This window comes from Catellatospora sp. NPDC049133 (genome assembly GCF_040648455.1).
GTDB classification, from domain to species: Bacteria; Actinomycetota; Actinomycetes; order Mycobacteriales; family Micromonosporaceae; genus Catellatospora; species Catellatospora aurea.
The window spans coordinates 111102-156774 of sequence record NZ_JBEZDT010000015.1 but is presented as its reverse complement, the minus strand read 5'-3'; the positions used below and the strand labels follow the sequence as shown (position 1 = coordinate 156774).

Sequence of the window (45673 nt, the reverse complement as noted above, 5' to 3'; positions counted from 1 at the left end):
GCATGTCTGCTTGGCCGTCAGAGGCGATCCAGGCGTCGGATGCGGTGTCCATGCATGAGAGCACCGCCGAGACGACGCGCGCTCCGGTGACCGGGTCCACGGTCACGACCTCGCCGTACGACGTGGGGGTGCCGAGCACGACGGCCGCGGTGTCCCCGGCGACGGTCATCCCGGACACGTTGAGCCCCGCCCCGGCGACGACCGGGCGGGGCGTGCCGCCGTCGGCGTCCACCGCGTACAGGTGGGTGCAGCCGCGGTCGCGCACGCAGAACAGCACGGTGCGCCCGCCGTCCACGAGCCGCGGCACCGCGCCGGGGTAGCCGGGGCCGCCCGCCATGACGTTGCGGTCCAGCCCCGCGGCCAGGTCCACGACCGGTCCGCCGTCCAGCGGCAGCCGCAGCAGCCGGGCGTGCCCGACCGGCCCGTCGACGCCGCCGACGACCAGCAGGTGCTGCCCGTCCGCGGTCCACCCGACGGGGCCGGCGACCCCGTCGGCGAGCCCGGCCTGACGCGGCCCGGCCGCCGGGTCGGCGAGGTCGAGGACGTGCACCGGCACGCTGACGCGCAGGTCGGCGTCGGGCGCGGTCGCCGCGGCGAAGGCGAGCCTGGTGCCGTCGGGCGACCAGGACGGGTCACCGGCGTGCCAGTCCCCCTCGGTCACCTGGCGCACCTGCCCGGTGGCGACGTCGAGCACGTGCAGGTGCTTGCGTTTCGTACGCAGCAGCCCCGCGCCGTCGGCCTGGTAGTCGAGCCGGTCCGCGACGACCGGGGCCTTGGCCCGCCTGGTGCGGACCGCCTCGTCCTCGCCGTCGGCGGCGTGCGTGTCGACCGCCGCGCCGAAGGCGATCCGCGTGCCGTCCGGGCTCCACACCGGCGCGCCCGCGCCCAGCGGCAGCGTGGTCAGCCGGGTCGGCTCGCCGCCCGCCGCGGGCAGCAGCCACAGCTGCGCCGGGCCGTCCTGGGCGCGCAGGAACGCGACCCGGGTCCCATCCGGCGACCAGGCCGGAGCGGAGTCGGCGTCGCCGCGGGTGAGCTGCTCGGCCTCGCCGGTGCGCGTACCGACGCGCCAGATCGCGTGCCGGTTGCGGTCCGCCCCGGCGTCCACGGTGCGCAGCACGTACAGGATCGAGCCGCCGTCGGGCGACAGCGCGGGCTGCTCGGGCACCGCGAACTTGGTCAGATCGTCGATTCGCTGGCGTGTGGTCACCGGGATCTCCTTGCTGGTCGGTCAGGTCGATGTCGTCGCGCCACCCGGTGGGGCGGCGGCTGTCCTCGTCGGTCAGGCAGCGGCCGGGTCGGCGGCGCTGTTCACGAAATGGCAGGCGGCGCGGTGGGGGCGGCCGTCGCCGGTGGGCGCGGTGTCGCGGCACACGGTGCGGTCCGGGTGGACCAGCGGCCCGGCCGGGCAGCGCGGATGGAATCGGCAGCCGGTCGGCGGGTGGTGCGGGTCGGCCGGTTCGGCGTCGGCGACCTGCGCGGGCACCGTGTCCGCCACCTGCGGCCCGCCCCCGCCCGGCCGCCGTGCGGCGGCCAGCAGTTCGCGGGTGTACGGGTGCCGCGGGTCGGCGAGCACCGACTCGGCCGGCCCGTACTCGACGATGCGGCCCAGGTACATCACCGCGATGTAGTCGCTGACGTAGCGCACCACGGCCAGGTCGTGCGTGATGAACAGCATCGACAGCCGCAGGTCTCGGTGCAGGTCGCGCACCAGGTTCAGCACGGTGCCCTGGATGGACACGTCCAGCGCCGAAGTGATCTCGTCGGCGATCACGACGTCGGGCCGCCCGGCGAGCGCCCGTGCCAGCGCGACCCGCTGCCGCTGCCCGCCGGACAGTTCCGCCGGGTGGCAGCCGGCCCGGTCGGCGGGCAGGTCCACGAGTTCCAGCAGCCTGGCCACCTCGTCGCGGCGGCCCGCAGCACCCGGCGCCGCCCCGCGCGGGATGGCCTCGGCGATCGAGGAGCCGATCGTCATCCGCGGGTCGAGCGAGGAGTACGGGTCCTGGAACACCATCTGCAGCGGACGCCGCCCGCCGCGCGGCAGCGGCCGGCCGTCGAGCAGGATCCGCCCAGCGGCCACCGGGGTCAGCCCGACCGCGGCCCTGGCCAGCGTCGACTTGCCGGAGCCGGACTCGCCGACGAGCCCGACGACCGCGCCGGACGGCACGGTCAGGTGCACCCCGTCGACCGCGGTCAGCGCCCGCCGCCCGCTGCCGTACCGGACGGTGACGTCCTCGAAGGTCAGCTCGCTCATCGCCCCTCCCCCTCTGTCGCCGCGTACAGCGCCGGCTCGGGGCGGTCGGCGTGCCAGCACGCGACCCGTCCGCCGGAGCCGTCCTCTATCAGCGCCGGGTCGACGCGTGCGCAGTGGTCGTCGGCCAGCGGGCAGCGCGGCGCGAAGGCGCAGCCCGGTGGCGGCGCGGCCGGATCGGCGGGGCGGCCGGGGATCACCACCAGCGGCTGGTCGCGGTCGGTGGACAGGTCGGGCACCGCACCGAGCAGCGCCCGGGTGTACGGGTGCCGGGCCCCGTCGCGCAGCCGCTCCACGGGCAGGTCCTCGACGATCCGGCCGGCGTACATGACCAGCACCCGGTCGCAGACCTGCTCGACGACGCCGAGGTCGTGGCTGATCAGCAGGACGGCGACGTCGTCGGCGGCCCGTACGTCGGCCAGCAGCGCGAGCACCTGGCGCTGCACCGTCACGTCGAGTGCGGTGGTCGGCTCGTCCGCGATGATCAGTTCGGGCTCGCCCATCAGGCCCATGCCGATCATGGCCCGCTGCCGCATGCCGCCCGAGAACTCGTGCGGGAACTGGCGCGCCCGCCGCGCCGCGCCCGGGATGCGCACCGCGCGCAGCCGGTCCACGGCGCGTGCCAGCGCCGGACCGCGCCGGTGGCCCAGGTGCTGCTCGGCCACCTCGGCGAGCTGGCGGCCGACGCGCTGCACCGGGTTGAACGAGGTCATCGGGTCCTGGAACACCATGGCCAGGGACGTACCGAGCAGCCGCCGCCTGGCCCGGGGCGGAGTCCGCAGCAGGTCGTCGCCGCCGAACTCCAGCCGCCGCGCCTCGACCCGGCCCGGCTGCTCGATCAGCTGCGCGACGGCGAGCGCGGTCAGGCTCTTGCCCGATCCCGACTCCCCCACGATGCCGACCGCCTCACCGCGCCGCAGCGTGAACCCGACCCCGCGGACCGGCGTCACCGTCCCGAACGAGACCTTCAGGTCCTCCACGACCAGCAGCGCATCCGCCTGCGCTGCTTGCTGCCCGGTCTGCTGCAGCCACACCGGCGCGGCCGCCGGTGGCGTCGGCGTCGGCGGAGCACTGTCAGTCGCTCGGTTCCGGACGGTCGCCGTCGCGGTGCGCGGCCCGACGGCCTTGGCCGCCGCCTCGCCGACCAGGTTGAACGCCAGCCCGGCCAGCACGACGGCCACGCCGGGCACCAGCGCGGCGGCCGGGTTGAGGTAGATGCCGTTGAGGCCCTCGCCGAGCAGCCGCCCCCAGTCGAAGTCCGGCGCCTGCACGCCCAGACCCAGGAACGACAGTCCCGCGAACGCCAGCAGCGAGCCGCCCGCCGCCATGGTCGCGTTCACCAGCAGCGGCTCGGCGATGTTGGGCAGCACGTGGCGCAGCAGCACGCGGACCCGCCCGACACCGGCGATGCGGGCGGCCGCCACGAAGTCCCGTCCGGCCACGGTCGCGGCCAGGGTCTGGGTCAGCCGGGCGAACGCCGGGGCGATGGCCAGCCCGATCGCGGGCACCGCACCGCTCGCGCCCGCCCCGAAGATCACCGCGAACGACAAGGCCAGCAGCAGCCCGGGGAACGCCACCGCGATGTTCACCGCGGCGGTGACCAGGCGGCCCAGCCGCGGCCCGAGCAGCAGCGGCAGGGTGCCGAGCAGCAGCCCGACGGCCACGCCCAGGGCGGTCGCCAGCAGCGCGAGCTGCACCGACGTACGCGTGGCGACCAGCACCCGGAAGAAGATGTCCCGGCCCAGGTTGTCGGTGCCCGCCCAGTGCTCCGCCGACGCGGGGGCCAGGATGTGCGCCGTGTCGACCTCGTCGGCCCGGCCGCCCCACAGCAGCGGCGCGAGCACCGCCAGCAGCATCACCCCACCCAGCAGCACGGCCGCGGCCGCGCCCACCGGGGTCCGCAGCACACCGGCCCACCTCGCCCGCGACGTCACCGCTCAGCTCTCCCTGATCGTGGAACGGGGGTCGAGCAGCGCCAGCGCCACGTCGACCACGAGGTTGACCAGCAGCACGCCCAGGCCGTACACCAGCACCACGCCCTGCACCACCGGGTAGTCCTTGGCCAGGATCGAGCCGACGATGGTGCTGCCCAGACCCGGCCAGGCGAACACGTTCTCGGCCAGCACCGTTCCGGCGACCATGCCGCCCAGCAGCAGCCCGCCGACGGTGATCGTGGCGGTCAGCGCGTTCGGCAGCGCGTGCCGAAGGTAGACCCGCCGGTCGGGCAGGCGTTTTGCCCGCGCGGTGCGGATGTACTCGGCCTGCAGCACCGCGAGCGTCTCCACCCGCACGATGCGGGCCAGGATCGACGCCGGGCCGACGGCCAGGGCCAGCACCGGCAGCACGTACGACGCCGCGCCCTGCCGCATCGCCACCGGTGCCCAGCCCAGCTCGACGCTGAACACGTAGACCAGCCCGACCGCGACCAGGAACTCGGGCACCACCGCGAGCAGCACGCTGCCGGAGGTGAACGCCAGCTCGACCGGCCTGCGCCGGCCGCCCCGGGTCAGCACCGCCATGGCCAGGCCCAGCGGGATCGACACGAGGACCGCGAGGGCGAAGGCGAGCACGGCCAGCTCGGCCGTGGCGGGCAACCGGTCGCCGATCACCTGGGAGACCGGCATGCCGGACAGCATCGAGGTGCCGAAGTCACCGCCAACCAGGTGGCGCAGGTAATCGGCGTACTGCTGCCAGAGCGGGTCGTTCAGCCCCAGCGCCTCGCGGCGGGCCTCGACCAGCTCCACCGGCGCGGTGTTGCCCAGCGCGGCCCGGACCGGGTCGCCCGGGATCAGGTGGATCATCAGGAAGGCGCCGGTGACGAGCACCCAGACCGAGACGAGCAGCCGGCCGAGGCGGCGGGCCGCGAACCTCGCCCAGGGGTTGCCGAGCACGGACGCGAACCCGGGCGCGGAGGTGGTAGTGCTGGTCACCGGCATGGCCTCCGTCACATCGTCGGGTTCGGTGATCAGATCCTGCCCGCCGGCCCGGCACCCGGTCTTGGTACGCCCGCACAAGGCGACCCGGTCGACCCTGTCCGCCCGCACCACTGCGGGCAGAAAAGGACGGTGCCATGACCCAGCGGGTCATGGCACCGTCGTGCGCGAGGGAGCTGTCAGGCGAGCATGCGGATCGAGCCGGGCGTGACGCTGCCCTGGCTCAGCTCGAACTCGGCGCCCTTGCCGAAGATCGGCACCGTGGAGTCCACGAACGGCACCACGTCGAGCCGCTTGAACAGCGCCTCTTCGGCGGCCTGCCACTTGTCGCAGCCGCCGCTGCCCGCGATCGCCGACGCCGCCTGCACGTTGGCCTTGTAGTCGGGGTTGTCGATCGAGGCCAGGTTGACGCCGTTGGGCGGCGTCGCGCCGGACAGGAACGGCACCAGCTGGGTCGGCAGGTTCACCCCGAGCGGCAGGATCGCCGCCTGCCAGGCGCCCTGCCCGCCGACGACGAGCTGCCCGACCTCGGCGTCGCTGAGGCCCTTCACGGTGACCTGCGCCCCGAGCGCCGTCCATTCCTTCTGCAGCAGCTCCGCCGCGGCCTGGGTGCCCTGGCCGACGCTCGTCGGGAAGTACAGCAGCAGGGCGAGCTTCTGCCCGTCCTTGGCGCGCACCCCGTCGCTGCCCGCGGTCCAGCCCGCGCCGTCCAGGGCGGCCTTCGCGGCGGTCGCGTCCTTGGCGGGCAGCAGCGACGCCGCCTTGCCCGCCGGGCAGGGACCGCCCGGTGCCACCAGCCCGGCCGAGCGCCGGCCGGTGCCACTGGTGACGACCTGGCCGAGCTGGTCCAGGTCGAGCGCCTGGGTGAGCGCACGCCGGACGGCCTCGTCCGCTCCGGGCATACCCTGCTTCTGGTTGAACCACAGTTCGCCGAGCGGCGAGGCGACCAGCCGCTCGTGCAGCTTCGCCGCCCGCAGGCGCTGCTGATCCGGGCCGACCATGACGGCCGCGTTCACCTCACCGGACAGCAGCAGGTTCGCCGCGGTGGTCCCGTTGGCGACGACGCGCAGCACGACCTTGTCGGGCAGGCCCGCCTGGTCGGACTTCCAGTCCCCGGGACCCCACGCGTACTCCTTGCGCCGGGTCAGGGTGTAGTGGTCACCGGCGACGGCCTCGGTGACGGTGAACATGCCGGTGCCGTCGGAGCCCTGCTTGAGCTGGTCGCGCGCGGCCATGCCCTTCTTGCAGACGATCGGCAGCCCGCCGACGTTGCGGTCGAGGAACGCGTCGGGCGCGGGCGAGGTCACCGTGACGGTGCCGGCCGCGTCGTCGCCCACGGCGGTCGCGCCGGCCGGCACGTAGACGCCGATGCGGGTCGAGGCGTTCTTCGGGTCGCCGACGAAGGTGATGTTCGCGGCGATGTCGGTGGCGGTGAGCGGGCTGCCGTCACCGCAGGTGATGCCCTTGCGCAGGGTGAACGTCGCCGTGGTGGTGGTCCCGTCCCACTTCTCCGCCAGGCCCGCGACCATGCTGCCGTGCTCGTCCACGTTGACCAGTGAGTCGTACAGGAAACGACCCGCCTGCAGCGAGGTGGACACCGAGGTGAAGTGCGGGTCGAGGGTGCCCGGGTCGGACGCCAGCACCAGGGTGAAGGTCTTGCCGTCGGCATAGGACCCGCTGCTCGCGGGCTGCCCGCCACCGCCGCAGGCGGCGAGCGCCAGGGTCAGCGCACCCGCCGCCGTGACCGTCGTCAGAGATCTCATCGTGCCTCCAGTTGAAGGATCAGGCCGTGCGCCGCGTGGCGCGTCCGCTGTGGACGTATCGGGCCCGGCCGTCGTCGTCGCCGACGAAGGCCTGCGGCAGGTGCACGCCGTGCGTCGGCTCGGCGGGCAGGAAGACGTCGCCGTGCAGGTGGATCAGCTCGCTGCGCTCGGCCTTGCCGCCGAGCTCGGCGAGGATGCCGCGGGGCGTCTGCTCCAGCCAGATCCGCCCGTCGCCGTCCTGGCTCACCACCAGCTCGGCCACCTCGGAGGCGTACGTGCCCAGGTAGCGGGTCGCGTCGACGGGCCGCGGCCCGGCGGGCGGCACCGGCAGCGCGGGCATCTCGATCCCGGCCAGCTCACGCAGCAGATGCGGGAAGATCGCGGTGTACAGCGCGAACGGGTTACCCCCGTTGACGTTCAGGACCACCGCCACCCCCTGCTCCGGCGCGACGCGCAGGAACGTGGACTGCCCGATAGTGCCGCCGTCGTGGCCGAAGACCTCACCGCCCGGCCAGTCGAACAGCTCCCAGCCCAGGCCCCAGGCATCGCCCATCAGCCCGGACACGGGCACCGTCACCTGGCGCTCGCGCATCGCGGCGGCCGAGGCCGGGCTCAGCACCGCGGTGCCGTCGGCGGCGCGGCCGCCGTCGAGGTGCATGCGGACGAAGGCCAGCAGGTCGCGCGGCCGCATGGCGAGCATCGCCCCGGCCGGCGCGTTCGAACGGACCAGGGCCCAGATCGGCGCGGGCACCGGGTCCGCGTCCGGGTCGGGCTGCAGGTGGCCGACGGCCGCGCGGTGCAGGATCGCCTCGTACGGGCCGGTCGCGGCGTGGCTCAGCCCCAGCGGCGCGAACAGGAACTCGCGCAGGCAGGCGTCGTACTGCTTGCCGCGCAGCACTTCCACGATCCGCCCGAGCACGCAGTATCCGGCGTTGTTGTAGGAGAACAGCTCGCCGGGCGGGAACAGCTGCGAGGTCCCGCCCAGCGTGGCGACGTACTTCTCGACGCAGTCGTCACCCGGGCCGGTGTCGGTGAAGATGTCGCCCTCGAACCCGGCGGTGTGGCACAGCAGCTGCCGCACCGTGACCACGGCCGCGGCGGCCTCGTCGGCCAGCGTGAACTCAGGCAGGAGGCGGCGCACCGGGGCGTCGAGGTCGAGCACGCCCTCGTCGGCCAGCTGCAGGATCAGCGTGGCCGTCCACACCTTGGTGACCGAACCGATCTGGAACAGGGAGTCGGGCGTGGCCGTCACGCCGGTCGCGTTGTTCAGCACCCCGGCGGCATGGTCGACGACCTCGCCCCCGGCGTACACCGCGATCGCCGCGCCGGGCACCCGGTGCTCGGCCAGCAGCTCCGGCAGGCGCACCTGGAGCCAGTCATGGATCTCGCTCAACTTCGACATGGGCCACACCATAGGGTCGCCCCACCCCCCGGCGTTCGTCCGCGCCAACGAACGCCCGCCCCCGCCACTGTTCCCCCCGACGACCGGAAGGAGGGGCACCTTCTTATCGCTTTGCGATGGAGAAGGTGCCCTTCCTTCGATGCGGCAGCAGCCGCGGCGCGACGTGCTGCTGTCGTGCTGGCGACGACCCGTCGCCCGCGCCACCCGGCCACCCCTATCGTGCAGTGGCCAACGCCTTATCCCGCTGCCGCAGAAGGACCACCCATGCCGCTCCACCCCCGCCGTGCCGCCCTGCTGATGATCCCGGTCCTCGCCCTCGCCGGGCTGGCGACCGCCTGCAAGTCCGGCGGCGAGTCGCCGTCGGCCGCGCCCAGCGCGGTCACCGTGCTGACCCCGTCACCGGACGCTCCCACCAGCGCCGCGCCGCCGGCCGTGCCCACCCCGACCTGCGCCGAGGTGAAGGAGGCGATGGTGCGCGGCCTGATCGACCCCTACTACGCGTTCGGCAAGGACGGCGCCCCGCTGACCGAGGGCATGTTCTCCGGCGAGGACGGCCTGGTGCTGGCCGTGCAGAAGCCGTGCGCGACCGGCGACCTCGGCGGCGAGATCGGCAACGTCACCGTCGGCACGATCATGAGCAGCGTGGTGGACACCACCGGCCGGTACTGGGGCGTCATGCTGTGCGCCAAGCCCGCCGACCGGGCGCAGTGCGTGGTGCACTTCGTGCTCGGCGACCGCGACCCGATCGAGTCCGTCGCCGTCGCCGACCGCAAGCTCACCCTGGTCTACCTGACCCGCCCCACCGACGCCGGGTCCGCGGTGGTCAGCGTCCGGCGCACCGCCGTGTACGTCGCCGACGGCAGCATCCTCAAGGAGGAGTCGCACACGGACGCGCCCTACACGCCGTGACCGCGGCCTGACAGGTCCCGTGCATCCACCGGGCGGGACCTGTCGGACCGACGTGAGAACGTGATGGCCCACCCGGCCTCCGCCGATCTCACCGGAGCTGCGATGAGCGCACCTCGTGTCACCCTGTACGACCACGGCGGCAACACCTACGCGCAGCCGTCGGGCGGACTGCTGTGGGTGCTGCTCAAGCAGTTCGACGACGTGCCGGGCCGCACCTCGTTGTGGCTCGGGCGCGACGAGTCCGAAAGCGACTTCATGCAGGTGTGGCGGATGGCGGACGGATACCGGCTGCTCGTGCAGCAGCGCGAGGGTTCGCCGCCCGCGCTGGCGCACCAGGTGGGGTTCGACGTCGCCTTCGCGGCGCTGCTGGCCTGGAACCTCGGCCACGACACCTGGCGCACGGCATGCGACTGGCGTCCCGTGTCGTGGCCGCCGGCACCGGACACGCCGCCCGCGCTGATCCGTATCGCCTACGAGCCGGACCACGGGCGCACCGACCGGATCGGCCGCTACGCCGACGGCCAGTTCTTCGCGATCGTCCACGGCACCCGCCGCAACGCGCTCGGCGACATCGGCGTGGCGCTGCTGCTGTTCGACCACACCGGGACGTACACCGGCTCCCGGATCCACAACGACGTGCCGGGCGACGAGGCGCACGGGCTGCGCGAGCAGCTCATCGCGGAACTGCCCGACGTCGCGTACGGCGACATCGCGGTCCGCCCGTTCTCCGTGCGCGAGGGCGACATCGCCTGGGAACTCGTCGACCAGACCGCGAAGCACGGCATGCCCCGGGTCAGCCTCTACCCGATGGACATCATGTTCGCGCCGCCGTGGGACGGCGCCTACGACACCTGACCCGTCACCGGTCCGCGGCGGCGACGATGCCGTTGATGGTGGGGGTGTCGAAGAAGACGTGCAGCGGCAGGTCCACGCCCAGGCGTCGGCGCAGCCTGGCCGCGATCTTCGTGACGGTGAGCGAGTGCCCGCCGAGGTCGAACAGGTCGTCGTCGGGCCCGATCTCGCCGTGCCCGAGCACCTCCCGCCAGATCTCGTACACCTGCAGCGCCAGCCCCGTGTAGGGCCGGGCCGAGGTCTGCGGCACCAGCGGCGCACCCGCGAGCCCGGCCAGCGCGGCCCGGTCGAGCTTGCCGTTGGCGTTGCGCGGCAGCTGCTCGACCAGCGTGAACACCGACGGCACCAGGTATCCGGGCAGCCCCGCCGCCAGCCGCTCGCGCAGCCGGGCCGGATCGGGCGCGCCGACCAGGTACGCCACCAGCGCGTCGCCGTCCGGCGACACCGTCACCGCCGCGTCCACGACCGACTCCGCCGCCCGCAGGTGCGCCTCGACCTCGCCCGGCTCGATCCGGTGCCCACGCACCTTCAGCTGGTCGTCGGCGCGGCCGTGGAACTCCAGCGACCCGTCGGGCAGCCGGCGCACCCGGTCGCCGGTGCGGTACAGCCGCCCCCAGGCCGTGTCGACGAACCGCGCCGCGGTCATCTCGGGACGGTTCAGGTAACCCCGGGCGACCCCGGCCCCGCCCAGGCACAGCTCCCCCACCACGCCGTACGGCAGCGGGCGTAGCCCGGCGTCGAGCACGTACGCCGTCGTGTTGGCCAGCGGGCGGCCGATGGTCACCGGGCCGTCCCCGGTCAGGTCCGCGGCCGTCGACCACACCGTCGTCTCGGTCGGGCCGTACAGGTTGACCAGGCGCTTCGTCCGCGCCCGCAGCTCGGCGGCGAGCGGCGCGGGCAGCGCCTCGGCACCGCACACCGCGACGACGCCGCGCTCGGCGAACCCGGCGTCGACCAGCCGCCGCCACGTCGACGGGGTCAGGTGGGCGTGGGTGACCCCGGTCAGCCGCAGCAGCTTGAGCAGCAGTTCACCGTCGCGGGCCTGCTCGGCCGTGGCCAGCACGACCGTGCCGCCGGTGACCAGCGGCAACCACAGCTCCGGCACCGACATGTCGAACGCCGCCGACGCGACGGCCAGCCAGACGTCCCCCGGCCCGGTCGGCACCACCTCGGGCAGCGCGTGCAGCAGGTTGACCACGCTCGGGTGCTCGACGGCCACACCCTTGGGCCGGCCGGTCGAACCGGAGGTGTAGATGACGTAGCAGAGCCCGGGTTCGTGCCGCCGTGCCACGGCCGGGTCACCGGTCGCGACCGGTGATGTCCCCGCACCGGACTCGGTCCCCCTGCCCTCGTCGGCGGTCGGCGGCATGGTCTCGCCCAGCAGGGTCGGCTCTTCGCCGATGACGGCCGCCGGTGTGGCCTCGCCGAGCACCGTCGCGCCGTCGCCGTCGGCGACCAGCAGCGCGGCCGGGCAGGCGTCGGCGAGCAGGGCGTCGCGGCGGGCCACCGGGTGCTCCGGGTCCAGCGGCAGATAGGCCGCGCCGGTGCGCAGCACGCCGAGCAGCGCGGGCAGCAGCCGCGACGTGCGGGGCAGGCACACCCCGACGAGGTCGCCGGAGCCGATGCCGCGTTCCCGCAGCTGTGCCGCCACCGCCCCGGCCTCGGCGTCGAGCTGCGCGTAGGTCATGGCGCTGTCGGCGGCGACCACCGCGACGGCGTCGGGCTGCGCCACGATCCGCGCGTCGACGAGTTCGTGCAGGGTCGGCGGGCCGGGAACGGGCCGAGCGGTGGCGTTCCAGCCGGCGAGCAGCTCGTGTTCGGACGGATCGAGGAGGTCGAGGTCGCGCAGGGGCGCGTCGGGTCGGCGGGCGAAGCCGTCGAGCAGCAGACGCAGGTGCGTCCCGATGCGGGCGGCGTCACCGGGGTCCAGGCGGGCCGGGTCGACGTGCAGCAGCACGGGCAGGTCCACGGCGGCGGGGTCGTCGAGCAGCTGGACGTGCAGGGCGTTGCGGGCGGCGTGGTGGAACGCCGTCCACTCGACCCGCACGCCGAGCCCGGCGAACTCCGGCGTGGGCCGGACGCGGCGGCGGTAGCTGATCGACACCGGGGTGAGCGCGGCTCGCGGGGCCAGCCCGGACACGGCCCGGGACAGGGGCACGGCGCGCACGGCATAGATGTCCCGCAGCAGCCGCCGCACGTGCGCGACGCGTTCCCGCACGGTGACCCGTGCCGCGGCGGGATCGGTCGCGGCCAGGCCGACGGGCAGCTCGTTGACGTGCAGCCCCACCCTGTCATGTCCATCGGTGGGGCGGGTGCCGAGGTCGACGCCGACGACGGGAGCCGGGTCGCCGTACCGGTCGAGCAGCGTGAGCAGGCCGGCGAGCACCACCTCGAACGTCGTCGCGCCCAGCTCCCCGGCGGCCGCGCGGATCGCCGCCGCGTCCAGGGTGAACGGCACCAGCACCCCGGCTGTCGCACCGGGCGCGGTGGTCCCCCGCAACCCCGGCAGGCTGGGCTCACCCGGTGCGCGGTACCCCGACCAGTGCTCGCCCGCCCGCGCCGGCACCTCCTTGGCCGACCTCGCCGCTCCGACCCCTGTCCGCCGGGAGTCGTGCCCCGCCGGATTCCTCGACTTTCGAGGAAACTGCGGCAATCCCGCACCGGATTCGTGCAGTTTCTCGGAAACTGCAGGGCCCGCTGCGGCGTGAGCCGCGCCGGGGGAGGTCGGTGGGGTGGGGGCGGAGTATCCGGTGGCGAGGTCGGTGAGGAGGATCTCCTTGGACTCGCCGTCGAAGACCAGGTGGTGGGCGACGATCAGGAGCAGGTGCCGGTCGGGTCCCGCGGGCACCAGGTCGAAGCGGATGAGCGGTCCGGCGGCCAGGTCGAACGGTGCGAGCGTGTGTTCGCGGACGAACACCGCCAGGTCGTCCGGAGCCGCTCCCACCTGCAGCGACGGTGTCCGGGCCGCCGGGACCACGCGCAGCTCGCCGTCGTCCTCGATGAACGCGCACGACAGCACCGGGTGGCGGGCGACCGCCGCCGCGACCGCGTCCGCCAGCCGGGCCGGGTCGAGCGGGCCGTCGAGCCATACCGGCAGCGGCATGTGGTACGCCGTGGCGGCCAGCCCGAGGCGCTCGGTCAGCCACATGCCGTGCTGGGCCGGGGTGGCGGTGCTCATCGCGGAACCTCCTGCGGTGGTGCGGGGGCGAGCTCGCGCGCCGCGTGCTCGAACAGCTCGGTGACCCGCCCGGCGAGCGTGTCCATCTCGGACCGGTCGAAGGCGTGGTGGTTCCAGAGCAGGTGCGCGACCAGCCGGCCGTCCGGGTGCTCGACCACGGCCAGTTCGGGCGCCTGCAGGTCGGGCAGGCCGCCGGGCGTGGGCCAGTCCGCGTCCAGGGCCCGGGGCAGCTCGAACGTCTCGGACTCCAGGCCCGGCAGGTGCGCCTGGCCGCCCCAGGTCTCCACGCGCAGCCAGGCCGCGCCGGTGTGCCGCAGGTAGAACTCGGCGAACGGGTAGTGCTGGTGGTCCAGCGCGTCCAGCACGGTGCGCCGGGTCCGGGCCAGCAGTTCGGTGGTGGACGGCGCGCCGGAGGTGTCCACGCGCAGCAGCAGGGACTGGCTCAGGCAGCCGATCAGCGTCTCGCTGCCGGGCCGGGTGCGGCCGGGCACCGGGGACATCAGCAGGATGTCGTGGGTGCCGGTGCGTTCGGACAGGGCCGCCGCCCAGCACGACGCGATCAGCATGAACGGGGTCGCGCCCTGGGCGGCTGCGGCCCGGCGCAGCCCGTCGCCGAGCGGGCCGGGCAGCGGGAACTCCAGCGCGGCGCTGCGCAGCCGGACCGCCTCCCGGCGGCCTCGGAACGGCTCCAGGTGGGCGGGCGCGCCGTCGAGCACCCGCCGCCAGTGCGGCACGGTCGTCTGCCAGCGCTGCCGGGTGTACGCCACGAAGTCACGCAGCGGCGTCGCGGCCGCCGGTCCGGCACCGCCGCGCGCGGGCGTCCCCGGCAGCGGATTGCCGCTGCGTTGTGCCGCATAGGCGGCGCCGATCTCGTGCAGCAGCGGCCCCATCGACGCGCCGTCGCAGACCAGGTGGTGCACGGCCAGCCCGAGCACGTGGTCGTCGGGGCCGACGGTGGCGACCATCGCCCGCACCAACGGCCCGCGTTTCGTGTCGAAACCGCCTTCGCGGTCGGCCCGGCACAGCTGCCCGGCGTGGTCGAGGTCGCGGGCCGCGACGGCGGTCACCACGGGCGGGCAGTGGTCGAGCACCCGCGCCCGGTGCCGCCCGGCCGGGTCCCGGTCGAACACGGTGCGCAGCGCCTCGTTCCGGTCAGCGACCGCGGTCAGCGCCCGTTCCAGCAGCACCGGATCGAGTTGGTCGTACACCCGGACGCCGACGCTGATCGGCCCGACGTCCCGCGGCTCCCCGGTCGCCCACATCCAGGCCAGCATGCTCTCCTGAGTGGATGCCAACGGCATCTCCCCGGCCGCCACCCCGCCGTCCTCGCCCCCGGCGGACGAGCGCCACTCGGCCGCCGGGCGGTGATCGCCGTTTCGGGACGAAACCTGTGGTCCGACCGCACTTTCCGTCCACAAACGGCGATCATCCTCTGCCGGAGCCGGAGCCGGAGCCGGAGCCGGAGCCGGAGCCGGTGACAACGCCTGCGCCGGCTGCTCGGCGGTGGCGGGCGCGGCGGTGAACCGGTCGGCCTGGTCGGCGAGCAGCGGGGTGTCGAAGATGAGGGAGACGGGCACCTCGCGGCCGAATTGGGTGGCGGCCAGGGCGGCCAGGTGGGTGGCGCGCATCGAGTCGCCGCCGAGGGCGAAGAAGTCGTCGCCGACGCCGACCTCGGGCACCCGCAGCACCTCGCGCCACAGTCCGGCGAGCGCGATCTCGGCCGCCGTGCGGGGGGCGACCCGCGCCGGGGCCGACGCGAACACCTCCCGCAACGCCGCCTTGCGCACCTTGCCGCCGTCGTTGCGCGGCAGTGCGGCCACGGCGACGATCCGGTTCGGCAGCTCGTACGGCGCGAGCCGCTCGGCCAGGAACGCCCGCAGCTCGGCCAGCGCCGACGGGTCGCGCAACTCGACGGCCGCGGCGACCGTCGCGCCCATCACCGGATGCGGCAGCCCGAGCACGGCCGCGCCGGACACCGCCGGGTGCTCGTGCAGCGCCGCCTCGACCCGCAGCGTGGAGACCCGGTACGCACCCGCGTTGACCAGGTCCGATTCGCGGTCGACGAGGAACAGGTAGCCGTCGGCGTCGCGGTAGCCGAGGTCGCCCATGCGCACCCAGCCGTCGCGGAACACCGCGGCGCTCGCGCCGGGATCACCGTGGTACGCCCGCACGGCGTCGCCCGCGCGCAGCCACACCTCACCGGTCTGCCCCGGCCCGGCGACGCCGCCGTCCGCGGTGAGGATGCGCAGCTCCGCCCCGCCCTCGGCGCGCCCGACCGAGGCGGGCCGCTCGGGATCGAACACCATGCTGGTATGTGCCGGAGCGGCCTCGGTGGACGTGTAGTTGTTGACGATCACGGCCTCCGGCAGCGCTTCGGCAAGCGCTCGCGCAACTGCGGGAGGAAGAGCCGCGGCGGTGCACGACACCAGCTGCACCGCGTCGAGGTCGCACTCGGCGAACACACCCGCCTCCAGCAGCGCGCTCGCCATCGCGGGCACCAGGAACAGGGTGCCGACGCCCAGGTGCTGCGCCGTCCGGGCGTACACCCACGGGTCGAAGGCCGGGACGGTGACCACGGTGGGCCGCGCGACCAGCGCGGTGACCAGCATCGTCTGCGCGGCGTTGGTGCCGATCGGGAACGCGTGCAGCGCGTGCCGCGAGTGCGCCAGCGGCGGTCGCGCAGGTTCGAGCCCGTGGGTGAGGCTGGCGTGGCTCGCGGCGACACCTTTGGGCGTGCCGGTGGTGCCGGAGGTGTAGACGATCTGCGCGGTCTGTCCCGGTTCGACGGTGACCGGCGGCGATGTCCGGTCACCCGAGTCCAGCTCGGACAGTGCCCAGCCGCCCGCGCCGACGACGACCCGGGCCCCTGCATGGTCGAGCAGCTCCCGCAGCCGGGCCTCCGGCGACGTCGCCGACAGGGGCACGGCGACCGCGCCGACGCCGGTGACGGCCGCGTACGCGACCGCGAAGTCGAGCCAGTCCGTGCCCTCGAACACCAGGCCCACCCGGTCGCCGGGCGCGACGCCCCTGCCGAGCAGCCCGTGCCCGACCGCGGTGGCGCGGGCGTGCCACGCCGCCGCGGTCAGTGCCGGCTGCCCCGCGCCCTCCCCTGCCGCCAGTCGCAGCGCGACGTGTCCGGGTCGCGCCGCCGCGAGGGCGGCCAGCAGTTCGGGGAGGGTGCGGGGCCTCATCGGATCACAGCAGCCAGAGCGGTACGGCCGCGGCGAGCGCCTGCGCGCCGGTGTCGTTGGGGTGGATGTGGTCGCCGCTGTCGTACGCGGGCAGGACCTTGCTGGGCGCCGCCGGGTCGCGCAGGATCTGGTCGAAGTCGAGCAGCCCGTCGAAGCCGTTGTCAGCCCGCAGCCACGTGTTCACGGCCTGGCGGACGGCCTCCTTCTCCGGCGTCCAGGTCGAGTAGCCCTCGAACGGCCCGAGCGTGGCGACGACCACCCGCAGGCCGCGGTCCTTGGCCTGCAGGGTGAGCTGGCGCAGCCCGTCGATGATCTGAGCGGCCGGGAAGCCGGACAGGTGCACGTCGTTGATGCCGAGTTCCACGATGACGGTGCGTACGCCGGGCTGGCTGAACACGTCGTCGTCGAGGCGGGCCAGGGCGCTGTCGCCCAGGGCCGGGGAGTTGATGGCCAGGCCGTCGCGGGTGACCTGGTTTCCGGCGAGGCTGACGTTGAGCACGCCGGGGTCGGCCAGCGCGGGCCAGGTGCCGGTGATGCGCCCGGCGAGGTAGTCGGGCCAGCGGGTGTTCGCGCCCAGGGTCGAGCCCGAGCCGTCGCTGATCGAGTCGCCGAGCACGACGACCGTGCCCAGGCCGGTCTTCGTCAGGACCTCGATCCCGGCCAGGTAGTAGAAGTGGTTGTAGGCCGCGGTCTGGCCGGTGCCGTCGGCGGTCTCGGCCTTGTCGCCCGCGTAGACGTACGAGGTCTGGCGGGCGGTCCAGTGCCAGGACGTCGCGCCGGTCGCGGTCGGCAGGTAGAGCGTGACCGCGAGTTCCCCGGTCGCGGACACCGGCAGGTCGATCGGGTCGGTCAGCAGCTCCGCGCCCTTGTAGACGGTCGCGGACTCGCTGCCGTTGAAGGTGACCTCGCGGATGCTGCCGGGCTGCAGGGTCGGCGAGCCCGGGGTGGCGGGCAGGCCGACGCTGGCGTGGCCGATGGTCAGCGGGCCGGTGCCGTACGCGTTGGTGATCCGCAGGCGCACCTTCTCGCCGCCCAGGGAGACCCGCACGAGCTGGCGGATCGACTGGTCGGTGAAGCCGTTGAGCGAGCTGCCGGTGTTGGCCAGGCTCGGCGCGGTGAGTGCGGTCCCCCAGGTCCCCACCCAGCGGCCGGGCAGGCTGCCGGAAGCCGGGCCGGCCCCCGCGACCAGGGTGGTCGCGAGCAGGCCGAGGCCGGCGAGGCCGGCGGCGACGCGCCGGCGGACCCGGCCCGTCCCGGCACGCGATACGCCGCGCGTCGATTCTGTGATCACTTGTGGAACCTCCGTCGATTCCCGAGGGGGATGTGGCGGGCTGTCCCGCCGACGCGACCACGATGCCAATAAACAGTTAAGTTTCTTAGGTACAAAGCTGTGATCAAGGCTGCCGGTTCGGATGATTTAAATGGCCCCATCTATCGATGGCATCTAGGCGACGGGCCGCCCGGGGGGCGCCGGGCGACCCGCCGCCTATCCCTGAGGGGCCAGGGTCCTGACGCCCGCGGCGCCGCGCTGGGCGGGCTCCCGCAGGCACGACTCGACGATGTCCGCGGCACGGGCCGCACCGCCCGCGGCCAGCACCTCGGCCCGCATAGCGGCGACGCCCGCCGCGACGCGGGGGTCCGCGGCCACCCGGCGTGCCGCCTCGCGCAGGCCGGCCGGGGTGAGCCCGGCCAGGTCCAGTGAGGCGCCGATGCCGGTGTCGACGATGCGGGCGGCGTTGAGGTCCTGCTCCAGGGTCCGGGCCACGGCGATGTGCGGGACGCCGGCCTGCACGCCCTCCATCACCCCGCCCAGCCCGCCGTGGGAGATGAACACCCGCGCGTGCGCCAGCACCGATAGCTGCGGCACCACCGGCATGACCTGCACGTTCGGCGGCGGCGTGCCCAGCGAGCGCGGGTCGAGGCGGCGGCCCACGGCGAGCACCACGTGCCAGGGCGTGCCCGCGAAAGCGTCGAACACCAGGCGGTAGAAGTCGGGCCAGTGGTTGTTGAGCGTGCCCAGCGACACCAGCGCCACCGGCGCGCCGTCGGCCGGCGGCGACCAGGGCACGTCACCGGCGCGCGAGGTCGTGCACGGCCCGACGAAACCGAACTCCTCGCCGAACGCCTCGCCCGCGTACTGGAACGCCCTCGGCAGGAAGGCCAGGTGGCGCACCACCCGCGGGGCGAGGAACTCGTCCGCGGGCAGCCCGGTCAGGCCGCGCTCGGCGAGGAAACGCTCCAGACGCAGGTGGTATTCGGCCAGCGTGGGATGGGTGAAGTCGACCGGGACCGCCTCGTTGAGCGACCACGGGCCCGCCGAGACGATCATCGGCCAGAGCTGGATCGCGGGGATGCCGTGGGAGTGGGCGAACACGTGCCCGGCGAACGCCATCCGGTCGAACAGCACCAGGTCCGGCGGGTCGGCCAGCAGGGCGGGCTCCAACTGCGGCAGGGTGTGCTCGGTCTCGGCGAGGAAGTTGAGCAGGCTGCGTCCGATGTGCTCGGCGCGGGCCGGAGTGCGCGCCTGCGGATCGGTGTCGCCGGGCCGGGTCGAGGTGTACGGGATCACCCGCGCCCCCGCCGCCGCCACGTACGCGGCCCGGTCGGCGGGGGCGGCGTAGCTGACCCGGTGCCCGCGCCGCACCAGCTCGGCGACCACGCCCAGGGTCGGGAACAGGTGCCCGAGCGCCGGGATGTTGAAGAACGCGATGTGGTTACCCATGCCGCGCCGCCACTGCGAAGACCGGGAGTCCGGCGTCGTCGGGCATGGCCCGCAGCAGCGCGACGACCTCGTCGGCCATCGCCGCGGCGGTGTCCGCGGTGAACAGCGCGGTGTCGTAGCGCAGCGTCAGCTCCAGCCCGTCGGGCTCGCGCCAGGCATCGATCCCCAGGTCGTGCAGGATCTGCGGGGCGGCCTGGGCGAACGGCCGCCAGTGCGGATCGACCGCCCCGCCGGCGGTATGCGTGTGCAGCGCCGCCGTCACCTGGAAGACCGGGGTGCGGGAGCGGTCGGCGTCCGGATCGACGGCGGCGACGACCTGCCCGAACGGCACCGACTGGCGGGCCAGCCCGTCGATGGTCGCGGCGCGGACCCGGCCCAGCAGCTCGCCGAGATCCGGCTCGCCGGACAGGTCGACGCGCAGCGCGATCGTGTTGGCGAACAGGCCCACCGTGCGCTCGGTCTCCTCCAGCAGGCGGCCGGACACCGGCATGCCCACGCACAGGTCGGTCTGCCCCGAACGCCGCGCGAGCACCACCAGCAGCGCGGTGACCAGCACCATGTACGGCGTGGCCCGGCGCTGCCGGGCGAAGCGGTCGAGGGCGTCCGCGACCGGCGCGGCGACGTGCACGTCGATCTGGCCGCCGCGCAGCGTCTTGGCCGGCGGCCGGGGCAGATCCGCGGGCAGCTCCAGCGGCGGCACCCCGCGCAGCCGGTCGGCCCACCAGGCCAGATCCTCGTCTCCGGTGGTGTCGGCGCACTGCCACGTGGCGAAGTCGGCGTAGCCGATGAACGGCTCGGGCAGCGTTTCGCCCCGGTAGAGCGCCACGGCCTCGCGCTGCAGGATCATGGTCGACTCGCCGTCGGCGAGGATGTGGTGCACCGCCAGGCACCAGACGTGGTCGGCCGGTCCGAGGCGGATCAGCCGGGAGCGCACCAGCGTGCCGCCGGCCAGGTCGAGCAGCGCCCTGGCCAGTTCCGCGACCAGCTCCCGCGCCCGCGCGGGCGGGTCGGCCTCACCGGACACGTCGAGCAGCTCCGTCACCAGGCCGCCGGGTGACGCGATCACCTGACGCGGCCCGTCGGGGCCGACGGCGAACGTGGTGCGCAGGGCGTCGTGCCGGTCGGCGAGCGCGCCGACGGCCGCGGTGAACGCGGGCACGTCCAGCGGCGCGGTGATGCGGTCCGCGATCAGCACGATCGGTGACGCATCGCCGTCGTACGCGGTGCACAGGTGCCACCACCGCTGCTGCAGCAGGGACAGCGGCGCGGTGCCGGACGGTGTGGCACGACGCGGGATGACCTGCACTCAGCCCACCTCCTCGTCGACCAGCGATGCCAGTGAATCCATCGACGCCTGCCTGTCTTACGGTGGAACCGGGCGACACGGCGCGCCGGGGTGGGCGCACGGTACGGGCCACGGCGGAGGTCATCCACGCATGGGCATATAACTGATAGCACAGTTGACCTTTACTGTAAATATTCCTTCCAGAACTGATCTCCAGCCTGGCCAGCGTGTACACATCCGTCCGATATGGCATGCCGCAGCAGCGGGGTGACCAGTGCGGGCAGGCCGGCGAGCCGGTGACCGGGCACGAACCGGCGCAGCGCGCCCGGCGCGATCGTGCGCAGCGCGGCCGCTCCGCGCACCGCCCACAGGGCACGTTCCACCGCCGCGACATCGCCCAGCACCGCATACGCCGCGACGCCGTAGCAGAACGCGGCCAGCCACAGCTGCAGCAGCAGCGAGTCCGCCACGACCCGGCGCATCCGGCCCGCCGGGTCGCACGCCCCGACCGCGGCGGCATACCGCTCGAGCAGGTCGGGCAGGGTCAGGCCGGACGGGGCGAGGAAGGCGTCGGCGAGCACCGCCCGCCAGCCGTCGCCGTCGGGCACCTGGCACACCACCACCCCGTCGAACAGCAGCAGGTGCGGCACCACCGGCGGCACCAGCACCCTGGCCCAGTCGCCGGGCGGGCCGCCGAACAGCGCGGCGTGGCGCGGGCCCTGCAGCACGTCGTTGCCGATCAGCGAGTCGCCCTGCTCGTGCTCGGCCAGATTCGGGGAGCTGACCAGCGGCGCCATCCCGTGCTCGCGGGCGAAGCGCAGCAGCAGCACGTCGTCGGGCTCGCCGGGTTCGGCCGGGAACTCGGCGAGCGCGTGCGCGACCGCGGTCGGCAGGACGACGGCGGTCGTCGGCACGTACGGGTCGAGCAGCGGCACCCAGCCCGCACCCGCCAGCGCGGCCAGCCGCACCGCCGGCGACGTGCGCGAACCCCACTCGGTGAACAGGCACAGGATGCGGTCGGGCTGCGCCGCCACCGCCGCCCGCACCAGCCGGGCGAAGCCGGGCGCGAGGCGCATGTCGTCCTGCACCAGCAGCCGGTGGGTGCAGCCGGGATCGGCGGTCCGCCAGGCCAGCCGGGCGGTGCGCAGCGCGCTGCGCGGCCCGTCGGGCTCCGGGTCCTCGACCACCTCGAAGTCCAGCCCGGGCTGGCTCGCAGCCAGGGCTTCGGCCTCCAGACGGCGGCGCGGATGCGCGGTCACCGCGGCCGAAATCAACGCGTGCATTTAAGTATCTTAACTGTTAAGTTTGTTGATGTTACCGGCTGTCGAGAGGACGTCACCATGAGGCCCCGACTGCGCCGTTGGCTCGACCTCGCACGCCTGCTCCGCCACGCGGGCCCGCTGCCCGTGACGGTCGCGCTGCTCGTCAGCACCGCGTTCGGGCTGGCCCCGATCGTGTTCATGGTGTGCATGGCGGTGCTGCTGTCCAAGGTGCCCGCGGTCGCTCGCGGCGAGCCCGCGCTCGGCGCCGCCGTCGGGCTCACCCTCGCCGCGCTCGTCGCGCAGCAGTTGCTCGGCCCGCTGCAGCTCGCACTGGCCGAACTGGTCGCGCGCCGGGTCGACGGGCACTGCGTGCAGCGGGCGCTGCGGGCGGCGTACACCGAGGCGCCGGTCGCGGCCCTGGAACGCCCCGGCACGCTGGACCTGCTCACCGACGTACGCACGGCGATCGACCGGGCCAGCCCGTCACCCGGCCAGGCCGCCGCGGCGCTGCCCGCGCTGCTGGCCCGCTACGCCGGGCTCGCCGGGGCGGTCGTGCTCATCGCCGTGGTGCTGTCCCCGCTCACCGGCCTCGTCGTCGCGGTGACCGCGCTGGTCATCCGGTTCGGGCAGCGCGGCTCGCTGGGCCGCTTCGCGGCGGCGTGGGACGCGCTGTCGCCGCAGCGCCGCCGCCTGGCGTACACCCGCACGCTGACCACCGGCACCGCCGCGGCCAAGGAGATCCGGGTGCTCGGGCTGCTCGGCTTCCTCACCGCGCGCCTGGACACCGAGCACCGCGGCTACCTCGATCCGATCTGGAGCAAACGGCGGCGGCTGCTGCTGCGCCCGTTCCTCGGCTTCGCCCTGGCCGGGCTCGTCGGCGCGACCCTGGCGCTGACCGCGGTCGCCCAGGCCACCGCGAGCGGGCAACTCGACCTGCTCGGCTACGCCGTCGCCGTGCAGGCGGTGCTGGTGCCGATCCGGTTCGGCGTCTACTTCCCCGAGGCCGACGTGCAGACCCAGTTCGGCGGCCGCGCGCTGGCCGCGCTGACGAACTTCGAGCATGCGGTACGCGGTGTGGCCCTGCCCGGGACCGCCCCCGCGCCCGCCCCGCAGCACGAGATCAGGTTCGCGCAGGTCGGCTTCGCCTACCCCGGCGGCCGCCGCGTGTTCACCGATCTCGACCTGGCCATCCCCGCCGGGCGGTGCACCGCGATCGTCGGCCTCAACGGGGCCGGCAAGACCACCCTGGTGAAACTGCTGACCCGCTGCTACGACCCCGACCGCGGCGCGGTCACCGTCGACGGCCACGACCTGCGCGACCTCGACCCCCGCTCGTGGCAGCGGCAGCTCGCCGTCATCTTCCAGGACTTCAACCGCTACGAACTGACCGCAGGCGAGAACATCGGCCTCGGCACGGGCACCCCGGCCGCCTGGCACGCCGCGGCGGCCCGCGCCGGCGCGCAGGACCTGCTCCACGACCTGCCCGCCGGCCTGGACACCCCGCTGCACGCCCGCTACACCGGCGGCCGCGACCTGTCCGGCGGCCAGTGGCAGCGCGTCGCGCTGGCCCGCGCCCTGCACGCCGTCGACCGCGGCGCGCGCCTGCTGGTGCTCGACGAACCCACCGCCGCCCTCGACGTACGCGCCGAGGTCGAGTTCTTCGACCGCTTCCTCACCCAGACCGAGGGCCTGACCAGCGTCATCATCTCGCATCGCTTCTCCACGGTGCGGCGCGCCGACCAGATCCTGGTGCTCTCCGACGGGCACGTGGTCGAACACGGCGACCACGACACGCTGATCGCCGCGGGCGGCCACTACGCCGAGATGTTCGCGCTGCAGGCCAGCCGGTTCCGCGACGACCTGGCGGCCGCCGCATGAGGACCCTGCGCACCGCGCTCGTCTTCGTGTTCGGCCTGGCCTGGGCCGCCGACCGGCGCAAACTCGCCATCGGCGTCGGCCTGATCACCGGCGGCTACCTGGCGACCCCGTTCATCGGCTTCCTGCTGCGCGACTTCACCGACGTGGCGCTCGCCGGGGCGACCGGTCCCGCGACCGCGCTGGCCGTCGGCGTCGCGACGCTGCTGGTCGTGGAGCTGATGCTGGGGCACTTCGCGCACCTGTACTACTTCGAGGTCGGTGAGCAGGCCGGCACCGTGCTCGACCGGCGGCTGCTGACCCTGGCCAACGGGCAGCCGACCGTGGCCCACCTCGACGACCCCGGCTTCGCCGACACGCTCGCGCTGGCCGCCCAGGACGCCGCCCAGACCCGGCAGTCCCTGGAAGGGCTGCTGCACCTGGGCGGGCTGGTGCTGCGGGCCGCCATCACCACGGTCATCCTCGCCGCCGTCGACCCGTGGCTCGCCCTGCTGCCGCTGGCCGCGGTGCCGCCGGTGCTCGTCGCCCGCCGCGCCGCGAAACTCGCCGAACGCGCCCGCGAGCACACCGCCGAAGCCGGGCGGCTGTCGAGCCACCTGCTCACGCTCGCCGCCGACGCCGACGCGGTCAAGGAGATCCGGCTGTGCGGCGCGGACGAGTTCCTGCTCGCCCGGCAGGCCGAGACGTGGACCCGCATGACCGAGACACTGTGGGCGGCGCACTGGCGGGCCGCGCTGCTGCGCGGGTGCGGGCAGCTGCTGTTCGCGTTCGCGTACGGCGGGGCGATCCTGCTGGTGCTCGGCCGCGCCGTGGACGGCACCGCGACCGTGGGCGAGGTCATCCTGGTGGTGACCCTGGCCGTGCAGATCAGCGTGCAGGTGGCCGGGGCGATCGGGCTGCATGCCACGGTCGCCGCCGCCGCTCGCACCGCCGACCGCTTCGCCGAACTGGCCGCCGCCGCACCCCGGCCGGAGTCCGCGACCGCGTCAGCCCCGCGGCGGCTGCGGCACGGCATCCGCCTGGACGGCGTCACCTTCGCCTACCCGGGCGCGGCCGAGCCGACGCTGCGCGACGTCGACCTGACCCTGCCCGCCGGGGCGACCGTCGCGCTCGTCGGCGAGAACGGCGCGGGCAAGAGCACCCTGGTCAAGCTGCTCTGCGGGCTGTACACCCCGACCGGCGGCGTGCTCACCGTCGACGGCACGGACCTGGCCCGGATCCCCGCCGAGTCGTGGCATCGGCGGATCGCCATGCTGTTCCAGGACTTCGCGCGGCTGCACTGGACCGTCCGTGACAACGTCGGCGTCGGCGAGCTGCCCCTGCGCGACGACGACGTGGCCCTGCGGGCCGCGATCCACCGAGGCCGCGCCGGGCGCGCCGTCGAGCAGGCCGGGGGCCTGGACGGACTGCTCGGCAGGGGGTACGCCGACGGCACCGAGTTGTCCGGCGGCCAGTGGCAGTCGCTCGGCCTCGCCCGGTCGCTGATGCGGCCCCGGCCGCTGCTGCTCGCGCTGGACGAGCCCGCCGCCGCGCTCGATGCCCACGCCGAGAACGCCCTGTTCACCCGCTTCGCCACGGCGGCCCGGCGGGCGGCGCGCGGCTCCGGCGCGATCACCCTGTTCGTCTCGCACCGCTTCTCGACCGTACGCGCCGCCGACCTGATCGTCGTGCTGCGCGACGGCACGGTCGCCGAGCAGGGCAGCCACGACGAGCTGATGGCCCGCGGCGGCCTCTACCACGACCTGTTCACCCTGCAGGCCAAGGCCTACGCCTGACACCGCGGCTCCTGGTCGGCACGGAGGAAGGGCACCTTCACAACGCTCCGCGTTGTAGCAGGCGCCCTTCTTGACAACGAAGGCCCGCGACCTCCCTCACCGGGGCGGTGGTCGGATTTGCGACGGGTCCTAGGCACGATCGCGCGATCAACTTACCGTGTGCGCCATGACCGCCTCTCCGCTGCGCCACGCCGCCCCCGGCGACGACGTCGCGCGTACCCATAACCCCGCTCGCCCGCACCGCACCGCCGTCGCTGTCGCCGGTGTGCTCGTCCTCGCCCTGCTGGGCACCGCCGCCTGCGGGAAGAAAGGCGAGCCGCAGGCCACCGCCAGCGCCAACACCGTGATCACGGACAGCCCCGGGACCAGTGCGAGCGTCCTGCCGTCCGGCTCCGCGGCGGCGACGCCTCAGCCGTCGGCGACCGGTGGCGGCGGCAACGGCAGCGGAGCGCCGACCTTCCCGAAGACGGCCAAGGACTACGGCCTGGCCGCGCTGGCCGCGTGGGCGTCGGGCAGCAAGTCGAAACTCGACCTGTACGCCGTGCAGGCAGCGGTGTCGCAGTTCATGGGTCACGGCAAGCCCAACAGCCAGTGGACCACGCTCAACTGCTCGGCCGCCGGCAGCGGGCGCACCGCCTGCGACTACCGCAACGCGCACGGCGACGACACCCGGCTGACCATGGAGGACACCCAGCTGGGGCACCCGACGGCGGTCGTCGACGTGTTCGTCAACCGCACCCAGTACCCGACAGACGCCGCCGGGTACGTCGGCTTCTTCATGGCCGCCTGGGGCGACGGCAACAAGCAGCGGATGACCCGCTTCTCCAGCTCGTCGATCGCGAACATGTTCTCCGGCAAGACCCCGCCGACCGGCAGCCAGACCGAGGCCACCCAGAACGGCAGCAACTGGACCGTGAAGGTGACCGGCCTGCCGCTGGGCTCCGGTAACTGGACGTTCACCGTCAGCGGCGGCAAGCTCGGCGGCGGCAACGCGATCACCGCGGCGAAGGTCGACTGATCGGACCGGCCCCGGCGGATCGGTTGGCCGGACGCTCCATGATGGAGCACATGGTGGTAACCGGACGTGATCCTGACGGGGCGCTGCAGCTGTGGCGGGTGGGCCGTCGCCGTCTGGCGTGGCGGCCCCGGTCGGCGAGCAGCGGCTCTCACGAGCCGGGGCCGTTCCCCGACCTGCCAGGGCGGCTGGTCGGGCAGGCGCTGGAATGGGTGCCCGCACTGGCCGCCACGGTCGTCGTCTGGCCGTGGCGGCGGTGCGCCGGCCGCTGGCCGGTCGTCGCGTACACCCTGGGCATGGCGGACCAGTCCGGCTACCACTACCACGAGGTCGTGCACAGCCGCGCCGCCGCCGACGCGCTCGCCGTGCGGTGGGCCGCCGAGATCCGAAAGCATGGCCGGCCGCAGGGCCGCGAGCCGGACGAGGTCGTGCCGGACCGACACCACCTGCTCGACGACTGGCTCGGCGGCGGGGGCGCATAGACTTCGCCGTGATCGGGTGACGGCGACGCGGGGGGCGAGACGAGTGTCCGAGGCTGACCAAGGGCTTGCCGGCGCGCCGCCGATCCTCAGCGATGTGCCCGGCTCGTTCACCTGGCGGGTGCTGCACGACCGGCATCCGGCGATCATCGAGCAGGTCGCGGCGGCGTTCCCGTATCCGCCGCGTATCCGTGCGGCCCTGGCGCGGCTGGCGCGGGACGCCGTGTCCGGCGTCGTGGAGCCGCTGCCCGCCGACGCCCACGACGCCGCTGACTGGGCCCGCTGGAGCGCGCCCTACCTGGGCATGGCCTGGTACGACGTGCCGTTCCTGTGGGCCGAGAACTACTTCTACCGGCGGCTGCTGGAAGCTGTGGAGTACTTCCGGCCCGGCCCGTGGCGCGGGCTGGACCCGTTCACCCCGCAGAAGTCGGCCGAACTGGCCGACCCGGCGCTCGACGCCGACCTCGCCGCGCTGGCCGACCTGGCCGGTCGTCCCGCCGAGGAGCAGCTGACCGCGGCCGTGGACGCGGCGCTCTGGGGCAACCGCGCCGACCTGGCCACCCGCGTGTCCAACCCCGAGGCCGAGCACCGCAAGCAGGCGTCCGACCTGGTCGCCGACGACAGCGCGGCGCTGCGGCGGCTGCTCGCGCCGGGCACCGGCGGCACGGTGTGCCTGGTCGCCGACAACGCCGGGCGCGAACTCATGCCCGACCTGGTGCTGATCGACGTGCTGCTGCGCAACGGGCTGGCCGACCGGGTCGAGCTGCACCTCAAGCCCCAACCGTACTTCGTCTCCGACGCCATGCTGCACGACCTGCTGTCCTGCCTGCGACGGCTGGCCGAGACGGCCCCGGGGCTGCGGGAACGGCTGTGGTCGGCGCTGGACGACGGGTCGCTGGAGGTGCTCACGGACGGGTTCTACTGCGAGCCGCTGAGCTATCACGACCTGCCCGGCGACCTGGCCGCGCGGTTCCGGGCGGCGAAGCTGACGATCGTCAAGGGCGACCTGAACTACCGCCGCCTCGTCGGAGACCGCCACTGGCCCGCGCACACCCCGTTCGACGCGGTGACGGAGTACTTCCCCGGGGCGGTCGCGGCGCTGCGTACGCTGAAGTCGGAGGTGCTGGTCGGCGCACCGGACGTGGCGGCGCTCGACGCCGCCGGGCCGGGCTGGCGGCTGGACGGCACGCACGGGCTGATCCAGGTGCGGGCAGCCGCGGTCGGCAGACCATGATCGCGTGGTCGCCGACCTGAGCCGCGACGGCCTCGCCCGGTCTGTGCTCGAAGCCCACCCGTAGCATCCGCCCGAGAACCTCGCCGACCGTCGCACCGTGCCTGACACGGCCGGACCGGCCCGGTGGCAACGCCGGTCAGCGGCGGCTGAACAGGTTGCGCAGGTTCGAGACGCCGATCGCGACGGCCGCGGCGACGGCGAGCACCCCGAAAGCGATCCGCAGGTTCGTCACCAGCAGCCAGGTCAGCCAGCCCAGCCCGACGACGATGGCCAGGCTCGCCAGGAACAGCAGCAGGCGGCGGCGCAGCACCGCCTCGACGGCCATCACCGCCAGCACCGCAAGCGTGCACGCCAGCAGCAGCGAACCCTGCTCCAGCAGCAGCGCGAACCCGAGCAGGAGCAGCAGTACGGACAGCGACGCCCCGGCCCAGAACCGCAGCAGCGCCCCGGCCGGGGCGGCGACGTCGGGCACGACGCGGTTGCGCAGGTGCGCGTGCGGCGGCGGCAGCGGCGGCACCCCACCCACCGCGCGGAGCTGGTCCCGTTCGTTGACCGCGGCGCGGCGGCGGGCCCGCAGCTGCGCCACGGACTGCTCCTGCGCGTTCAGGGCGGCGGCCGCGCCGTCACCGCCGCGGCGGCTCGCGGTGACCGTCGGTGGCAGCACCTCCAGCCCGGCCGACATCCGCCGCAGCTCGTCCTGGCCGTCGGCGATCCGGCCGTCGAGCTCGGCGATGGTCTCCGCCAGTTCGCGGGCCCGGTCGGCCCCGGCGCGCAGCGCGCGGGCGGGCGTCGGCGGCACCTTGTCCAGCCCGGCCCAGCCGACCGGGTCGCCCCACGAGGCCCGGATCGCGCCGCTGCGCTCGTAGCGGGGACCGGCGGGGGCGCGCTCGCCGCCGAACGGGTCGGCCGTGTCCAGACCCCACAGGCCGCGGTAGTCGCGCACCCAGGGTGTCGCCGAGTCGATCAGGATCGGGGTCCACGGCCGGGCTGTGCCGGGGCCGATCCGGGTCCCGTCGCCGCGGCGGTAGTCGACGTACGGGATGCCGAGGCCTTCGGCGACCTTGCCGCGGGTCCACGGGAACAGCACAGCCCTGACCCGGGTCAGCGTGTTGAGTGCGCCCTCCAGCGCGGGCGGCTGCACCCGCACCAGGTAGTCGCCGGGCAGGTACGCGCCCGAGTGCGAGCCCGCGCCCGCGTTGGCCACCAGGTGCGTGCCCTCGACCCAGGTCAGGTCGGGGTCGTCGGGGCGGCGGCGCAGCTCGTCGCCGACCTCGTCGTGGGAGGAAAGCGCCACCCAGGCGAGCTCGAACCCGTCCTCCGGCGACGGCACCAGGTACAGGGTGAGCTGCTCCCAGTCGGACTCGTGGTCGTTGACGCCGCTGAAACTGGACCGCCAGTCGTTCATCGCGTACAGGAACCAGTACTGGATGACGACGTAGCCGCCGTCCGAGCTGACGTGGGCGTGGTAGGCGTCGGTCTGCGGACCGGCGGCGGCGTACTGGCGCTGCACCGCGGCGGTGAGCCCGCCCGGGACCCGGCCGCGCAGCGTCAGCGACAGGCGCAGCAGCGAGTCGATGAACCGGCCGAGCAGCCCGACCGCAGCCAGCCGGGACACCCCGGTGAACTTCGGCCGGTCCGGCCTGCGCCGCCATTCCCGCAGCTCACGATGCCCCAGGCCGCGTGGGGCGTAACGCAGGAACAGCGCGGCCTCGGGATGCTCCCGGGCCGTTGCGGCCAGCCGGTCGGGGTCCAGCTCGCCGTGGTCGACCAGCAGCGTCGGCGCGCCCCGGGACGTGCGGTGCGAGGCCCACAGCGCCGCTCCGGCCAGGTAGGTGTCCACGGGCATCGGGAAGAACATCTCGCCCGTCGTGAAGCAGAGCACCGGCTCGTATCGGCGCACCAGCGCGCGCAGGTCGACCCCTTCGAGCAGTCCCGCACGGTCGTCTACGCCGGTCACCACCGTAGTGTCACAGCTCCGGCGGGACCGATCAGGCGAAACCTGCTCATACCGTCCCGCCCGCGCCGAGCCGGCGCGGGCGGGACACCGTGCTCAGAAGCCCCGGAACACCTGGCGGAGCAGCGCCAGGTCCGCCTCGCCCGAGGTCTGTACGGCGGCCGGGGTGTGCTGCGGCGAAAGCCGGCCCACGATCAGGCGCAGCCAGGCCTCGGCGGGCAGGCGGAGCACGCCGTCTGCGTCGGCGGGCGCGTCGGTCACCTCGACCTTGTCGGCCAGCCGCAGGCCGTGCACCGCGTCGGGGCCGGTGGTCTCGACGCGCAGGACCAGCGTCCGGCCGTCGAGCGCCTCGGACTTGGCCAGCCAGCCGAACATGCCGCCGAGCGTGCCCGTGAGCAGCGGCACCGCCTCGGCGGCGAGCACGGCCCGCGGGTCGCCGCCGACCCGTACGTCCCAGGAGTGGAAGGTGTACTCGCTCAGCCGCAGGCTCGCCGCGGTGGCCACATCGACCGGCGCGGGCAGGAAGCCCATGTCGATCCGCAGGTCCGCGCGCGTGCCCGCGTCGAGCGACTCGTACTTGGCCAGCAGGGCGTCGTTGGCGGCGAGGAAGCCCTCGGCCCGTGCGGCGGGGGCCATCGCGTCCCAGCGCGCCCATACGCCCTTGTTGAACTCGAAGCCGGGGTTGGGCTCGCCCGCCAGCGCCGCCTCCACCGTCGCGAGGTGGATCTCGGCGCCGCTGCCCAGGTGGCTGAGCACCTGGGACACGTCCCACTCGGACGCGCCCGACGGGCCGGTGAGGTCCGCTTCCGGCAGGTCGCGCACGTGTGCGGCGAGCGTGTCGTGGCCGGACCGCAGCGCGGCGATGGCGGCGTCGGCGGAGCTGGTCATGGGTACTCCTCGGTGATCGCGAAGGTCGTCGGCTGGATCAACCCCGGACCCGACCCGCTTGTTCCGCTCCGACCGAGGCGACCGGGCCGTACCGGGTCTGCACGGCGCGGGTCTGCAGGGCCCAGTAGCGGTCGCCGTAGGACCAGTGCCACCACTCGGTGGGGTAGTTGACCATGCCCACGCCCGACAGCGCGAGCGACAGCACGTCGCGGTGCTCGCGGGCCGTCGCCGATACGTGCGGTGAGGCGGTGAAGCAGGCGTCCGCGCTGGCCAGCGGGCTCGCGTTGACGGCGGTGCCCATGTCCAGCTCCATGCCGTCCTCGGTGCACACGGTCAGGTCGACGGTGCCGCCGGTGCTGTGCGGCGCGACGTCCGGCGGCGAGACGTACTTGCTCGCCTCGGTGTGCAGCCGCTCGGCGTCCCATCCCGGGTGGGCGGCCCGCAGCTCGTCCTTGTAGCCCTCGAAGTACTCGGTCTGCAGGCGCAGCGGCCGGTACGCCTCGATCACCAGCAGCCGCAGCCCGTCCGGCAGGGCCCGCTGCGCGTCCAGCAGGCGCTGGGCGACACCCTCACGCAGGTGGGCGTACGCTCCAGCGGGATCGGCGAGCCGCGAGTCGATCCGCAACTCCGGCACCTCCCGCAGGTCGATCATGGGTTCGCCGGTGTCGCCGAGGGCGATGGCGGAGATCCGGCGGTCGGACAGCAGGATCATGCCGCCGCCTCGCTAATCAGGTCGGTCACGGTGCACAGTCCACCCGACCGGCTGCGAGGTGGACGTTAGCCCGAACGCTCACACCGTGCTCACACCCCGGCTCGCAGCCCGGCGCAGGCGCGTCACCGGCCGATGACGCACCGGCGGGCTAGCATCCGGCAATGACGATTCTCGCGGACGTGACCGGTGACTGGACCGGGGCCAACGGCTTCCGGCTGATGCCTCAGGACCCGTTCGCCGAGTCGCCGGCCACGCTGACGCTGACCACGGCGGCAGGCGGCCACATGACGACGGTCGCTTACACCTGGGCGCACCCGACCGACGGTCCGCAGCAGGGCCTGCTCGCCCTCGGCGCGGGCGAGGAGCCGGGTGCGGTGGTCGGGCTGTGGAGCGACTCGTGGCACCAGCAGCCCGCGGCCAGGACGATGCCCGGCACCGTACGCGACGGCGGGGTCGTCGAGTTGGAGGCCGACTACGGCGGCGGCTGGCGCTGGCGGATCATCATCGACGCCACGGGCGCGACGCTGCAACTGCGCATGGACAACGTGATCCCCGCCGAGCACGCCACGGCCGAGATCGCCGCCGGGCCGTACCCGGCGATGCTCATGACGTTGCGCCGCCGCTGAGACCGCCGACGCCCAGTTCACCGACCGGCCACCCGGGAGGTCACCGCCCGTCGATGCGATGGGCCAGCCATTCCGGCATGCCCGCAGCCCGCACGAACCACTTCGTCCTCAACGGATCGGACGACCTGACCTACCGCCTGGCGCAACAGCTCTCGGAGCGCTACCGCGCCGAGGTCGTGGTGCTGATGACCGAGGCGGAACAGGCCGCGGCACGCGACTTCACCGACCGGACCGGGTCGCGCTGGGACCGCGAACGTCGACCGGCTCACCGTCGTCGCCACCCGGGACGGGCTGACCATGCGCAACCGGCGGCGGTGACCGCCCGATCGTGTCACGTCCATCACCGGCGGGCCCGCCGCCAGTTGGTACCGGTGGTGGGCGCACATCGGGAGACACGGGGAGCTTGGACATGTGGATTCGCAGGTCGCTGCTGGCCGCCGCGGGCACGGCGTACGCGCTGCTGCCGCTGACCGCCGCCGCGGGCGCGCCCGTGCCCGGGGTGCCGGAGCCGGTGGTGCCGGACGCGGTGTACCCGCTGGTCGCTTACGCCGAACCGAACCTGGGCGGGGCGTCGCAGGCGTTCGGCGCGGGCGTGTTCGACGCCGACTCCGGCGGCCTGGGCGCGGTCGGCGGTGACGCCGTGTCGTCGCTGCGCGTGGCCGAGGGCTTCCGCGTGCTGGCCTGCGACCGCACCGCGGCCCGGAGCGCGGACGCCGCCGACGGGCTCGGCTCCTGCCGCTACTTCGACGCCGGCTGGTACGACCGGGTCGGCGGCGGCCTCGACGACAGGATCTCGCTGCTGACCGTGGTCGCCGCGAAGGAGACCGGCCAGGGGGTCACCGTGTACGGCGAGCCCGCGCTGTCCGGCGGCAGACTGCACCTGGGCCCCGGCCGGTACGAGGCGGCCGCGGGCGACCTGGACCGCCTCGACGCCGTCCGGTCCCTGTCCGTGGCCGACGGCCACCAGGCCGTGCTCTGCGACAGCGACCGCTCCACGGCCACCGCCAGCGGCAACCCCGGCCTGTGCCAGGTCTTCGGACCCGGCGAGCACCCGGCGGTCGGCGACGGCCTGGACGGGGCGGTCTCCCTGGTCGCGGTCGGCGGCCCGGCGGTCACCGCGACGAGCGAACCCGGGTTCGCCGGAGCCGCACAGTCGTTCGGCCCCGGGGTCCATCGGGCCTCGGCCGCGCAGCTGGCCACGGTGGGCAACGACGCGATCAGCTCACTGCACGTGGCAGCCGGTCAGCGAGTGCTGGCCTGCGCCGACGACCAGGCCGCGCCGGCCGTGCTGGGAGAGTGCACGCTGCTCGGCTCCGGGGTGCACGAGCTGGCCGGGACGGGCCTCGACGACGGGATCTCCCTGCTGGCCGTGTCGGCGGGCCCCTCGACCGGCCAGGTCCTCACCGCGTACGCCGACGGCGGTTTGACCGGTTCGTCCGGGGCGTTCGGCGCGGGAATGTTCGCCGCCGCCGATCTCGGCACGGTCGGCAACGACGCGATCAGCTCGCTGACCCTCGCCGACGGCGGCCGCGCGGTGCTCTGCGAGCACGACGCCACCGCGCCGGGCGAGGTCGGCGCGTGCCGCCTGTTCACGGCCGGCGACCATGCGACGGTCGGCAAGACCCTCAACGACCAGACATCCTTGATCTTCGTCGCTTCCTGAGCGGTTCCACGCCGGCGCCGGCTTCGCGGCCGGCTCCTCGGCGGCAGCGCCTCGGTCCCCCGTGAAGCCGGAAGGTCGCCTGCCGCTCCATGCGTGCCGGCCGCGTCGAGGCGTGGCCGGCTGAGGGCGTGGAGCCCGCCGCGTCACGCCCCGCCAGCCGGCCTCCCCGTCGGCTCAGCCCGGCCGATGTCCCGAACACCCTCGTCGCCGCCAGACGGACGGCCCGGGTCGCCGCACACGTATTGTCATCGCGCACACACGCTGCGTACCGTCGCCTGCGATGGTCACTCGGCCTGCGGCTACATCTTTTTTGATGTGGGCACATCAAAAAAGATGTAGCCGCTCAATGAGCGGCTCCTCGCACCGGCGCTACCCAGAGTCACCAACGGCACCAGCCCTGCGCCACCGGCCACCTCGTGCCGCGCGCACGCTCTACGCCGTCGGCGTACAACCGCATAATCGCGTTGCGGAGTGAGTGCTCACTCATTTAGAGTCGCCGCCGTGACTGACGCCTCCCCCAGGCGCCGGGTTTCCCCGTTGACCCCCGAGGACCGGCGCGCCGCGATCATCGCGGCGACCCTCCCCTTGCTGCGTGCCGAAGGTGTGCACGTGAGCAGCAAGCGGATCGCCGAGTGCGCGGGTGTCGCGGAGGGGACCATCTTCCGCGCCTTCCCCGACAAGAACGCCCTGATCGCGGCGACCCTCGCCCACGCCTTCGACCCGGCCCCCACCATCGAGTCGATCAAGGCGGTGGCGGGCGACCCCGATGTCAGGTTCCGGCTCAAGACGGCGGTGCGGATCCTCACCCGCCGCTTCCGCGACAACGCCCCGCTGATGATGTCGCTGCGCGGCAGCGGACTCGCCGTGGTCACCACCACACCCGTGTTCGACCCCCGCGAGGCGCTGACCGGCATCTCGGATGCGGTGGCCGAGCTGATCTCCGATGATGCCGACCGGTTCCGGCTGCCGCCGCAGACCGTCGCGTCCCTGCTCATCTCGATGGTGTTCTTCAACAACCGCAACGAGGTCCTCCCCGAAGACCAGATCGTCGACGTCGTCCTGGACGGCGTGCTCTCCCCCGAGGCCAAGAAAGAGCCCGCATGCTGATCACACTCGTACGCCGCCAGCTGCGGCCCTACCGGCGGCACATCTCGCTCGTGGTGCTGCTGCAGTTCGTGCAGACGGTGGCGAACCTGTATCTGCCCACCCTCAACGCCGACATCATCGACCAGGGCGTGGTCAAGGGCGACACCGGCTACATCATGCGCATCGGAGCCGCCATGATCGGCGTCTCGCTGGTGCAGATCATCTGCTCGATCGGGGCGGTCTACGTCGGTGCGCAGGTCGCCAGCGCGCTGGGCCGCGATGTCCGGGCCGCGATCTTCGACCGGGTGCAGTCGTTCTCCGCCCGGGAGGTGGGCCACTTCGGCGCGCCGTCACTGATCACGCGTACCACCAACGACGTGCAGCAGGTCCAGATGCTCGCGCTGATGACCTTCACCATGATGGTCAGCGCGCCGATCATGATGGTCGGCGGCATCGTGCTGGCGCTGCAGCTCGACGTGCAGCTGTCCGGGCTCCTACTTGCCGTGATCCCGGCGCTGGTCCTCGGCATCGGCTTCATCGTGTGGCGGATGCGCCCGCTGTTCCGGGCCATGCAGACCAACATCGACGAGGTCAACCGGGTGATGCGCGAGCAGATCACCGGCATCCGGGTGATCCGCGCGTTCGTCCGCGACCGGCACGAGCAGGAGCGCTTCGCCGGCGCCAACACCGAGCTGACCAACGTGGCGCTGGCCGTCGGCAAGCTGATGGCCTCGATGTTCCCGTTCGTCATGCTCGTCATCAACATCTCGACGGTCGCCGTGCTGTGGTTCGGCGCGCACCGCATCGACAGCGGCGGCATGGAGATCGGCGCGCTGACCGCGTACCTCAGCTACCTGATGCAGATCCTGATGGCCGTGATGATGGCGACCTTCATGTTCGTGATGCTGCCGCGCGCCGAGGTGTGCGCGGAGCGCATCGAGGAGGTGCTCGGCACCGACTCCAGCGTCGTCCCGCCGACCGCGCCGGTCGCCCCGGAAGGGCTGCGGGGGCATCTGGAGCTGCGCGACGTCGAGTTCAGCTACCCGGGCGCGGAGGAGCCGGTGCTGCGCAGCATCGGCTTCAGCGCCCGGCCCGGTGAGACCACCGCGATCATCGGCAGCACCGGCAGCGGCAAGTCGACGCTGCTGCACCTGGTGCCGCGGCTGTTCGACGCCACCGGCGGCCGGGTGCTGGTCGACGACGTCGACGTGCGCGACATCGAGCCGCAGGCCCTGTCCCGGGCCATCGGCTTCGTCCCGCAGAAGCCATACCTGTTCTCCGGCACCGTCGCGTCGAACCTGCGCTACGGCAAGGCCGACGCCACCGACGAGGAGCTGTGGCGGGCCCTGGAGGTGGCGCAGGCCAAGGAGTTCGTGCAGGCCATGCCCGAGGGCCTGGACGCGCCGATCGCCCAGGGCGGCACCAACGTCTCCGGCGGCCAGCGCCAGCGCCTGGCCATCGCCCGCGCGCTGGTCAGCCGGCCCGAGATCTACCTGTTCGACGACTCGTTCTCGGCCCTGGACTACGCCACCGACGCCGCGCTGCGCCGGGAACTGTCCCGCGAGACCGCCGACGCGACGGTCGTGATCGTCGCCCAGCGCGTCAACACCATCCGCGACGCCGACCGCATCCTCGTCCTCGACGACGGGCAGGTCGTCGGCACCGGCACCCACAGCGAACTCATGAACAGCAACGTGACCTACCGCGAGATCGTGCTGTCCCAGCTCACCGAGGAGGAGGCGGCATGAGCGAGCGCAGCGAGCGAATCATGAGCCCCGTGCATCACGTCGGAGCCGAGCGCAGCGAGGTGACGGCGTGACTCAGACCCCCGTACGCCGTGATTCAGGGCCTCGTTTCGGACCCGGCGCGATGATGGCCGGCCCGCCGCAGGGCAAGTCGCTCAACTTCAAGCAGTCCAGCCGCCGCCTGCTGAAACTGCTGGTCCCCCACCGCATCGCCGTCTGGTCGGCCGTGGTGCTCGGCGTCATCGGCGTGGGCCTGTCGGTGATCGGCCCGCGCATCCTCGGCCACGCCACCGACGTGCTGTTCACCGGCATCATCAGCGGCAACATGCCCGAGGGCGCGACCAAGGCGCAGGCCGTCGACGCGGTCCGCGCCCAGGGCAACGGCACGCTGGCCGACATGCTCAACTCGATGGACCTGGTCCCCGGACGCGGCGTCGACTTCGACGCGCTCGGCCGGGTGCTGCTGGTCGCGCTCGGGGTGTACGTCGCCGCGTCGCTGTTCTCCCTGATGCAGTTCCGGATCATCACCACCGTGGTGCAGCGCGCCGTGTTCGCGCTGCGCGAGCAGGTGGAGACGAAGCTGTCCCGGCTGCCGCTGAGCTACTTCGACGGCCAGCAGCGCGGCGAGGTGCTCAGCCGGGCCACCAACGACATCGACAACGTCGCGCAGACGATGCAGCAGTCGCTGAGCCAGCTGATGAACTCGGTGCTCACCATCGTCGGCGTACTGGCGATGATGTTCTGGATCTCGCCCCTGCTGGCGCTGATCGCGCTGGTCACCGTGCCGGTGTCGGTATGGGTGACGATGCGGATCGGCAAGAAGGCGCAGCCGCAGTTCATCGCGCAGTGGGCCGTGACCGGCAAGCTCAACGCCCACATCGAGGAGATGTACACCGGCCACTCGCTGGTCAAGGTGTTCGGGCGGCAGCAGGAGGCGGCCGAGACGTTCCGAGAGCACAACGAGGCGCTGTACAACGCGGGTTTCAAGGCGCAGTTCATCTCCGGCATGATCCAGCCCGCCATGTTCTTCATCGGCAACCTGAACTACGTGCTGGTCGCGGTCGTCGGCGCGCTGCGCGTGGCGTCGGGCTCGCTGTCGCTGGGCGACGTGCAGGCGTTCATCCAGTACAGCCGCCAGTTCAGCCAGCCGCTGAGCCAGGTCGCCGCGATGTCCAACCTGGTGCAGTCCGGTGTGGCCTCCGCCGAGCGGGTGTTCGAGCTGCTCGACGCGACCGAGCAGAGCCCCGAGCCGGTCCCCGCGGCCCGGGTGCGGGACCTGCGCGGGCAGGTCAGCTTCGAGCACGTCGCGTTCCGGTACACCGAGGACAAGCCGCTGATCGAGGACCTGTCGCTGGTCGTCGAGCCGGGGCAGACCGTGGCCATCGTCGGCCCGACCGGCGCGGGCAAGACCACGCTGGTCAACCTGCTGATGCGCTTCTACGAGGTGACCGGCGGGCGCATCACGCTCGACGGCGTCGACATCGCCGCGATGGACCGCGAGGACCTACGGTCCAAGACCGGCATGGTGCTGCAGGACACCTGGCTGTTCGGCGGCACCATCGCCGACAACATCGCGTACGGCGCGGACTCCCCCACCCGGGAGCAGATCGTCGAGGCCGCCAAGGCCGCGCACGTGGACCGCTTCGTGCGTACGCTGCCCGACGGCTATGAGACGGTGCTGGACGAGGACGGCACCAACCTCAGCACCGGCGAGCGCCAGCTGATCACCATCGCGCGGGCGTTCCTCGCCGAGCCGAGCATCCTCATCCTCGACGAGGCGACCAGCTCCGTCGACACGCGTACCGAGGTGCTCATCCAGCGGGCGCTGAACTCACTGCGCAGCGGCCGGACCAGCTTCGTCATCGCGCACCGCCTGTCCACCATCCGCAACGCCGACGTCATCCTCGTCATGGAGCACGGCTCGATCGTCGAACACGGCTCCCACGACAAACTGATCGCCTCCGGCGGCGCCTACGCCCGCCTCTACGAGGCCCAGTTCGCCGGCGCCGCCACCGACTGAAACCAAAGGAAGGGCACCTTCTTAACGGACGTCCGTGTAGAAGGTGCCCTTCCTTCGTTTCGGGGTTGCGGAGGGTGGGTGCGGGTCAGTGGCGGAGGGTGCGCAGGACGCCGGTCAGCATCGGGAGGGTGAAGTCGCCGCCGGAGGTCTCCGGCTGGGCCGCGAGGTAGGCGCGGAGCCGGTCCGCGGTGGCCCGCTGGTCGGGTTCCGGCATGACCAGCACGCCCGCGCGGGTCGCGAGGGTGGCGACGAGGGAGTCGGCGGTGCGGTGCTGACCGTGCGGGAACTCGGCCTGCTCGGGTGAGCCGAACCGGGCCGGTCCGGTGTGCGGCAGGTGCAGGCCCGCCGTCGCGGCGCGCCAGTTGCGCAGCGTGTCGCGCGGGCCGATGACGGCGCTGCCGCCGACCCGCTCCAGTCCGGAGATCCAGTCGACGCGGTCGTCCAGGACGTTCCACAGTCCGGCCAGGACACCGCCGGGCGCGAGCACCCGGGCGATCTCCGGCCCGGCGACCGCCATGTCGAACCAGTGCATCGCGTTGCCGGCCAGCACGGCGTCCACGGAGCCGTCCGGCAGCGGGATCATCTCGGCATTGCCCTGCAGGGCACGGACGCTCGGCAACGTACCGCGCAGCTGCGCCAGCATCGCCGGATCCGGCTCGACCGCGACGACGTCGATGCCCAGCGCGACCAGCGTCGCGGTCAGCTTGCCGGTCCCCGCGCCGAGGTCGAGCACCCGCGGGCCGGGTGCGGGCGCCAGGGCCCAGCGCACCGCGGCCTGCGCGTAGTCCGGGCGGTGCTCGGCGTAGGCGGCCGCGGCCGCGCCGAACGACGAGGAGTGAAGGAACCGTTCATCTTGATCCACACCAGCAGCCTATTGGTGCTGGGCCGCAACGGCGACCCGCAGAACCTCAGCGGCACGTACAGCCGCCGCTCGCCCGGCTCGCACCCGGCGACAGGGTCTCGCCGGCGGCGGAGAGCGGCGGGCGAGTCACCCACACACCTACTCCAGCCTGGCAAGCACCAGATCCACGACAGACCGGTATTGCTCGACACGCTCCGTCACGGGCAGCCCAACCCGGCGGCGGCCCTCGTTGGTGGCGATCCGATACATCAGCGCACGCACCAGCATCTGATCCCACTCGGCGCGGTCGGCCCAGCGATCCGGCAGCGCTTCAGACGCATCGTGCCAGGTCATGGCATCCACTACGGCCACCGCCAGCGCCCACGACGCCGGCCGATGATAGACCGGCCAGTCTATGACCGCCGGGGCGAGCCCGTCGGCGAACATCACGTTGCCCAGCAGATCACCGTGGACCACCTGGGACGGCGAGTGCACCGGCCGTCGTGCGCGAGCCAGCGGCTCCAGTACCTCCGTCATCACCTCGCCGCCACGCAGCGGCAGTTCCTGCCAGGCGACGCGGTCGCCGAAGCTCCACGGATCGTCCCGGTCGTCCAGGAACGACGGTCGCGCGAGCCCGGCCAGGGCCTCATGGAACGCATCCCCTGCCGACAGGACGTCGTCCCACCGCCGGGGGTCAGGGCTGCCGGGCGTCAACCGCCATGCCTGCCAGCCCAGCACCGTCCAGCCGCCGTCGGCGGCCCGCACCGGCTGGGCGACCCGGAACCGTCGGCTCTCGGGCAGGCTCGACAACACCTCGGCGACCCATGTCGTCTCCGCCTCCAGCCCGCCGGGCTTGACGACGACATCGCCGGCGCGCCAGGTCCTGCCCTGACCACCCGGCATCCGGAGGGCCGGGCCGCGTCCACCGAACGCCGCCAAGATCTCCGAATCGGGAACGTCACGGGCCACCCCGGCAACCTAGCCGCCGTGTCCAGGCCGAGTCGACCGCTTTCGCCCCGCGCCACGCCTCCTGGGTCAAGCGGTCGGCTGCGGACCGCGGAGCAACTGCATGAGATGGTCCATCTCCTCCGCGGTGACGTTCGCGTCGAGGTGGCTGCGGACCCCGGCGAAGTTGTGTTCGTACAGGAAGTCCACGTCGACCCCGCGTTCCTGCATCGTGGCGCGGACCGGCCAGTACCTGCCCACGCGTTCGGCGAGCTCGTGGCGGCGTCGGGCGATGGCGCGCGGCGTGACCGAGTCGTAGAGCCGGTCCGGGTCGTGAACCGCCTGACGGGCCAGGTCGTCCTCCCAGAACTCGAGTGTCCACCCCGGCCACAGCTCGGCCCACCGCTCGCGCAGGCCGCGCAGCGGCTCCAGGCTCCACAGCCCGGCCCGCTTGGTCGCGGGGTCGAGGTCCAGACCGGATCTCGGCACGTCATCGGCGACGTCACCCGGCAACTCGGGCCCGGCGGCAACCCACTCGACCAGGTCCGGCCCCATCCACCAGCGCTGCCAGGCCTGGTCGGGGCTCAGTCCGTAGAGGCGGACCAGGCCGTCGGCGCCCCGGACGGTGACGACGGACCGGACGGAGTCGCCCGGCAGGAACTCGTTGCGCTCGGACTGCTCCGGCTCGTTGTCGACCCGCGCGGCCGCCGGGTCGAGGCCGACGTACGCCATCAGGTCACCGATGCCGTCGTACGCCCACCGGATCTCCCAGCCGGACCACGTCGCCGCGTACGCCTCCAGCATCGCCGCCCGGTAGGCCAACCGGTTGAACGTGGTGTTGAACAGCAGCAGGACCCGCTTGTCGACGTCCATCAGCACGCCGCCCTCGCACATGAGATCGCTGAACCAGTGCTCCTCGGCGTAGTCGCCGGCGTGCGCGATCCAGCGCAGCACCACCTCCGGGCCGGGCGCGAACAGATAGTCGATCCCGTAACCCGCCCCGCCGCCCTGCGCGTACACCGTGTACTCGCCGTCGCGTACGACGACGTAGTTGACTCTGCTGCCCACCGGGGCACCTTAGCGGCTGACCGATCATCCGGTGGCCCGCCCGGTCAGGACCTCGCGCGATCCACGGAAACCGAAGGACGTGCGGTGGGCGGAGTCCGGACCGGCTGCGCCAGGAGCCGCAGCAGCAGGTCGACGCCCAGCGCCGGCAGCGCCACCAGCTTGATCCCCTCCAGCGCGATGTACGCGAGGTGCAGCATCGACTCCGGCGGGCTGCCGCCATCGATGATCAGCTGCGCGCGCTGGTCGAGCAGCGGGCGCAGCACCAGCGCCTGGGTCAGCAGCAGCAACCACAGGCCGCCGGTGACCACCCACCGCCACCTGCCGATCGTGACGCCCAGCAGCGCCACGGTCAGCACGGCCAGCAGCACGAACTCGGCGATGTTGAGCGCCTGGAAGACCAGCCGGCCGATGCCCAGCCCGAGCGCGGTGGTGATGCCGGGGGCGCGGAACTTCAGCGGGGCCTCCAGCAGCGAGATCGCGGCGACCATCCCGAACCACACGAACGGCGTCGCCACCTGTGCGACCGCACGGACCCTGCTCACCGGGCCGCCCGGATCTCGGCGGCGCACACGCCGGGCCGCACGAACGGGTGCAGGTCCGCGTCGAACGCCTGCGGCGACAGCCCGTCCACGGTGCCGCGCAACAGCCCGAGGTGCACGCCGCACACCACGTCGGGATGCCGCCGGGCCACGTCGAGGAACGGGCAGGCGTGCAACTCGATCCGCGCGGCTCCGGCCTGCGGCGTGCGCTCAGGGTCGAAGCCGAGCTCGGCGAACAGCGCCATGGCCCGCGCGACGGCTTCGTCGAGCGTGGCCACGCCCGCCCGCCCGGCGGCCCGGTCCGGCGCACCTCGGTCCGGTTCGGTCTGCGCGGCAGCGGTGCCCGCCTCGATGGAGGACGTGTGCCGCAGCCAGCGCCGGCCGGCACGCTCGGCCAGTTCAGCGCCCCGAGCCCCGTCGAGCTGGCCCGCGAGCATCTCCGCGAGCAGCGCGTAGCCGCCCGCCTCCGCGGCGGGCGTCACACCGGCGTACACCGCCTGCGGGCGGCCGGGGCCGCCGCGGGGCACGCTGGTCTGCACCACGTACCCGGCGTCGATCAGGACTTTCAGGTGGAAACGCACCGTATTCGGGTGTAAGCCGGTGGCTTGCGCCAGCGCGGTCGCGTCCTGCGGCGTGCCGGCCTGGCGCAGCACCTCCAGCACCCGCCTGCGGCTGGCCACTGCGAGTGCGCCGTAGGTCATATCGTCAGCCACGGACCCAATATATACGATGGCGATAGTAAAAAAGGAGGAGCCCGTGCGCACCGACATCACCGACCGCGCCGACATCACCGGGGTCGTGACCGACTTCTACACCCGGGTGTACGCCGACGACCTGCTCGGCCCGATCTTCAGCGACGTCGCGAAGATGGACCTCCCCGCCCACCTGCCGATCATGAGCGACTTCTGGGAGACGGTCCTGCTGCGCACGGGCAGCTACCGCCGCAACGCGCTGCAGTCGCACTTCGACCTCAATCGGCTGGTACGGCTGGAGCAACACCACTTCGACCGCTGGCTGACGCTGTGGCGGGCCACCGTCGACGACCGCCACGCGGGCCCCCTCGCCGAACTGGCGAAGACGCAGGCCGGCCGAATCGCCGGGTCGATCGGGCGGCGGCTGGCCGGCTCGACCGGCAGCGAGCACGTCACCATCTCGACCGTCAGGCCGTGACCGGACGTCCCATACTGAAGGCCGCCGAGGTGGGCTCGCAGCGGACCCGTGGAGAGGACCGGCCATGTCACGAGCGAAGGTGGTCGCCGTCGGACTGCTCGCACTGGCCCTGGCGGCCGCGGCGGCCTGCTCGCCCGCGACGGGCGAGCCAGCGGCGTACCAGGTGTCGGTGGATCTGTTCTCGGGCCGGGAGAACCCCGAAACCGCGCTGAGCGCCTCCGTCGCCGAGCGGATCTACGGTGAGCTGTCCGGCCGGGCCACGGACTTTCAGGACGCCGCCGACCCGGCCACGCCCCTTGGCTTCCGCGGGTTCGTCGTCACACCGCGCACGGGCGCACATCCCGTCCTCCGGGTCACCCGGGATGCCGTGTACACGATCCGCGACGGCGTCCACCGCAAACTCGCCGACCCAGCGGGCGCGTACTACCGGACCATCCTGGACGACATCCGATCGCGACTCCCCCAGGACGTGATCGACGCACTTGCGTGAACACGGGCGCTTGACAGCGCCCCGGTCCGTTCGGTTAGCTCGTTCCCAGCGCGTTCGGGTACGCGCCGAGACTCGCCGGAAGGCTCGAAGCCACCCCGCCTGTTGTCAGGCTGGGCGACGTTCACCGACGCTCTCATCCGCCTGTGCGAGTCCGGGCGTGGAGCGAGGTGCTCACATGAAGACGCTGCCCGACAATCCCGACCTCGGTCACCTGCGCCGGCAGGCCAAAGATCTGCTGGCCGGGCTGCGTGACACCGAGCCGCGGGTCACGCTGGCAGGCGCACAGGCCTCCCTGGCCGAGCAGTACGGGTTCCGCACCTGGGCCGACCTCAAAGCCGAGGTCGACCGCCGCCGCGGCCGAGCCGAGATCGCCGATCCCGCGCTGGCGCGGCAGCTCGCCGCCCGGTTCGGCCTGGGTGAGGTCACCGGTCCGATGCGGTCGGTGGCCCGGCCGGACGAGATGGGCCGGCGCTGGTCGCTGGAGACCGATCGCGGCCGGTGGGCACCGCGCACTGTCGACGACGTGTTCCCGGTGACCGACGGCGAGGCGAACACCCGGTTCCAGCAGGCCGCCGCGCGGGCGGGCGTGGCCCTGCCGGCCCCGGTCCGCAGCCGGTCCGGGGCGTCGGTCGAGTCGATCGAGGGCAACCGCTGGCGGGTCTACGAGTGGCGGCACTCCGGTCCGCCGCTGGCCGCGCCGGTCAGCGCGTCGATCACGTACGCGGTCGGCGACACGATCGCGCTTCTCCACGTCCTCCGCCTGCCCGCGAACGAGGTCTGCCCGTGGAGTTCGGTGCGGCTCGGGACGGCGAGCTGGGCGGAACTCGCCGAAACGGTCGCCGGGAAGGGGGTCGGCTGGGCCCCGGCCCTGGCCGCGGCGGTACCCGTGCTGTCCGAGTTGGAGAAGGTCGGCCAGGGCGCGGCCGTACCGGAGCCGGTGCTGTGCCACAACAACGTCACTCCCGGCAACGCCCGCCTCGGTATCGGCGGCTGCCTCATCCTCACCGGGTGGGAACATGCCGCCGGACTGCCACCGGCGTGGGAGCTGTGCACCGCGCTGGCCGCATGGGCGGTGGACCCTCGCGGCGGAGTCAACGTCGCCGGGGCCCGTGCCCTGGTCGACGGCTATCGCGCGCGGGCCGGTTCGCTGCCGCCGTTGAGCGTCGACTCGTTCCGTGGCGCGGCGACGAGGCTGCTGAACTACGTCGCCGGACAGGCCGACGTGGCGCTGGCCGCAGAAGGTGAGCAGGACCAGCGGTACGCCGATCGCAACATGCGGCACCTGCTGACCCACCTGCCGTCCCGGACGACGTACCAGCAGGTCCTCGACGCCGCTCTGACGGCGGATGGGCCCGCTCCGGCAGCCGCCCGCGGCTGATCCGGTCAGCCTGCGCGCGGGTCGGTCGCGTCGACCCACGCGACCGGCCCGCGCGCAGCGGATGGAAACAGGGCAGCACTCAAGCGCCCCGCCCGAGCCGTGCCTTCTCGACGACCGCGAGCACGGCTTCCGTGACCGCATCAGGACGACTGCCGTGGATGTAGTGCCCCGCCTCGGGCACGACGGCATGCTCGCCCTGCGGCGCGGCGGCGGCGACCTCAGCCTGCAACGCGGTCCACCGGGTCCGCATACCCTTCGGCAGACCCGTGGTCGCGCTCAGCACGACCACGGGCACATCGGGCAGCCGCGAGCCGGCGCGCAGCCGCCGGACCAGCGGAACCTGCCCGGCGACCATGCGACCCTCGGCGATGCCCGTGCGGAACCGTTGCTCCTGGGCGTGGCAGGCCATCTCCGCCTCGACGAGC

35 protein-coding genes and 1 pseudogene (1 of these 36 running past the window's edge) are annotated in these 45673 nt (G+C 73.5%); 15 read left to right on the top strand and 21 right to left on the bottom strand.

Annotation, left to right across the window (positions count from 1 at the left end; translation table 11 throughout):
- The 6 genes and pseudogenes from AB0B35_RS19170 to AB0B35_RS19145 form a co-directional block, all read right to left on the bottom strand.
- Nucleotides 1-1207 (bottom strand): annotated as a pseudogene (locus AB0B35_RS19170) (serine hydrolase); the annotation flags it as partial.
- Nucleotides 1208-1279: 72 nt separating this feature from the next.
- Nucleotides 1280-2251, bottom strand: coding sequence for an ABC transporter ATP-binding protein (locus tag AB0B35_RS19165; RefSeq protein WP_361047009.1), 972 nt, complete (start codon nt 2249-2251; stop codon nt 1280-1282).
- On the bottom strand, nt 2248-4155 hold the full coding sequence (locus tag AB0B35_RS19160; protein ID WP_361047006.1) for a dipeptide/oligopeptide/nickel ABC transporter permease/ATP-binding protein: 1908 nt from the start codon (nt 4153-4155) through the stop codon (nt 2248-2250). Before AB0B35_RS19160 ends, AB0B35_RS19165 begins: the two co-directional genes overlap by 4 nt.
- A gap of 30 nt (nt 4156-4185) precedes the next feature.
- Nucleotides 4186-5178: an ABC transporter permease gene (locus AB0B35_RS19155; RefSeq protein WP_361047003.1), complete on the bottom strand. Its 993-nt coding sequence runs from the start codon at nt 5176-5178 to the stop codon at nt 4186-4188.
- Between the two features lie 182 nt (nt 5179-5360).
- Nucleotides 5361-6944 carry an ABC transporter substrate-binding protein gene (locus AB0B35_RS19150; RefSeq protein ID WP_361047000.1) on the bottom strand — a complete coding sequence of 528 codons (1584 nt, stop codon included), beginning with the start codon at nt 6942-6944 and terminating at the stop codon, nt 5361-5363.
- Between the two features lie 19 nt (nt 6945-6963).
- A complete protein-coding gene (locus AB0B35_RS19145) occupies nt 6964-8346 on the bottom strand; it encodes a serine hydrolase domain-containing protein (RefSeq protein ID WP_361046997.1) in 1383 nt (460 codons plus the stop codon).
- Between the two features lie 264 nt (nt 8347-8610).
- Here AB0B35_RS19145 and AB0B35_RS19140 point away from each other — a divergent pair, with 264 nt between their 5' ends.
- Both AB0B35_RS19140 and AB0B35_RS19135 read left to right on the top strand, forming a co-directional pair.
- Complete coding sequence (locus AB0B35_RS19140; RefSeq protein WP_360532389.1) at nt 8611-9255, top strand: hypothetical protein; 645 nt, start codon at nt 8611-8613, stop codon at nt 9253-9255.
- A gap of 102 nt (nt 9256-9357) precedes the next feature.
- The gene (locus AB0B35_RS19135; RefSeq protein WP_361046995.1) at nt 9358-10110 is read left to right on the top strand and encodes a hypothetical protein; all 753 of its coding nucleotides are present in this window, start codon (nt 9358-9360) and stop codon (nt 10108-10110) included.
- A 4-nt stretch (nt 10111-10114) separates the two neighbouring features.
- Here the strand turns inward: AB0B35_RS19135 and AB0B35_RS19130 are convergent, their stop codons facing one another.
- The 6 genes from AB0B35_RS19130 to AB0B35_RS19105 all read right to left on the bottom strand — a co-directional run bounded on the left by AB0B35_RS19130 (nt 10115) and on the right by AB0B35_RS19105 (nt 21766).
- Complete coding sequence (locus AB0B35_RS19130; RefSeq protein ID WP_361046992.1) at nt 10115-13285, bottom strand: amino acid adenylation domain-containing protein; 3171 nt, start codon at nt 13283-13285, stop codon at nt 10115-10117.
- Nucleotides 13282-16476 (bottom strand): AMP-binding protein, encoded by a 3195-nt coding sequence (locus AB0B35_RS19125; RefSeq protein ID WP_361046989.1) that lies wholly within the window; start codon nt 16474-16476, stop codon nt 13282-13284. The genes AB0B35_RS19130 and AB0B35_RS19125 overlap by 4 nt, the downstream gene beginning before the upstream one ends.
- A gap of 4 nt (nt 16477-16480) precedes the next feature.
- Complete coding sequence (locus AB0B35_RS19120; protein WP_361046987.1) at nt 16481-17767, bottom strand: SGNH/GDSL hydrolase family protein; 1287 nt, start codon at nt 17765-17767, stop codon at nt 16481-16483.
- A 195-nt stretch (nt 17768-17962) separates the two neighbouring features.
- On the bottom strand, nt 17963-19198 hold the full coding sequence (locus tag AB0B35_RS19115) for a macrolide family glycosyltransferase (RefSeq protein ID WP_360532404.1): 1236 nt from the start codon (nt 19196-19198) through the stop codon (nt 17963-17965).
- Nucleotides 19191-20504: a condensation domain-containing protein gene (locus AB0B35_RS19110; RefSeq protein WP_360532407.1), complete on the bottom strand. Its 1314-nt coding sequence runs from the start codon at nt 20502-20504 to the stop codon at nt 19191-19193. Before AB0B35_RS19110 ends, AB0B35_RS19115 begins: the two co-directional genes overlap by 8 nt.
- A gap of 161 nt (nt 20505-20665) precedes the next feature.
- On the bottom strand, nt 20666-21766 hold the full coding sequence (locus AB0B35_RS19105; RefSeq protein ID WP_361046984.1) for a hypothetical protein: 1101 nt from the start codon (nt 21764-21766) through the stop codon (nt 20666-20668).
- Nucleotides 21767-21823: 57 nt separating this feature from the next.
- On the opposite strand from AB0B35_RS19105, the gene AB0B35_RS19100 reads away from it, so the two are divergent.
- From AB0B35_RS19100 to AB0B35_RS19080, 5 genes are all read left to right on the top strand, one after another.
- Entirely contained in the window at nt 21824-23623 is a 1800-nt protein-coding gene (locus AB0B35_RS19100) for an ABC transporter ATP-binding protein (protein WP_361046981.1), read from the top strand.
- The gene (locus AB0B35_RS19095) at nt 23620-25395 is read left to right on the top strand and encodes an ABC transporter ATP-binding protein (protein ID WP_361046978.1); all 1776 of its coding nucleotides are present in this window, start codon (nt 23620-23622) and stop codon (nt 25393-25395) included. Before AB0B35_RS19100 ends, AB0B35_RS19095 begins: the two co-directional genes overlap by 4 nt.
- Nucleotides 25396-25561: 166 nt before the next feature.
- Nucleotides 25562-26413, top strand: coding sequence for a hypothetical protein (locus AB0B35_RS19090; protein WP_361046976.1), 852 nt, complete (start codon nt 25562-25564; stop codon nt 26411-26413).
- Nucleotides 26414-26463: 50 nt separating this feature from the next.
- On the top strand, nt 26464-26892 hold the full coding sequence (locus tag AB0B35_RS19085; RefSeq protein WP_361046973.1) for a hypothetical protein: 429 nt from the start codon (nt 26464-26466) through the stop codon (nt 26890-26892).
- Nucleotides 26893-26935: 43 nt separating this feature from the next.
- Nucleotides 26936-28123: a damage-control phosphatase ARMT1 family protein gene (locus AB0B35_RS19080; RefSeq protein ID WP_361046970.1), complete on the top strand. Its 1188-nt coding sequence runs from the start codon at nt 26936-26938 to the stop codon at nt 28121-28123.
- A gap of 136 nt (nt 28124-28259) precedes the next feature.
- On the opposite strand, the gene AB0B35_RS19075 is transcribed toward AB0B35_RS19080, so the two are convergent.
- From AB0B35_RS19075 to AB0B35_RS19065, 3 genes are all read right to left on the bottom strand, one after another.
- A complete protein-coding gene (locus AB0B35_RS19075) occupies nt 28260-30080 on the bottom strand; it encodes a hypothetical protein (RefSeq protein ID WP_361046967.1) in 1821 nt (606 codons plus the stop codon).
- Between the two features lie 93 nt (nt 30081-30173).
- Nucleotides 30174-30965 carry a maleylpyruvate isomerase family mycothiol-dependent enzyme gene (locus AB0B35_RS19070; RefSeq protein WP_361046964.1) on the bottom strand — a complete coding sequence of 264 codons (792 nt, stop codon included), beginning with the start codon at nt 30963-30965 and terminating at the stop codon, nt 30174-30176.
- A gap of 37 nt (nt 30966-31002) precedes the next feature.
- Nucleotides 31003-31677, bottom strand: a complete 675-nt coding sequence (locus AB0B35_RS19065; RefSeq protein WP_361046961.1) for a M15 family metallopeptidase — start codon at nt 31675-31677, stop codon at nt 31003-31005.
- Between the two features lie 161 nt (nt 31678-31838).
- Here AB0B35_RS19065 and AB0B35_RS19060 point away from each other — a divergent pair, with 161 nt between their 5' ends.
- From AB0B35_RS19060 to AB0B35_RS19040, 5 genes are all read left to right on the top strand, one after another.
- Nucleotides 31839-32303, top strand: a complete 465-nt coding sequence (locus AB0B35_RS19060; protein WP_361046958.1) for a hypothetical protein — start codon at nt 31839-31841, stop codon at nt 32301-32303.
- Between the two features lie 409 nt (nt 32304-32712).
- Entirely contained in the window at nt 32713-33966 is a 1254-nt protein-coding gene (locus AB0B35_RS19055; RefSeq protein WP_361046956.1) for a hypothetical protein, read from the top strand.
- Nucleotides 33967-34437: 471 nt separating this feature from the next.
- The gene (locus AB0B35_RS19050; RefSeq protein WP_361046953.1) at nt 34438-35073 is read left to right on the top strand and encodes a TetR/AcrR family transcriptional regulator; all 636 of its coding nucleotides are present in this window, start codon (nt 34438-34440) and stop codon (nt 35071-35073) included.
- Nucleotides 35067-36800 (top strand): ABC transporter ATP-binding protein, encoded by a 1734-nt coding sequence (locus AB0B35_RS19045; RefSeq protein WP_361046950.1) that lies wholly within the window; start codon nt 35067-35069, stop codon nt 36798-36800. Before AB0B35_RS19050 ends, AB0B35_RS19045 begins: the two co-directional genes overlap by 7 nt.
- A 121-nt stretch (nt 36801-36921) precedes the next feature.
- Complete coding sequence (locus AB0B35_RS19040; protein ID WP_361047047.1) at nt 36922-38817, top strand: ABC transporter ATP-binding protein; 1896 nt, start codon at nt 36922-36924, stop codon at nt 38815-38817.
- Between the two features lie 85 nt (nt 38818-38902).
- On the opposite strand, the gene AB0B35_RS19035 is transcribed toward AB0B35_RS19040, so the two are convergent.
- The 5 genes from AB0B35_RS19035 to AB0B35_RS19015 form a co-directional block, all read right to left on the bottom strand.
- The gene (locus AB0B35_RS19035) at nt 38903-39679 is read right to left on the bottom strand and encodes a class I SAM-dependent methyltransferase (RefSeq protein ID WP_361046948.1); all 777 of its coding nucleotides are present in this window, start codon (nt 39677-39679) and stop codon (nt 38903-38905) included.
- Nucleotides 39680-39817: 138 nt separating this feature from the next.
- Complete coding sequence (locus tag AB0B35_RS19030; RefSeq protein WP_361046945.1) at nt 39818-40627, bottom strand: TIGR02569 family protein; 810 nt, start codon at nt 40625-40627, stop codon at nt 39818-39820.
- Nucleotides 40628-40693: 66 nt separating this feature from the next.
- The gene (locus tag AB0B35_RS19025; RefSeq protein ID WP_361046942.1) at nt 40694-41671 is read right to left on the bottom strand and encodes a hypothetical protein; all 978 of its coding nucleotides are present in this window, start codon (nt 41669-41671) and stop codon (nt 40694-40696) included.
- A 44-nt stretch (nt 41672-41715) separates the two neighbouring features.
- Nucleotides 41716-42213, bottom strand: a complete 498-nt coding sequence (locus AB0B35_RS19020) for a hypothetical protein (RefSeq protein WP_361046939.1) — start codon at nt 42211-42213, stop codon at nt 41716-41718.
- On the bottom strand, nt 42210-42923 hold the full coding sequence (locus AB0B35_RS19015) for a helix-turn-helix domain-containing protein (protein ID WP_361046937.1): 714 nt from the start codon (nt 42921-42923) through the stop codon (nt 42210-42212). The genes AB0B35_RS19020 and AB0B35_RS19015 overlap by 4 nt, the downstream gene beginning before the upstream one ends.
- A 43-nt stretch (nt 42924-42966) precedes the next feature.
- Here AB0B35_RS19015 and AB0B35_RS19010 point away from each other — a divergent pair, with 43 nt between their 5' ends.
- The 3 genes from AB0B35_RS19010 (at nt 42967) to AB0B35_RS19000 (ending at nt 45248) form a co-directional block, all read left to right on the top strand.
- A complete protein-coding gene (locus AB0B35_RS19010; protein ID WP_361046935.1) occupies nt 42967-43380 on the top strand; it encodes a group III truncated hemoglobin in 414 nt (137 codons plus the stop codon).
- A gap of 64 nt (nt 43381-43444) precedes the next feature.
- Entirely contained in the window at nt 43445-43870 is a 426-nt protein-coding gene (locus tag AB0B35_RS19005) for a hypothetical protein (RefSeq protein WP_361046932.1), read from the top strand.
- Nucleotides 43871-44045: 175 nt separating this feature from the next.
- Nucleotides 44046-45248 (top strand): hypothetical protein, encoded by a 1203-nt coding sequence (locus tag AB0B35_RS19000; RefSeq protein ID WP_361046930.1) that lies wholly within the window; start codon nt 44046-44048, stop codon nt 45246-45248.
- 79 nt (nt 45249-45327) lie between these two features.
- Here the strand turns inward: AB0B35_RS19000 and AB0B35_RS18995 are convergent, their stop codons facing one another.
- A protein-coding gene (locus AB0B35_RS18995) for an alpha/beta hydrolase (protein ID WP_361046927.1) crosses the window boundary here: on the bottom strand, nt 45328-45673 show its 3' end. Its footprint extends 545 nt past the window's final position; 346 of the gene's 891 nt are visible here — the last part of the coding sequence; its start codon lies beyond the right edge, outside the window — the gene reads right to left on this strand; the stop codon is at nt 45328-45330.

Excerpts from the sequence above, each read along its gene's own strand:
- AB0B35_RS19165 (WP_361047009.1), bottom strand. The coding sequence starts at position 2,251 with ATGAGCGAGCTGACCTTCGAGGACGTCACCGTCCGGTACGGCAGCGGG.
- AB0B35_RS19085 (WP_361046973.1), top strand. The coding sequence starts at position 26,464 with ATGGTGGTAACCGGACGTGATCCTGACGGGGCGCTGCAGCTGTGGCGG.
- AB0B35_RS19140 (WP_360532389.1), top strand. The coding sequence starts at position 8,611 with ATGCCGCTCCACCCCCGCCGTGCCGCCCTGCTGATGATCCCGGTCCTC.
- AB0B35_RS19105 (WP_361046984.1), bottom strand. The coding sequence starts at position 21,766 with ATGCACGCGTTGATTTCGGCCGCGGTGACCGCGCATCCGCGCCGCCGT.
- AB0B35_RS19125 (WP_361046989.1), bottom strand. The coding sequence starts at position 16,476 with ATGAGGCCCCGCACCCTCCCCGAACTGCTGGCCGCCCTCGCGGCGGCG.
- AB0B35_RS19095 (WP_361046978.1), top strand. The coding sequence starts at position 23,620 with ATGAGGACCCTGCGCACCGCGCTCGTCTTCGTGTTCGGCCTGGCCTGG.
- AB0B35_RS19150 (WP_361047000.1), bottom strand. The coding sequence starts at position 6,944 with ATGAGATCTCTGACGACGGTCACGGCGGCGGGTGCGCTGACCCTGGCG.
- AB0B35_RS19070 (WP_361046964.1), bottom strand. The coding sequence starts at position 30,965 with ATGACCAGCTCCGCCGACGCCGCCATCGCCGCGCTGCGGTCCGGCCAC.
- AB0B35_RS19090 (WP_361046976.1), top strand. The coding sequence starts at position 25,562 with ATGACCGCCTCTCCGCTGCGCCACGCCGCCCCCGGCGACGACGTCGCG.
- AB0B35_RS19115 (WP_360532404.1), bottom strand. The coding sequence starts at position 19,198 with ATGGGTAACCACATCGCGTTCTTCAACATCCCGGCGCTCGGGCACCTG.
- AB0B35_RS19040 (WP_361047047.1), top strand. The coding sequence starts at position 36,922 with ATGATGGCCGGCCCGCCGCAGGGCAAGTCGCTCAACTTCAAGCAGTCC.
- AB0B35_RS19065 (WP_361046961.1), bottom strand. The coding sequence starts at position 31,677 with ATGATCCTGCTGTCCGACCGCCGGATCTCCGCCATCGCCCTCGGCGAC.
- AB0B35_RS19130 (WP_361046992.1), bottom strand. The coding sequence starts at position 13,285 with ATGAGCACCGCCACCCCGGCCCAGCACGGCATGTGGCTGACCGAGCGC.
- AB0B35_RS19000 (WP_361046930.1), top strand. The coding sequence starts at position 44,046 with ATGAAGACGCTGCCCGACAATCCCGACCTCGGTCACCTGCGCCGGCAG.
- AB0B35_RS19045 (WP_361046950.1), top strand. The coding sequence starts at position 35,067 with ATGCTGATCACACTCGTACGCCGCCAGCTGCGGCCCTACCGGCGGCAC.
- AB0B35_RS19060 (WP_361046958.1), top strand. The coding sequence starts at position 31,839 with ATGACGATTCTCGCGGACGTGACCGGTGACTGGACCGGGGCCAACGGC.
- AB0B35_RS19100 (WP_361046981.1), top strand. The coding sequence starts at position 21,824 with ATGAGGCCCCGACTGCGCCGTTGGCTCGACCTCGCACGCCTGCTCCGC.
- AB0B35_RS19055 (WP_361046956.1), top strand. The coding sequence starts at position 32,713 with ATGTGGATTCGCAGGTCGCTGCTGGCCGCCGCGGGCACGGCGTACGCG.
- AB0B35_RS19005 (WP_361046932.1), top strand. The coding sequence starts at position 43,445 with ATGTCACGAGCGAAGGTGGTCGCCGTCGGACTGCTCGCACTGGCCCTG.
- AB0B35_RS19135 (WP_361046995.1), top strand. The coding sequence starts at position 9,358 with ATGAGCGCACCTCGTGTCACCCTGTACGACCACGGCGGCAACACCTAC.
- AB0B35_RS19145 (WP_361046997.1), bottom strand. The coding sequence starts at position 8,346 with ATGTCGAAGTTGAGCGAGATCCATGACTGGCTCCAGGTGCGCCTGCCG.